Origin of the sequence: Bradyrhizobium sp. CCBAU 45394, assembly GCF_028128655.1 — a bacterium.
GTDB lineage: Bacteria > Pseudomonadota > Alphaproteobacteria > Rhizobiales > Xanthobacteraceae > Bradyrhizobium > Bradyrhizobium diazoefficiens.
The window spans coordinates 1-57,671 of record NZ_LBIX01000169.1 but is presented as its reverse complement, the minus strand read 5'-3'; the positions used below and the strand labels follow the sequence as shown (position 1 = coordinate 57,671).

Annotated in this window: 50 protein-coding genes (1 of these 50 running past the window's edge); 28 read left to right on the top strand and 22 right to left on the bottom strand. The window is 62.8% G+C overall.

Annotation, left to right across the window (positions count from 1 at the left end):
* The 3 genes from WN73_RS26205 to WN73_RS26195 all read right to left on the bottom strand — a co-directional run.
* Nucleotides 1-2,054, bottom strand: partial view of a CHASE2 domain-containing protein gene (locus WN73_RS26205; RefSeq protein ID WP_028174290.1) — the 5' portion only. Its footprint begins 97 nt before the window's first position; the window shows 2,054 of its 2,151 coding nt (coding positions 1-2,054); the start codon lies at nt 2,052-2,054; its stop codon lies off the left edge, out of view.
* An 18-nt stretch (nt 2,055-2,072) separates the two neighbouring features.
* Complete coding sequence (locus tag WN73_RS26200; protein WP_028174291.1) at nt 2,073-2,741, bottom strand: hypothetical protein; 669 nt, start codon at nt 2,739-2,741, stop codon at nt 2,073-2,075.
* Between the two features lie 186 nt (nt 2,742-2,927).
* Nucleotides 2,928-4,067 (bottom strand): HD domain-containing phosphohydrolase, encoded by a 1,140-nt coding sequence (locus WN73_RS26195; RefSeq protein ID WP_028174292.1) that lies wholly within the window; start codon nt 4,065-4,067, stop codon nt 2,928-2,930.
* A 266-nt stretch (nt 4,068-4,333) separates the two neighbouring features.
* On the opposite strand from WN73_RS26195, the gene WN73_RS26190 reads away from it, so the two are divergent.
* From WN73_RS26190 to WN73_RS26135, 12 genes are all read left to right on the top strand, one after another.
* Nucleotides 4,334-4,657, top strand: coding sequence for an STAS domain-containing protein (locus WN73_RS26190; RefSeq protein WP_028174293.1), 324 nt, complete (start codon nt 4,334-4,336; stop codon nt 4,655-4,657).
* Nucleotides 4,657-5,022 carry a response regulator gene (locus WN73_RS26185; RefSeq protein ID WP_008142319.1) on the top strand — a complete coding sequence of 122 codons (366 nt, stop codon included), beginning with the start codon at nt 4,657-4,659 and terminating at the stop codon, nt 5,020-5,022. The genes WN73_RS26190 and WN73_RS26185 overlap by 1 nt, the downstream gene beginning before the upstream one ends.
* Nucleotides 5,019-7,088, top strand: a complete 2,070-nt coding sequence (locus tag WN73_RS26180; protein WP_028174294.1) for a chemotaxis protein CheA — start codon at nt 5,019-5,021, stop codon at nt 7,086-7,088. Before WN73_RS26185 ends, WN73_RS26180 begins: the two co-directional genes overlap by 4 nt.
* A complete protein-coding gene (locus WN73_RS26175) occupies nt 7,088-7,549 on the top strand; it encodes a chemotaxis protein CheW (RefSeq protein ID WP_162185819.1) in 462 nt (153 codons plus the stop codon). Before WN73_RS26180 ends, WN73_RS26175 begins: the two co-directional genes overlap by 1 nt.
* Nucleotides 7,550-7,590: 41 nt before the next feature.
* The gene (locus WN73_RS26170; RefSeq protein WP_028174295.1) at nt 7,591-9,288 is read left to right on the top strand and encodes a methyl-accepting chemotaxis protein; all 1,698 of its coding nucleotides are present in this window, start codon (nt 7,591-7,593) and stop codon (nt 9,286-9,288) included.
* Between the two features lie 65 nt (nt 9,289-9,353).
* A complete protein-coding gene (locus WN73_RS26165) occupies nt 9,354-9,830 on the top strand; it encodes a chemotaxis protein CheW (RefSeq protein WP_028174296.1) in 477 nt (158 codons plus the stop codon).
* 59 nt (nt 9,831-9,889) lie between these two features.
* Nucleotides 9,890-11,695 carry a methyl-accepting chemotaxis protein gene (locus WN73_RS26160; protein WP_028174297.1) on the top strand — a complete coding sequence of 602 codons (1,806 nt, stop codon included), beginning with the start codon at nt 9,890-9,892 and terminating at the stop codon, nt 11,693-11,695.
* Nucleotides 11,696-11,820: 125 nt separating this feature from the next.
* Entirely contained in the window at nt 11,821-12,675 is an 855-nt protein-coding gene (locus tag WN73_RS26155; protein WP_011085135.1) for a CheR family methyltransferase, read from the top strand.
* Nucleotides 12,676-12,691: 16 nt separating this feature from the next.
* Nucleotides 12,692-13,783, top strand: coding sequence for a protein-glutamate methylesterase/protein-glutamine glutaminase (locus WN73_RS26150; RefSeq protein WP_011085136.1), 1,092 nt, complete (start codon nt 12,692-12,694; stop codon nt 13,781-13,783).
* A 5-nt stretch (nt 13,784-13,788) separates the two neighbouring features.
* On the top strand, nt 13,789-15,516 hold the full coding sequence (locus WN73_RS26145) for a chemotaxis protein (RefSeq protein ID WP_028174298.1): 1,728 nt from the start codon (nt 13,789-13,791) through the stop codon (nt 15,514-15,516).
* Nucleotides 15,517-15,665: 149 nt separating this feature from the next.
* Nucleotides 15,666-16,136 carry a hypothetical protein gene (locus WN73_RS26140; protein WP_028174299.1) on the top strand — a complete coding sequence of 157 codons (471 nt, stop codon included), beginning with the start codon at nt 15,666-15,668 and terminating at the stop codon, nt 16,134-16,136.
* 109 nt (nt 16,137-16,245) lie between these two features.
* On the top strand, nt 16,246-16,530 hold the full coding sequence (locus WN73_RS26135; RefSeq protein ID WP_028174300.1) for a hypothetical protein: 285 nt from the start codon (nt 16,246-16,248) through the stop codon (nt 16,528-16,530).
* 17 nt (nt 16,531-16,547) lie between these two features.
* Here WN73_RS26135 and WN73_RS26130 read toward each other — a convergent pair whose 3' ends face one another.
* On the bottom strand, nt 16,548-16,913 hold the full coding sequence (locus WN73_RS26130; protein WP_028174301.1) for a VanZ family protein: 366 nt from the start codon (nt 16,911-16,913) through the stop codon (nt 16,548-16,550).
* A gap of 930 nt (nt 16,914-17,843) precedes the next feature.
* On the bottom strand, nt 17,844-18,029 hold the full coding sequence (locus tag WN73_RS26125; RefSeq protein ID WP_131234219.1) for a hypothetical protein: 186 nt from the start codon (nt 18,027-18,029) through the stop codon (nt 17,844-17,846).
* A gap of 493 nt (nt 18,030-18,522) precedes the next feature.
* On the opposite strand from WN73_RS26125, the gene WN73_RS26120 reads away from it, so the two are divergent.
* The 3 genes from WN73_RS26120 (at nt 18,523) to WN73_RS26110 (ending at nt 19,949) form a co-directional block, all read left to right on the top strand.
* Nucleotides 18,523-18,966, top strand: coding sequence for a hypothetical protein (locus WN73_RS26120; protein WP_162185812.1), 444 nt, complete (start codon nt 18,523-18,525; stop codon nt 18,964-18,966).
* A gap of 206 nt (nt 18,967-19,172) precedes the next feature.
* A complete protein-coding gene (locus tag WN73_RS26115; protein ID WP_028174304.1) occupies nt 19,173-19,475 on the top strand; it encodes a hypothetical protein in 303 nt (100 codons plus the stop codon).
* Nucleotides 19,476-19,526: 51 nt separating this feature from the next.
* Entirely contained in the window at nt 19,527-19,949 is a 423-nt protein-coding gene (locus WN73_RS26110; RefSeq protein WP_028174305.1) for a hypothetical protein, read from the top strand.
* 24 nt (nt 19,950-19,973) lie between these two features.
* Here the strand turns inward: WN73_RS26110 and WN73_RS26105 are convergent, their stop codons facing one another.
* A complete protein-coding gene (locus tag WN73_RS26105) occupies nt 19,974-20,708 on the bottom strand; it encodes a metallophosphoesterase family protein (RefSeq protein WP_011085143.1) in 735 nt (244 codons plus the stop codon).
* Nucleotides 20,709-20,857: 149 nt separating this feature from the next.
* Complete coding sequence (locus WN73_RS26100) at nt 20,858-21,136, bottom strand: hypothetical protein (RefSeq protein ID WP_231166650.1); 279 nt, start codon at nt 21,134-21,136, stop codon at nt 20,858-20,860.
* A gap of 345 nt (nt 21,137-21,481) precedes the next feature.
* On the opposite strand from WN73_RS26100, the gene WN73_RS26095 reads away from it, so the two are divergent.
* The 3 genes from WN73_RS26095 to WN73_RS26085 all read left to right on the top strand — a co-directional run bounded on the left by WN73_RS26095 (nt 21,482) and on the right by WN73_RS26085 (nt 25,335).
* A complete protein-coding gene (locus tag WN73_RS26095; protein WP_011085145.1) occupies nt 21,482-22,906 on the top strand; it encodes an undecaprenyl-phosphate glucose phosphotransferase in 1,425 nt (474 codons plus the stop codon).
* Nucleotides 22,907-23,076: 170 nt separating this feature from the next.
* Nucleotides 23,077-24,141: a glycosyl hydrolase 53 family protein gene (locus tag WN73_RS26090; RefSeq protein ID WP_232585924.1), complete on the top strand. Its 1,065-nt coding sequence runs from the start codon at nt 23,077-23,079 to the stop codon at nt 24,139-24,141.
* 33 nt (nt 24,142-24,174) lie between these two features.
* Nucleotides 24,175-25,335, top strand: coding sequence for an acyltransferase family protein (locus WN73_RS26085; RefSeq protein ID WP_038966607.1), 1,161 nt, complete (start codon nt 24,175-24,177; stop codon nt 25,333-25,335).
* Between the two features lie 66 nt (nt 25,336-25,401).
* Here WN73_RS26085 and WN73_RS26080 read toward each other — a convergent pair whose 3' ends face one another.
* From WN73_RS26080 to WN73_RS26055, 6 genes are all read right to left on the bottom strand, one after another.
* Nucleotides 25,402-26,202: a hypothetical protein gene (locus tag WN73_RS26080; protein WP_028174308.1), complete on the bottom strand. Its 801-nt coding sequence runs from the start codon at nt 26,200-26,202 to the stop codon at nt 25,402-25,404.
* Nucleotides 26,186-28,396: a GNVR domain-containing protein gene (locus WN73_RS26075; RefSeq protein ID WP_028174309.1), complete on the bottom strand. Its 2,211-nt coding sequence runs from the start codon at nt 28,394-28,396 to the stop codon at nt 26,186-26,188. The genes WN73_RS26080 and WN73_RS26075 overlap by 17 nt, the downstream gene beginning before the upstream one ends.
* Before the next feature lie 20 nt (nt 28,397-28,416).
* Nucleotides 28,417-28,974 (bottom strand): hypothetical protein, encoded by a 558-nt coding sequence (locus tag WN73_RS26070; protein WP_231166652.1) that lies wholly within the window; start codon nt 28,972-28,974, stop codon nt 28,417-28,419.
* 346 nt (nt 28,975-29,320) lie between these two features.
* On the bottom strand, nt 29,321-29,959 hold the full coding sequence (locus tag WN73_RS26065; protein ID WP_028174310.1) for a transglutaminase-like cysteine peptidase: 639 nt from the start codon (nt 29,957-29,959) through the stop codon (nt 29,321-29,323).
* A 159-nt stretch (nt 29,960-30,118) separates the two neighbouring features.
* A complete protein-coding gene (locus WN73_RS26060; RefSeq protein WP_271555329.1) occupies nt 30,119-30,787 on the bottom strand; it encodes a hypothetical protein in 669 nt (222 codons plus the stop codon).
* Between the two features lie 5 nt (nt 30,788-30,792).
* The gene (locus WN73_RS26055) at nt 30,793-32,262 is read right to left on the bottom strand and encodes an O-antigen ligase family protein (protein WP_271555328.1); all 1,470 of its coding nucleotides are present in this window, start codon (nt 32,260-32,262) and stop codon (nt 30,793-30,795) included.
* A 279-nt stretch (nt 32,263-32,541) separates the two neighbouring features.
* Between WN73_RS26055 and WN73_RS26050 the strand changes: the two genes are divergently transcribed.
* From WN73_RS26050 to WN73_RS26025, 6 genes are all read left to right on the top strand, one after another.
* Complete coding sequence (locus WN73_RS26050) at nt 32,542-33,732, top strand: acyltransferase family protein (protein ID WP_271555327.1); 1,191 nt, start codon at nt 32,542-32,544, stop codon at nt 33,730-33,732.
* A gap of 6 nt (nt 33,733-33,738) precedes the next feature.
* Nucleotides 33,739-35,091 carry a hypothetical protein gene (locus tag WN73_RS26045; RefSeq protein ID WP_028174313.1) on the top strand — a complete coding sequence of 451 codons (1,353 nt, stop codon included), beginning with the start codon at nt 33,739-33,741 and terminating at the stop codon, nt 35,089-35,091.
* A gap of 88 nt (nt 35,092-35,179) precedes the next feature.
* A complete protein-coding gene (locus WN73_RS26040; protein ID WP_271555326.1) occupies nt 35,180-36,232 on the top strand; it encodes an acyltransferase family protein in 1,053 nt (350 codons plus the stop codon).
* Nucleotides 36,233-36,280: 48 nt separating this feature from the next.
* Nucleotides 36,281-37,735, top strand: a complete 1,455-nt coding sequence (locus WN73_RS26035; RefSeq protein WP_271555325.1) for a lipopolysaccharide biosynthesis protein — start codon at nt 36,281-36,283, stop codon at nt 37,733-37,735.
* Between the two features lie 31 nt (nt 37,736-37,766).
* Nucleotides 37,767-38,318 (top strand): serine O-acetyltransferase, encoded by a 552-nt coding sequence (locus WN73_RS26030; RefSeq protein ID WP_028174314.1) that lies wholly within the window; start codon nt 37,767-37,769, stop codon nt 38,316-38,318.
* 355 nt (nt 38,319-38,673) lie between these two features.
* Nucleotides 38,674-39,405 (top strand): class I SAM-dependent methyltransferase, encoded by a 732-nt coding sequence (locus WN73_RS26025; RefSeq protein ID WP_028174315.1) that lies wholly within the window; start codon nt 38,674-38,676, stop codon nt 39,403-39,405.
* Between the two features lie 69 nt (nt 39,406-39,474).
* Here WN73_RS26025 and WN73_RS26020 read toward each other — a convergent pair whose 3' ends face one another.
* Together WN73_RS26020 and WN73_RS26015 are read right to left on the bottom strand one after the other, a co-directional pair.
* Nucleotides 39,475-43,836: an RHS repeat protein gene (locus WN73_RS26020; RefSeq protein WP_271555324.1), complete on the bottom strand. Its 4,362-nt coding sequence runs from the start codon at nt 43,834-43,836 to the stop codon at nt 39,475-39,477.
* A 353-nt stretch (nt 43,837-44,189) separates the two neighbouring features.
* A complete protein-coding gene (locus tag WN73_RS26015; RefSeq protein ID WP_157862136.1) occupies nt 44,190-44,465 on the bottom strand; it encodes a hypothetical protein in 276 nt (91 codons plus the stop codon).
* 243 nt (nt 44,466-44,708) lie between these two features.
* Here WN73_RS26015 and WN73_RS26010 point away from each other — a divergent pair, with 243 nt between their 5' ends.
* Nucleotides 44,709-45,929 (top strand): glycosyltransferase family 4 protein, encoded by a 1,221-nt coding sequence (locus WN73_RS26010; RefSeq protein WP_231166654.1) that lies wholly within the window; start codon nt 44,709-44,711, stop codon nt 45,927-45,929.
* Here the strand turns inward: WN73_RS26010 and WN73_RS26005 are convergent.
* The 5 genes from WN73_RS26005 to WN73_RS25985 form a co-directional block, all read right to left on the bottom strand.
* Nucleotides 45,926-47,323, bottom strand: coding sequence for a hypothetical protein (locus tag WN73_RS26005; RefSeq protein WP_028174318.1), 1,398 nt, complete (start codon nt 47,321-47,323; stop codon nt 45,926-45,928). The two genes, WN73_RS26010 and WN73_RS26005, sit on opposite strands and share 4 nt — an antisense overlap.
* A 71-nt stretch (nt 47,324-47,394) precedes the next feature.
* Nucleotides 47,395-48,606 (bottom strand): glycosyltransferase family 4 protein, encoded by a 1,212-nt coding sequence (locus tag WN73_RS26000; protein ID WP_028174319.1) that lies wholly within the window; start codon nt 48,604-48,606, stop codon nt 47,395-47,397.
* A 56-nt stretch (nt 48,607-48,662) separates the two neighbouring features.
* The gene (locus WN73_RS25995; RefSeq protein WP_028174320.1) at nt 48,663-49,859 is read right to left on the bottom strand and encodes a glycosyltransferase family 4 protein; all 1,197 of its coding nucleotides are present in this window, start codon (nt 49,857-49,859) and stop codon (nt 48,663-48,665) included.
* Nucleotides 49,860-49,892: 33 nt separating this feature from the next.
* Complete coding sequence (locus WN73_RS25990; RefSeq protein ID WP_049832526.1) at nt 49,893-51,185, bottom strand: hypothetical protein; 1,293 nt, start codon at nt 51,183-51,185, stop codon at nt 49,893-49,895.
* A 159-nt stretch (nt 51,186-51,344) separates the two neighbouring features.
* Nucleotides 51,345-52,574: a polysaccharide biosynthesis/export family protein gene (locus WN73_RS25985; RefSeq protein WP_039183945.1), complete on the bottom strand. Its 1,230-nt coding sequence runs from the start codon at nt 52,572-52,574 to the stop codon at nt 51,345-51,347.
* A 528-nt stretch (nt 52,575-53,102) separates the two neighbouring features.
* Between WN73_RS25985 and WN73_RS25980 the strand changes: the two genes are divergently transcribed.
* Entirely contained in the window at nt 53,103-53,246 is a 144-nt protein-coding gene (locus WN73_RS25980; protein WP_165448142.1) for a hypothetical protein, read from the top strand.
* Nucleotides 53,247-53,257: 11 nt separating this feature from the next.
* Here WN73_RS25980 and WN73_RS25975 read toward each other — a convergent pair whose 3' ends face one another.
* Together WN73_RS25975 and WN73_RS25970 are read right to left on the bottom strand one after the other, a co-directional pair.
* Nucleotides 53,258-54,418, bottom strand: coding sequence for a glycosyltransferase family 4 protein (locus WN73_RS25975; protein WP_028174323.1), 1,161 nt, complete (start codon nt 54,416-54,418; stop codon nt 53,258-53,260).
* A gap of 82 nt (nt 54,419-54,500) precedes the next feature.
* Complete coding sequence (locus WN73_RS25970) at nt 54,501-55,616, bottom strand: glycosyltransferase family 4 protein (RefSeq protein ID WP_028174324.1); 1,116 nt, start codon at nt 55,614-55,616, stop codon at nt 54,501-54,503.
* 310 nt (nt 55,617-55,926) lie between these two features.
* Here WN73_RS25970 and WN73_RS25965 point away from each other — a divergent pair, with 310 nt between their 5' ends.
* Nucleotides 55,927-56,937: an NAD-dependent epimerase gene (locus WN73_RS25965; protein ID WP_028174325.1), complete on the top strand. Its 1,011-nt coding sequence runs from the start codon at nt 55,927-55,929 to the stop codon at nt 56,935-56,937.
* Between the two features lie 250 nt (nt 56,938-57,187).
* On the top strand, nt 57,188-57,671 hold a 484-nt coding region (locus WN73_RS25960; RefSeq protein ID WP_333937988.1), incomplete at its 3' end, for a 2-dehydropantoate 2-reductase N-terminal domain-containing protein.

Here is a 57,671-nt window from a genome sequence, read left to right as displayed (position 1 = left end):
TCGACCTTGGCTAGCCGGTCGAACGCATCAACCGCCTTCGCGAACTCCCGTGCGCGCCAGCAGGCCAGTCCTTCCGCATACAACGCCGTCACCTTCTTCTGCTCGGCACTCTCCCCGTCTCTCTCCGCCAGCGGCTCGAACACCTTGATCGCCTCGCCGCGGCCCTGCACCCTGATTGCGTCGAGCTCGCGCCAGGCGAAGGCGTCACCTGTCTGCGCCACTGTCGCCTCCGAGGCCATGATCGCGGTGCCGTAATATTTGTTCGCACCCTCGAGCCGCGAGGCGACGTTCACGGTGTCGCTCATCACGGTGTAGTTGAAGCGGCGGCGGGAGCCGATATTGCCGACCACGGCTTCGCCGCTGTTGAGCCCGATGCGGTGCGACAGGCCGTGGCCCGCGAAGGCGGCGTTGTTGGCGTTGAGGTCCGCCAGCTTTTCGTGGCACTTCAGCGCCGCGCGGACGGCATTGCGCGCGTGGGCGGGATCGTCGGCCGGCGCGCCGAACATGGCGACGATGGAATCGCCGATATATTTGTCGACATAGCCGCCATGGCCTTCGATGATGTCGGTCATGGCGGAGAGATATTCGTTCATCAGCGTGACCAGCTCGCCCGGCGTCATCGTCTCTGCGATCGAGGAGAACCCGCTGAGGTCGGAGAAGAACATGGTGACGTTGCGCATCTCGCCGCCGAGCGCCGGCATCTTGCCGGACGCGACCATGGTATTGATGACTTCAGGCGCGAGATAGAAGGCGAAGCTCTTGCGCAGAAAACGCTCGTCGCGATCGGCCAGCATGAAGCGGTAGCCGATCATCATCGCGAGCGCGGCCAGGCTCGCGAGCGCGGGCTCCGTCAAGGGCAGCGCCAGGGCATGCACGAACGCGGCGACGGCCATACCGGCGTAAACGGCGGTGAGGGCGAGCCAGGCGATCACAGCGCCGCCGGGTGCGAGCATGCAGGCCGCGCAGGCGATGATCGCCGCGAACGCAATTGTGAGGATGGTCCGCGCCGGAAAGCCGAGCTCGGTCACGGCGTCGCGCTCGATCAGGTTTCGCACGACGGTGGCATGCACGAACACGCCGGCGATATCGCTGCGGGCCTTTTGCGCGGTACCCGCCGAGGCGGGCAGGGCGCAGCGCGGCGCGGGCGAGCCGTCATATCCGCCGGACAGCCGCATCGAGGTGAGCTTGCGGTCCTCGAAATTGAGGACGGTGCCGAGCAGGACGACCTTGCCCTCGAAGGCGCGGCGGAAGAAATCGCGGTCGCCCTTCTCGACGCAGGCACGCAGGTCGGCGAAGGAATAGGCCGGGATGTCGCGGCCCATGCCGCGGAAGTTGAGCGTCAACGTGTTGGGGATCGCGCTCGGGATCGTGTAGCCGGACAGCTGCATCGCGCCGGATGGCTCGGTTCCGGGCGTCGTGCCGAGCGCGCGCGCGGCGAGTTCGATCGCCATCGCGGGGACCGGCTTGCCGTCGATGGCAAAGCTCAGGGGCATCCGCCGGATCACGTCGTCGGGGTCGGTATGGACGTTGAGGGCGCGGATATTGTTTTTCACCGCCAGTTGCTGCGCGCGGTAGGGCCTGTCCGGATGGTCGTTGCTCAGGATCTCGCCGAGCACCAGCTTGCCGCTGTCGGAAAGTTGCCGGAGTGCGATGAGGTAGTCCCGGTCAAAACCCTTCATGCGGCTGCCGAGTGGCGCGTCGCCGAAGGGAATCTCCGACTGCTCGATCGAGCTGGGAAAGATGACGTCGAAGCCGATCACCTTGGCGCCGCCCTCAGTGATGCTTCCGAGCACGCGGCCAATTTCGCGCGTCCAGGTCAGCGTCGGCGATCCCTTGAAGGGCGGAGTGTCGTAGGTCTCCCCGTCGATGGCCACGACGACGACCGGCGATGTCGCGGGATCGCGGCGGTCGCCGACCAGCTTGCCGCGCATCGCGGTGAGGATGTCGAGCGACAGGCCCTGCAGCGTCTGAAGCGGCGGAGACGTGAAGACCGCGCCCGCGAAGAGCGCAATCAGGATCGCTGCAACGATGTCCCGCCTTCCGATCCGCCGCATCGCCCCGTCGCAAGCCGCCTATTCGAGCCGCAGCAGGCGGCCGACGATCGGCGTCGGCGATGAGGTGGCGCTGGCGTCGACCTGGAAGGCATAGCGCTTGGCGCCGAGAATGGCGAGATAGCTGCCGCCGGGGGTCAGCGACTTCCCGGCCTTGGCAAAATCATAGAACTTGCCGCCGATCATGGCTTCGCTTTTGAGCGGCACGGTGATCGTGGGTTCCTTGCCGTCGGTGCGCTCGATCACCAGCGTGCTGCCGCTCTTGGCCTGCACCAGCGGTGCGACGCCGTAGATCGTCGGCAGCTTGGCCGGCGCGCCCTTGGCGTCCGAGCGCATGGTGCGGAAGGTGGTCGCGGCGCTCTGGTTGGCCTCTCGCTCGGACAGCTTCGCCGCGTTGGTGTCGCAGGGCACCTTGTCCCGCTTGACCTCGCCGAGCTGTACGGTGCTCTGCTCGGCGCCGACCAGCACGACGCCTTCGCTGATCGTCTCGCGCAGGCAGGATTTGAGATAGCTGAGCGTGACGCTCGCCTTCGGGCCGAGCTTGATGATCTTGCCCGGCGCCACATAGTCCATGAACGCGATGCCGTCGACCTTGCCCTGGACGTCCTCGACGATCGCGGCCGGGGTCTCCGCCAGAGCGGGGGTCGCGACACAGAGCGCGCCGACAACGGCGCCGATCAGGCTTCTCATGGGGATTCTCATTCAATTCTACCGATGCTCTACCGGTCCCGTCCTGGTTCGATGCTTAGCAGAGGAGCGCCCAGGCAAGTGTGACCGGAATCACTCTTGGACATTGGTGCACTCTATCAGGAACAGGTTCAAACCGGCGACCGGAGAAAACAGAGCCGCGGCAAGCTGTTGCCGGGATATGCGATCTCAGGCGGCCGGAACGGCCTGCGGCGAACGGTCTTCGGCCGTCCGGCCCTCGACGGCTCTCTCCATGACAGGGGCGAGCGTCGCCTCCGTCTTCTGAAATGGCGTCGCCTGCTGCCCGGCAGCGATCTCCATGACTTCGTTCCAGCGCGACAGGAAAGCCTCGACGCAGGCCGGGTCGAACTGCCGTCCCTGGTTCTCGACCAGGTAGTTGCGTGCCGCCTCGAGCGGCATCGGCTCTTTATATGGCCGCCGCGTCGTCAGCGCGTCGAACACGTCGGCGACAGCGACCACGCGAGCGGCCACCGGGATCTCGTCCGTCTTGAGGCCGTTCGGATAGCCTGCGCCGTCCCAGCGCTCGTGGTGGCCTGCGGCAATTTGCGCACCGAGCTGGATCAGCTCGCAACTGGAGTCCGCCAGGATCCGTTCGCCGATCGTGGCGTGGGTACGGATCACCGCCATCTCCTCGTCGGTCAGCCGGCCGGGCTTGAGCAGGATATTGTCGGGAATGGCGACCTTGCCGACGTCGTGCAGCGGTGCGGCGAGATAGATGTCGCGGCAGAGCCGGGCCGGCAGGCCGAGCTGCTCGGCGATGATGCGGCTGTAGCGGGCGACCCGCAGGGTGTGCTCGCCGGTGTCGTTGTCGCGGTATTCGACCGCGAGCGCGAGCCGCAGGATGATCTCTTCCTCGCGCTCGCCGAGCTTGCGTATCGCGGCCGCGACTTCACTGGCCAGATGCGCGGCGCGATCGTTGAGCTTGCGTACGGCTGCACCAAGCTGAATCAAATTCCGTAGACGCACCGTCATCTCGACGCTCTGCGGCTGCTTGGGCAGGAAATCGGTTGCACCGGCCTGCAGCGCTTCCATCTTCACGTCATCGGTCTGCCGCGACGTGATCATCGCGATAGGGATGTCGACGCAGCCGGGAAGGGTGCGGAGCGTGCGGATGAAGCTGATGCCGTCCATGTGCGGCATCTCGTAGTCGACCAGCACGAGGTCGAAGACGCGCTCCCGTGCGCAGGCCAGTGCCTGCACGGGATCGAGGAAGGTGGTGGCTTCGACCAGACCTTCGGCCTCGATGTGACGTTTCAGGAAGTTGAGGACGGAACGGCTGTCGTCAACCAGAAGCGCTTGGGTCAGCATCGGCGGCCGGGGCTCTCTTCGCTGGCAAGGGCACGAACCGACTGCATAACCCGTGCGAATTTAACGCGAAGCAAATGCGCCGTGCGTGCGCACGCGCTGCGATATGCGCGCCTCGCATGCGATTTCAGCAGGCTATGCACCGTTGCATGCAATTGCGCGAAGTCCTCGGGAATGTGACCCGTAGTTGTACGGACCTCTCCGTTAGGGGTTTGCTCACTTGATTCGCGTCAAACGTGTATCGGAATTTTGCAAGGGCGGGGGCAGCGATGGCGCTCAATCCGACGGAGCCGAAGTGGTCGTTGCGGTTACCCGCCGATTGCAGCATCGCGGCCATTCGCAGCGTCTATGACCTCATTCGCGAGGCGTTCGGCCGCGAGCAGCGGCTCGAGATCGATTGTTCGCGCGTCGACAAGGCCGACGTGACCTCGATCCAGCTTCTGCTGTCGACCGCCAGGACGGGCGAGGCCCAGGGCCGCCCGGTGGTGCTCACCGCATTCTCCCAATCTCTGCGCAACACCCTTCGCCGCGCCGGCTTCGCCAGCGAGGCGATGATCGAACAGCACTTCCCGCAAAAGAAAGATGGCACCTGATGGCCACGATTCTGACCGTCGACGATTCCCCCAGCATTCGGCAAATGATCAAGGTCGTGCTCGAGCCGGCCGGTCATAACGTGATCGAGGCCGGTGACGGTGCGCAAGGGCTCGCCAAGGCCCAGGCCGGCAAGCTCGACCTCGTGATCACCGACCTCAATATGCCGGTCATGAACGGGCTGGAGCTGATCCGGGCGCTGCGCAAGCTGCCGAGCGCGGTCGGCATGCCGATCGTGTTCCTGACCACCGAATCCAACGACACGGTGAAGCAGGAGGCCAAGAGCGCCGGCGCCACGGGCTGGATCACCAAGCCCTTCAAGCCGGAGCAGTTGCTCGCCGTCGTCGGCAAGCTGGTGCGCGCATGAGTGCAATGGACCCGACCGAGGTCTTTCGTCAGGAAGCCAGTGAGCTCTTCGAAGTTCTTGAAGGAGCCTTGCTCGATCTCGGCCTGCGTCCCGATGACCGCGAACTCGTCGATTCCGCCTTCCGCGCCCTGCATACGATCAAGGGCTCGGGCGCCATGTTCGGCTTCGACAAGGTCGCCTCCTTCACCCACGAATTCGAGACCGCGTTCGATCGCGTCCGCAAGGGCGAGATCAAGCCGACGCAGGAACTGATCTCGGTCGCGCTCGCCGCCAAGGACTATATCCGCGCCCTGATCGAGGATCCCCAGTCGACCGATGACGTCATCGGCGAAGGCATCCTCGACGACCTCAAGCGCTTTGTCTCGTCCGACCAGCCTGTTGCGCCGGTCGCCGGGATCGCGGAGGCGGCGGCGCCGGTCGAGAGCAAGCAGCCCGGCTGGCACCTGTATCTGGAATTCGAATCGCACATCCTGCGCAACGGCTCGAACCCGCTCGACCTCCTGGAAGATCTCTGCAAGCTCGGCCCCTGCTTCGTCGTGCCTGTTACCGACGGCATCCCGTTCCTCGACGAGATGGAGCCGGAAGACTGCTATCTGAAGTGGGACGTCAAGCTGCACGCGGCTTGCGACAAGGACGCGATCGACGACGTCTTCATGTTCGTCCAGGACGAGATGAAGCTGACCCTCTCGCCCTTGGAGCATGTCGAAGCGCCCGCGCCGATGCCGCTATTCCAGCTCATCGACGAGGAGCCGGCACCTGAGGCCGAGATGCCTGCGCCGGTGGTCGAGGCTGCTGCCGCGCCGATCGCCGCGCAGCCCGCCGCAAAGGCGGAGCCCAAATCTGAACCGAAGCCGGAGCCGAAGGCCGAGGCCAAGCGCGACGATCGCGGCATCGCCACCGTCCGCGTCCAGGCCGAACGCCTCGACGAACTGATGGACCGGGTCGGCGAGCTCGTCATCGCCCAGGCGCGGCTGACCCAGCTCGCATCGTCAGGCTCCGACCTCTCGATCAAGATGATCGCCGAGGAGATCGAGCGCCTCGCCTCCTCCTTGCGCGACACCACGATGGGCGCGCGCATGGTGCCGATCGGCTCGCTGTTCGGCCGCTTCCGCCGCCTGATCCACGATCTGTCACGCGATCTGTCGAAGCCGGTCGAATTCGTCACCACGGGCGAGGACACCGAACTCGACAAGACCATGATCGAGTGCCTGGCCGATCCGCTGGTGCATCTGATCCGCAACGCCATCGACCACGGCATCGAAGACACCGCAACGCGCGCCGCCAACGGCAAGACCGAGCAGGGCCGGATCGAGCTCGCCGCCGTTCATTCCGGCGCGCAGGTGCTCGTCACCGTGAAGGACAATGGCGGCGGCCTCAACACCGCGCGCATCCGTGCCAAGGCGGAAGAGCAGGGGCTGATCGCAGCCGGCGCCGTGCTGACCGATCACGAGATCCACCAGTTCCTGTTCCACCCGGGCTTCTCGACCGCGCAGACCATCTCGGCGCTGTCCGGCCGCGGCGTCGGTATGGACGTGGTCAAGCGCACCATCGAGAACATGCGCGGCACCATCGACCTGTCGACCAAGCCGGGCGAGGGCACCACCGTGACGCTGCGCCTGCCCTTGACGCTCGCGATCATCGAAGGCCTCCTGATCCGCGTCGGCGAAGGCCGCTACATCATTCCGCTGTCGGCGGTGGAGGAATGCGTCGAGCTGACGGCCGAGGACGAGCGTTCGCGCGGCCGCAATTTCCTCAACGTCCGCGGCAACCTCGTTCCGTTCCTGCGCCTGCGCGAGATCATGTCGTCGTCGGGGGCGCCCGACCGGCACCAGAAGACGATCATCATCTCGACCGGTGAAAGCCGCGTCGGTCTCGTCGCCGACCAGATCATCGGCAACCACCAGACCGTGATCAAGTCGCTCTCCAAGCTGCATTCGGATGTCACGATCTTCTCGGGCGCGACCATCCTGGGTGACGGCACGGCGGCGCTGATCCTCGACGTCGCGCAGCTCGTCGCGCTGGCGCAGTCGAAGGTCGAGAAGCAGCACATCAGCGAGGCGGCGTGATGAACGAGACTTTGGCCGGCGAGCATCAGGCCGACGCGATGCAGGTCGTGATGATCGGCCTCGGCGAGGAGAAGTTCGCGCTCGACGCGGGCCTCGTGCGCGAGATCATCGATCCCGTGCCGGTGACCAAGGTCGCCGGCGCACGGGCTTTCGTTCCCAGCGTGATCAACGTACGCGGCAACGTCATTCCGCTCGCGGACCTGCGCATCCGCTTCGGTATGCCGCAGCTCGACAACTCGGCCGACACGCGCATCGTCGTCATCGAGCTGGAGCTCGACGGCGAGCCCGTCCTGGTCGGCGTCACCGCCGACAAGGTCTATGAGGTCACGGAGATCTCGCAGACCGACGTGCAGCAGACGCCGCGCGTCGGCATGCACTGGAAGCCGGAGTTCATTCGCTTCATCGCCAAATGGCGTGAAGAGTTCGTCATCGTTCCCAACATGGAACGCATTCTGAATTGAAATGAGTCCCAGGGGTGGGACTTGAGGTTTAGGGGCTGGAAATGAGATTTACGGTCAAAGCGAAGCTGGCCAGCGCATTCGGCCTGGTCATTGTCCTGTCCATGGTCGCCGGCGGTGTCGCGTACATGAAGCTCGGCGACATGATGGCCACTGCTGACAGCATGGTCCTGCGCGCGACCCGGATGGAGAAGGCGACGCAAATCGAAAAGGATATCCTGCTTCAGCTGCGGGCGGAGAAGAATTCAATTCTCGGAGCGGAAGCCCAGGCCGAACAGTTTGCCGCCGATGCCGCCAAGATTCGTGACCAGGCGCTGAAGACCAAGGACGAGGTCTACGCGTTGGCGAGCGAAGCCGGCAGGAAGCTGCTCGACAGCTTCGCTGTGACATACGCCAAGATGAATGCGTATCAGGAAGAGACGTTCAGACTGGCCAAGACCGACAAGGCAAAGGCGACCGAACGCTCCATGGGCGACGGTCGCAAGGTCGTCGCGGACGCGATGGAAGCCATGAGCGCCTATGTCGGCAACACGAAAAAGCAGATGGCGGAGCAGGCGGTCCAATCCAAGGAGGAAGGCCACCAGGCGCAGTTCGTGCTGATGACGCTGCTCGGCATTTCGCTGGCGATTGCGATCGGGGCTGCGCTCTGGATTTCCATCTCGATCAGCCGTTCGCTGGGCCGCGCCGTTGGCCTTGCCGGCGCGGTTGCGGAGGGCGATCTCAGCCAGACCATCCCGTCCGCCAGCAACGATGAGATTGGCGACCTCGTCAGGTCCCTGAACGTGATGGTCGAGAAGCTCCGGCAGATCGTCGCGGAGGCGTTGACCGCCGCGCAGAACGTCTCGGCCGGCAGCCAAGAGCTCTCCGCCAGCGCCGAGCAGCTCTCGCAGGGCGCGACCGAGCAGGCCTCGTCCGCCGAGGAAGCTTCTTCCTCGATGGAGGAGATGGCCTCGAACGTGAAGCAGAACGCCGACAACGCCAACCAGACCGAGAAGATTGCCGCGCAGTCCGCCAAGGATGCGGAATCCAGCGGCGCGGCCGTCGGTCGTGCGGTTAACGCGATGCAGACGATCGCTGAGAAGATCACCATCGTGCAGGAGATCGCACGGCAGACCGATCTGCTGGCGCTCAACGCCGCGGTCGAGGCCGCGCGGGCCGGCGAACACGGCAAGGGCTTTGCGGTGGTCGCTTCCGAGGTCCGCAAGCTCGCCGAGCGCAGTCAGGCGGCCGCGGCCGAAATCGGCACGCTGTCCACGGAGACGGTGAAGGTCGCCCGGGAGGCCGGCGACATGCTGTCCAAGCTCGTGCCCGACATCAAGAAGACGGCTGAGCTGGTCCAGGAGATCACCGCCGCTTGCCGTGAACAGGACGTCGGTTCGGCCCAGATCAACCAGGCGATCCAGCAGCTCGACAAGGTCGGCCAGCAGAACGCCAGCGCCTCCGAGCAGGTCTCCTCGACCTCGGAGGAGCTCGCTTCGCAGGCCGAGCAGCTCCAGTCCACAATCTCGTTCTTCCGCATCGACCATGCCGGCCGCGGCGAGAGCGCGGCGCCGGCGCCGATCGATCGTGCCGTTACCCAGCTCCGCGCCAAGGCGGCGCACATGGCTGCGGCGGATCGCGGCGTGAAGAAGCCCGCGCCTGTCCGCAAACCCGCACGTGCGATGAAGGTCGCCGGCAGTGGCGGCTTCGCGTTCGACATGCACGACGGCGAAGACGACCGCGACGCCGAATTCCAACGTTGATCAGGCGGTCCGGCCTCGTGCCGGATCGTGCTCATTCGCAAACCCCGGGACCCCTGGACTGCAGCATGGCCGCAACCTCGCAATATCTGACGCTCGGACTCGCCGGCGAGACGTTCGGCATCAGCATCCGCAACGTCCGCGAAATTCTCGACATGCGTCCGATCTCGCGGCTGCCGCATGCGCCGAACTTCCTGCTCGGCATGATCGACGTGCGCGGCAGCGGCTATCCGATCGTGGACCTCCGGACCAAGCTCGGCCTGCCGAGCGTGGCGACGACCGAGGCGACCCGCATCATCATCCTCGACGTGCCGATGAAGGACCGTCTGGTCGGTGTCGGCTTCGTCGCCGATTGCGTGTTCGAGGTCACCGACATCGACGAGCAGGCGATCGAGCCCATCCCCGAGGTCGGTGGCAAATGGCAATCCGACTACGCCGCCGGCATCGGCCGCAAGGGCGAGAAATTCGTCGTGATCTTCGATCTCGCCAAGCTGATGGCGCATGACGAGATCCCGGAAGGGCGCGATGCGCCCCGCGCCGCCTGAGTTTGCAAGAGTAAGCATGGTCAAGCGTATGCCCCCCAATTCGAACCAACGAGATTGACATGAGATTTACCGTCAAAGCCAAGCTTGCCAGCGCCTTCGGCGTCGTCATCCTGCTCTCCATGATCGCCGGCGCGGTCGGCTATGTGAAGCTGTCGGACATGGTCGGCACCACCGAGACTCTGGTTAGCCGCGCGGGCCGCATGGAAAAGGCCGCGGAACTCAAGGAAGGCATCCTGTTTCTGGTGCGCGCCGAAAAGAACTCGATCCTCGCGGCGACCGATGCTGAATACGATCAGTTCGTAGCCGACCTCGCCAAGAATCGCGAAGCGCTCATCAAGTCCAAGGACGAGATCCACGCCGCCGCCAGCGAAGGCGGCAAGAAACTGATGGAGAACTTCTCCACGGCGTTTGCCAAGCTGAGCGCCTATCAGGATGAGACGGTCAGGCTCGCGAAGTCCGACAAGCCGAAGGCCCTGGACCGGTCCATGCATGACGGCCGCAAGGTCGTCGCGGACGCGCTGGAAGCAGCCGACGGCTACATCAAGAACGTCAAGAAGAACATGGCGGAGCAGGCCGAGCAGTCCAAGCAGGACGGCGCCCGCGCCGAAATGCTGCTGATGAGCCTGGTCATTGCCTCGCTCCTGATCGCCGCTGTTGCCGCCACCTGGATCGCCCTCAACATCAGCCGCGCGCTGGCACAGGCCGTCGGCCTCGCCGACGCGGTGGCGATCGGCGATCTCAGCCGTAAGATCGAGTCGTCCAGCAATGACGAGATCGGCGATCTCATCAAATCGCTGAATGCGATGACCGTGAACCTGAACGCCACTGCGGCCGTCGCCAACGAGATTGCGCAGGGCAATCTCATGGTTGAGGCCAAGCCGCAGTCGGACAAGGACACGCTGGGCCTTGCCCTCGAGCGCATGGTGGAAAAGCTCCGCCAGATCGTGTCGGAAGCTCTGACGGCGGCGCAGAACGTCTCTGCCGGCAGTCAGGAGCTTTCCGCGAGCGCCGAGCAGCTTTCGCAGGGCGCGACCGAGCAGGCCTCGTCCGCCGAGGAAGCCTCGTCCTCGATGGAGGAGATGGCCTCGAACGTGAAGCAGAACGCCGACAACGCCAACCAGACCGAGAAGATCGCCGCGCAGTCGGCCAAGGACGCGGAGGCCAGCGGCGCGGCCGTCGGACGCGCCGTCAACGCGATGCAGACCATCGCCGAGAAGATTACCATCGTGCAGGAGATCGCGCGCCAGACCGACCTGCTCGCGCTGAACGCGGCGGTCGAAGCCGCGCGCGCCGGCGAGCACGGCAAGGGCTTTGCAGTCGTCGCTTCCGAAGTGCGCAAGCTTGCCGAGCGCAGCCAGGCTGCGGCGGCCGAGATCGGCACGCTCTCGACTGAAACAGTCAAGGTCGCGCAGGAAGCCGGCAATATGCTTGCCAAGCTCGTCCCTGATATCAAGAAGACCGCCGAGCTGGTCGAGGAGATCACCGCGGCCTGCCGCGAGCAGGACGTCGGTTCGGCCCAGATCAACCAGGCGATCCAGCAGCTCGACAAGGTCGGCCAGCAGAACGCCAGCGCTTCCGAGCAGGTGTCCTCGACCTCGGAGGAGCTCGCCTCGCAGGCCGAGCAGCTCCAGTCCACTATCGCTTATTTCCGCATCGAGCAGGGTGGAAAGGGCCGCGCGGCCGCACCGATCGACCGGGCGGTCAATCAGTTGCGCGCCAAGGCGGCCACCATGGCGGCCGTCGAGCGCCCGGCCAGGAAGCCGCCGGCCAAGCCCGCGCGTGCCATGAAGGTTGCGGGCGGCGGTGGCTTCGCCTTCGACATGAACGACGGCGAGGACGATCGGGACGCCGATTTCCAGCGCTAAGGCTCTCTGAGGGATCGGCCCCCACCGGGGGCCGATCTGTGATTGCGTAAACGTGTAGGATTCAAGATGGCCCGGGTGGCCCGACATTCAGTGCAGGCGGCCATCTCGGACCGGGGCCGGCGACCATGATGCCCGCCGTGCAGGACATGGCCGTGCATCTGTCGGACCGCCACTTCCGGACCATTGCCGAATTGATCGAGGGCCAGGTCGGCATCAAGCTGCCGCAAGGCAAGCGGCTGATGCTGGAGGGGCGGCTGCACAAGCGCGTGCGCGCGCTGAACTTCTCCGACCTCAACGAATATGTCGACAACCTGTTCGGGGCGGAGCATTTCGACACCGAGCTCACCCATTTGATCGATGTGGTGACGACCAACAAGACCGACTTCTTCCGCGAGCCCCAGCACTTCACTTTCATGCGGGACGTCGCAATCCCGGCCCTGCTCAAATTGCATGGACGGAAGAACGCGAACCTGAAGATCTGGAGCTCGGCGAGCTCCACCGGCATGGAAGCCTACACGACCGCGATGGTGCTGGACGACATGACGCGGAACGGCTCGCGGTTTCAGTACCGCATCCTCGGGACCGACATCTCGACCGCGGTGCTGCGCCTTGCCAAGACCGCGATCTACACCCGCGACGTTCTCGCGCCGGTGCCGGAGCCCTTCGTGAAGCGGTACTTCCTGTCGTCGCGGGACAAGTCGCGCGGCGAGGTGCGGGTGGTGCCGGAATTGCGGCGCATGACGCATTTCATGCGGATGAACCTCATGGATGCGTCCTATCCCGTCGACCGCGACGTCGACATCATCTTTTGCCGCAACGTCCTGATTTATTTCGAGCGCGAGACGCAGCGCAAGGTGATCGAGCAATTGTGCAGCCATTTGCGGCCCGGCGGCTATCTGCTGGTCGGACATTCGGAATCGATGATTCACAGTGCAGTGCCGGGTTTGAAGCAAGTTCAGCCAACCATTTTCAAGGTCTAGCCGGAGCGCAACCAGAATGCCGAGGGAGAAAGTTCGCGTGCTGATCGTGGACGATTCGGCGTCGGTGCGCCAAATCCTTCAGACGATCCTCAATGACGATCCGGACATCGAGGTGATGGGGACCGCGTCCGACCCGTTCGCAGCCGCGCGCCGCCTCCAGAACGAGATCCCCGACGTCATGATCCTCGACATCGAGATGCCGCGCATGGACGGCATGACGTTCCTGCGCAAGATCATGGCGCAACGTCCGATCCCGGTGATCATCTGCTCCTCGCTGACCGAAGAAGGCTCGAACGTGATGTTCGAGGCGTTCGAGGCGGGCGCGGTCGACATCGTGCCGAAGCCGAAGATCGACACGCGGCAGGCGCTGCTCGAATGCTCCACGCGGCTGCGCGAGGCCGTCAAGTCGGCGGCGCGCGCCCGCGTGCGCCCGCGTGCGGAGCGCCGGGTGGTCGAGAAGAAGCTGACGGCCGACGCCATCATCCCGCCGCCGGTGCAGGGCAAGGTCCGGCCGACGACGGAGCGCATCGTGTGCATCGGCGCATCGACGGGCGGCACCGAGGCGCTCAACGACGTCCTCGAGATGCTGCCGCCGCACTGCCCTCCGCTTCTCATCGTCCAGCACATGCCGGCGGGGTTCACCGCGGCGTTTGCCAGACGTCTCGACAGCGTCTGCCAGATCCGGGTCAAGGAGGCCGAGGACGGCGAGCCGGTGCTGCCGGGCAGCGCCTATATTGCCCCGGGCGCCCGTCACATGCTGCTTCAGCGTATCGGGCTGCGCTACCAGATTGCGATCAAGGACGGTCCGCCGGTGTCGCGGCATCGCCCCTCAGTCGACGTGCTGTTCCGCTCGGCGGCCCAGCACGCCGGCGCCAACGCGCTCGGCGTCATCATGACCGGCATGGGCGACGATGGCGCGCGCGGAATGCTGGAGATGCGCAAGCTCGGCGCCTCGACGCGAGCACAGGATGAAGACAGCTGCGTGGTGTTCGGCATGCCCAAGGAAGCCATCGCCCATGGCGGGGTCGAGAAGGTCGTGCCGCTGCACCATATTCCGCGCGAGATCATGCTCTGGTATCAGGCCGGGCACGTCGCGGTGGCAGGTTGATTGCAATGTCCGCCATTCCGGCCACCACGCTCACTGAAGCGACCGCGGCGATCGAGGATGTCTCGTCGCGCATCGAGGATGTCTTTGCGCGCGTCGGTCGGGAGCTCGGTCGCGGCCACATCATCTTCAAGGAGCTGAACCAGGGCCTCGCCACGCTCTCCGAGGAGCTCTCCGGCGCCGAGATCGAGGGCGCCGCGACCGCGCTGCAGGAGATCGCCGCGCGGCTCAGCGAGCTGGCGCAGACGCTGCCGGCCGAGAGCGCACTGCTTGCGACGATCGGCAAGAGTACGGAGGAGGCGTCCTCGCTGCTCAAACCGCTGTTCAAGCACATCGGAATGATCACCATCATCGCGCGCAGCGCGCGGATCGAGGCGGCTTCGCTCGATGGCGACCGTGAAGGCTTTCTCGCCTTTACGCAGGAAGCCTACGATCTCGGCAAGGCCGTGCAGCGCTCGATCGAGGGCTGCGCACGGGACCAGCAACGTCTGTCGGAAGCCGTTGCCACCGCCTCCGGCCGGCAGAAGGAGTTCGAGAGCCGTTACGGGAACCAGCTGGTCTCGGAGAGCGCCGAGCTCGGCGAGGCCTATGGCGGATTGCGCGACCAGCGCAGCAAGAGCAGCCATGTCGCCGATCTCGCCAGCGCCAGCACCAGGAAGATCGCCGAGGCGGTCGGCAGCGCGATCATTTCCTTGCAGGCCGGCGACAGTACGCGCCAGCGTCTCGAGCATGTCTGTCACGGTTTCGGTCTTGCGTCAGGACCTTCACCAAGCCTCGTTCCCGAACCCGTCACGAGCGATGACGGCGCGCGCGCCATCTGCCTGTTGCAGGCCGCCCAGCTGAGGGACGCCCAGCGCGAGTTCGGTGGCGACATCGGCCAGATCGTTCGCGCGCTGGCGGCTATCTTGAATGATGCGGCCAGCGTCGTCGGCCACGGCCGCACCCTGTTCGGCGGTGAGGATGGCGGCTCGTCGTCGTTCCTGACGCGCATCAAGCAGATATTGGCGCATGCCTCGACCCTGATCGCCACCTGCGAGGGCGCCGGCCGTGCGGTCGATGACGCGCTGGCCATTGTCGAGGATACGCTGGCGAAATTTCGCCAGGCGATCGCCGGGCTCGCCGATGCGACCGTCGACATCACCCTGATCGGGATGAATGCCGGTCTCAAGGCAAGCCATCTCGGCAGCCGCGGCAGCGCCTTCGTCGTGATCGCCAACGAGCTCAAGGCGACTGCGGACCAGGTTTCGGCGGGGGCGGGGCGCCTCCGGCCCGTGCTCGACGGCATCGAGCGCTCGGCCAAGGCACTGAAGGAGCTTCGCGTGCAGGGCGATCCCACGCAGCTTGCCAACCTCGAGCCGCAGATCCTCCAGGCGCTGCGCGAGGTCGAGGCCGGCAACGAACGGCTCGACAAGCTGATGAGCCGGCTCGTCGACGAGGGAGCGGAATTCGAGAGCCTGATGAATTCGGCGCAAGGCCTGATGAGCAAGCTCGGCGAAAGCTCCGCGACTTTGCCTGCGGTGGCCGCGCGCCTCGAGACTGCGAGTGCGGTCGCCCGGCGGCCGCAACCGGGTGCGCAGGACGAGGCCATGCTCGACGATCTCTTCGCGCGCTACACGATGGAGCGCGAGCGGGACGTCCACCGGGAGTTCCTGCAAACGCTCGGGCTTGCGTCGGTCGCCGCCACGCGGCGCGTCGAGGCGGTCGAGACCGCCGACGACGGCATAGAATTGTTTTGACGTCGGTGCCGTCGCGTCGCGCGCCGGCGGCAATTCGATGGATCGGGTTTTCGGGGCGTTAACCCTGCCGAAAGCGCTGGCGGTTTGGTCATTGTCGCGCCCCAGAGTTGGTTGCAAATACCCGTCAATTTTCACGCCGAGAAATTCGTATGTTGAGAGACGGCAAATACGCTGCCTGGTTCAGGACGCCGCGCGGCCAGGGCACCGGCGTCGTGGATCTGATCGAGGGCCGGATCTCGGGTAGCGACAGCTTCTTCACCTATGGTGGCTCTTATCGTGTCAATGAGAAGCACTTCTCGGCCGTCTTGACCGTGAACCGGCACACCGATGGTCCGCCGAGCGTGTTCGGGCCGGACGAGGTCGAGGTCGATCTTGCGGGTGTGTGCAATGGCCTGGTCGCGACCTGCTCGGGCACGGCCAAGGAAGCACCCGACGTCAAATTCGAGGCGACGCTGATCTACAGCCAGGAAGATGCGCCTGCCGCCGACGCTCGATGCGCGGTCGTGAAGCTCAATGCCGACAAATTGCCCAAGAATCTCGACAGCCGCTCCCGGCCGCGCCATCCATTTGCGTCGCCCAAGGATACAGCAAAGGATACAGCAAAGGATCCCGCGTCTTAGCTTTGCATTGACGCTGTTGTCGCGAAAACCCTTCGTCACCGCATTGCGGCAACCGTGCCTTTAGAGGTGAAATCTAGGTTGAGGTCCATAACAAAAGACGGACAGGGACATGCCTCAAATCTGGATGACATATGACGAACTCGCGACGCTCAACGGCTGTAGTGCTGCCGAAGCCCGGCTTCAGGCGCAGCATCTGTCGCTCGATCGCCGCAAGAGTCGCGACGGTAACACCCGCGTCAAGCTGAACCTCGCCTTGATGGCCCGGTTCTTCGAGACCATTCGCGAAGCCGAATTCGGTCTCGATGATGCGATCGCGGCGTTGCGTGAAACCCATCGGCAGATGTCGGGAGTTCTCGCGACCCAGCAGGAGAGCCTCAGGCGCGGAGTGGCGTAGGTCGGCCGTCGGCCGCGCTAAGACGGCGGCCTTGGCAGGAAAGCCAGGATGGTTTGGGCCAGAAGGACGCCGACGGTGCCGCCGGCGGCCTTTTGCAGCACATCGATGAGCCGCGGATCACGATCCGGCGTCACCGCCTGCATAACCTCGAGACCGACTGCAACGGCCACCACAAACGCGCAAGCCAGTTTGACGCGCCCCGGCAGCAGGAACGACAGCAGGAAGCCCAACAGGCCGTAGGCGCTGAAGCGCTCGATGACGACGACCGAGTAGGCCTCCGCATGGCCCATGAGCGCCGGCCTGCCCGCGAGCTTGGCCAGCGTGGCATAGATGATGAGCGCGAGGCAGATTCCGGCGGCTGCGATGAGATGGTTGCGGCGCATGGCGCCAACATAACCGGTCGGCCCGCTGGTCGGTTTCGAAAGCCAGGAACATCGTTAAGGTTCATAAACCTTCGCGGGCATGAACCGAGGTTCACGAGCGAACGGCAGAGACGGCCCATTTCGGCGGTTGCGCATCTGACGACGTCAAGCGTGGCGATGCAGTCGCGATTTCATGCTGAATTGGCTGGGGGCGTCATCAACCCGCCGGCTCCCTGGTCTTGTGACCCACAATCTCACGGCCACGAACAGGATGTTGATGCCAAGCCAGATCGACATCACGATCAGGAAAGAGCTTGCCATGGCGCCGCCTCCCGCATTCCTTTCGGGAACAATGCGGGGCGCGGTCGAGAGTTCCGGCTTTGCGGAGGAGCAGCCGATCGTCCCTGCCCAAATTCTCGTCATTGACGAGCCGGGCCAGGCACGAAGCCGCGCGCCTGACCGCATGACGAAGTCGTCGGCAGGAGGGCGACGTTCAGCGCCGATTGTAGGACCAGCCCTTGTCGACATCGGTCGGGTAGTGGGCTGCGAAGTACGGATTCTTGAGGCAGTTTCGCGCAGGATCATAGATCCAGTCCGCGCACTCGCGGTAATTCAGAAATCTGCAATCGAAGCCAAAGGCACACCATGGCGCACCATTCGGAAATCCGAACCGCACGGGGACTTGCGCCGACGCCATCGAGGGCAGAGCCAGGAGCAAAGCTACAGCCAGTGCGCGGGACAACATGATCCATTCCTCCAACAAACGATCGGGCGGACATCGAAGCCCGTCGATGATCGATCTTCATCGCCGGGCAGCTTAACATCCAGGCGCGGAGAGATCGAGTGTGCTGAAGGCGTTCGGGCTGCGTCGATTGGCGGCTTTCCGCTCACCGGTCGATCGGGCAGGCGCGCACGTCCGTGAACTGTCGCGCACGGCCGGCGCGACGGACGCTAGTTCTTCTTGGTGCCCTTGGATTTCAGCGACAGGCCGAGACGCAAGGCCATGCGCTTGATCGCATCGGGCGAGCGACCGAGAAGCTTTGCCGCCTCTTCCAGCGAAGTCGAAGACTTGGCCAACTCCATCAGCCGGCGGTCTTCCTTGAACGACCAGGGCCTGCGCGCCATAACCGAATTCATCCTCTCGTCGACACAACGACAAAGCCGCCAAGCGGACCCATGTTCGCTCGACGGCTTTGCTTGGGTGGGGCCGGGCTTGGGGCAGCCCGGTGTGAAGATGGATATGCGATCCCTCGGCATTCGCAACAAACAACGCGGATTAAGCTAACCGCTCAACCTTACCGCGATGAAATCGGCGCGCGGCGCTCCGTAGTACCACGGTGTTTTTGTGAACCGCGGTCGATCCGCGCGCTCCGACAGCCGCGATCGAGGATGTTCTGTCATCATGTCCGGCTGTCGCAGAGCCAGCGGACGGCCTTCGCCAAGCCCGCTTTCGAAGCCTCGCGGGGACGCCGGCCGGGCTCGCGTCCGGCCTTGCCGGAATCCACGGCGTCGCGGAGATCGTGGCCGGAGCGATCCGCCACGAAGCCGGCCTCGTCGCGTACCCGTTGTGCGGAGCCGGGTCGCCGCATCCTCGACTGACGGGCGCCGCGCCATACCCGGAGACATCATCTTGCAGCGATCACTTGATCTTGCCGCGATCACCTGCGCGCGATTGCAGAATCGTCGTCGCGGCGGCTGCGTCGCGCGGAATCAATTTGAATTGAATCACCGCGCGGTGTCGATCGCAACCGCTCCGAACGAGAAGCGATCCAATCGCGACGCCGCGCAAGGTGCAAGCAAATCCCGACAAGCAGCATTGCACTTCGCTCAGACGACTCGTCACGAGATCGTCGAATTCGTTCGGCTATGTTCGCGCGAACGGCGAAGAACAAATCAAACAAACAATCAGAAGACCGAGATGCTTCAGAGAGCGCGAGCGGCACTTCCCCTCACGAAGATCAGAGAGTGGGCATTCGAAGGCGCATTTTTCAGCGTTGCGCTGATTGCGATGGCGGGCTGGGTGTACTTCATCACGCTGTTGCTGGTGCGGTTGTTCCTCTGGTTCTTCGGCTGAGCGCGCGGCGGACCACTTCGCAAGCACGGTGCTGCCCAAAAAATCTCGGGCGTGGCAAGAAAATCAGCGGCGCTCATCATGATCTCGACACAACTCGAAGATGACACTGGCGCATCGTGTTGGCGATGGCGCGGACGTGTATTCCGATGATTTACAACCGGCGTGGCACGGTTGTAGGCAGGGGCGTGGATGCAGGGGAGTGGATCATGACGGGAACGCGGGTAGACGCCATCACCAGTTCGACGAACACGGCGCCGCGGCGCTATTTCGTCGATGCGGGTGGCCGGCGTGTCCTGATTGGCCTGACGCCCGAGGAGACGTTCGAGTTCGAGCGGCTCGACAGTGGCCAGGCGCCGGGCCGGGTGCAGGTCGCGTCCGGCGGCCGTGACGTGTGGCCGGATGCCGGTGAGCGGCGCCGGCTTGAGCTCTACGAGAAGCACGAGGGCGCCTGGAGGGCCTGGATGGCGCAAAGCCGCACCGAACGGCGCGAAGGCTTCAATCTTTATTAACCATCCCGGACCCATTTTCTGGTCTGGCGCCTCGAACCGGAAAGTGCACGCATGTTTCAGCTCTTCTTGCGGGCCCGCACCCATAACTTCCTGAAGGACCGTTTCGGGGGAGAGCAGACGTTCCGTGCGCGCTCGCCCGAGCGCGACGCCGAAACCGATCGTACGCGGATCGAAGCCATCATGATCGCGATCGAGGACGCGCTCCATGCGGCGGAGCGGGAGCAATCGGGCCTCAATCGCCGGGTGGAAGACGTGCTGGCGCGTGCGGCCGTGACCTTCGGCAACGGCGATGACGAATATCTCGAGCGCGAGGCGCTCGACAATCACCATCAGGATCTGTTCGACAAGGAGATCCTGAACGGCCAGCGCCGGCTCAAGGAGCTCGGTGCCTCGATCGCGCATTTCAAGTTCCTGAAGGCGGCGATGCTGAGCCGTTTTCCGGAATATCGGCCTCCGGCAAGCTCCACCAATTAGAGTGTGGCGCGCGAGCGTGGGCGGCTAGATCGCGAGCATGCTGTTGCCCTGGATGGACAGCAGCGTCAGATTTCCGGTGGCGTACGCCCCGGTATCGATGTTGGCGCGGTTCTCCAGCAGCTCGGCCTGCCGCACCGGCGTGTGGCCGTGCACGACATACTTGCCGAAACGCCTCTTGCTCTGGAGGAATTCGTCCCTGATCCACAACAGGTCGGATTCGCGCTGTTCGGAGAGCGGAATGCCCGGGCGCACTCCGGCATGGACGAAGAAGAAGTCGCCGCATGTGAATGTCGGCCGCAGCTGGCGCAGGAACGCGATGTGCTCCGGCGGCATCGCGGATGTGAGTTCGCGCACGAGATCGGACTGTTCGTCCTTGCTGAGGCCCGGCGCGGCCGACACGCCATACGACATCAGGGTCTGGAGTCCGCCGAACTGAAACCATTCGGTGGCGCGCGAGGGGTCCTCCAGCACCGAGGTGAAATAGGCCTCGTGATTGCCCTTGAGGAAGACCGTGTTGCGGCGGCGGCTGCGCCTGATCAGGAGGTCGAGGGTGTGGCGCGAGTCCGGTCCGCGATCGATGTAGTCGCCGAGGAAGACCTCGATCGCGCGATAGGGCCGGCTGTTCGCCATGTCCGCATCGATGACGGCAAACATCTGTTCGAGCAGGTGCGCGCAGCCGTGGATGTCGCTGAGCGCATAGATGCGCACGCCGTTCGGTAGCTTCGGCCGGGGCGAATTTCGGGGCGCTGTCGTGGGCATGGGGCCCAACTCTTTCAGAGAGCTTCGCCCGGGATGTCAATATGCTATCGACGGAATCGGGGTGCCAAGAGCCGCTTTTTTCCCGCCTTCTGATGCTGAAGGCTCATCAGAGCTCTGCGAACCGCCGATCCTTGCTGCTTCCAGGCCGACTAGCCGAAGCTCCGGCTGTCGAACGATGGCGCGGCCTTGCCGCGATAGGCTGATGCTCGCACGCGGACCAGAGCCGCGCCGCAGAAATAGCCAAACTGGAGCACCGCCGCAAAGACGAGAATCGTAACAACGGTGTGACCCGAATCATGTCCCTGCCAGACCGCGCCCGCGCCGAGGATCGCTGCACCGAGAATGATGGCAGGCGGCAGGATGAAGACTCGGAATCGGCCTCCCAGCAACGATCCGATCAGCAGGCTGAAGACGACGACGGTACTCACGACACAACTCCTCGAATTGGTCACGAGTGTTAATGGCCGCGGGCTAATAACGACTTAAGCGGCATGGTTGAACAGTCGTTCAAATGCGCGCGACGCGTGGCGCGAAAATGACGCGATTTGACAGAAATCGCGGCGCATTGCCCGCATAATTGTCACGTGTGTGACAGCAGTTTGAGCATTCTCTCGATGCGATACTGCGTTGCAGAAAAATCGATTTGATTTTTTCGGTGCACTGCCGCAATGTCGCTTTGTTTAGTTAAGATATACTTCGGCGCACGTCGAAAAATTTCGATCGATTTGCTCGCAATCGTGATTGCGGGTGCGTGACGAGGCAGCGAGGTTCGGATGGCTGTAGCAACTTACGGTTCGGAAAACTATTATTCGGCTATATCGAACCGACGCGGTGCCCTCCAGAGACCCCTCCAGGTGGCTTTGATCGCCGGCGACTTCCTCGCCGTGCTGCTCAGCTATTTCGTCGCGAGCGGTTTGTATCGCGTGCTTGTCGTCGAGCAGGATTCGTCCGTCGGAGCCGGTCTCGTCGTCGGCGCGGTATTCGTGACCATCGCCTATTTCCAGGGCGTCTACGATCATCACCGCCTGTTGAGTACGGTCTGGCAGCTGCGCAAGGCCCTGGCGGTCTGGCTGATCTCGTTGACCATCCTCGCGGTCGAGGCGTTCCTGCTCAAATCGTCCGCGGATCTGTCGCGCGGAACTACGCTGCTGTTCGCTGCGACCGGCGGCGTTGCCTTGGGCGGGCTCCGCGTGTTGTGGCGCCTGGCCCTGACCTCGAGCTATGCCAAGGGCCGTCTGGTCGATCGCAAGGTCGTGCTGCTCAGCCTCAAGCCGCTCGATTTCACCTCGACCCGCTTCAAGGATCTGCGCAAGCACGGCTTCAACGTCGTGCGGCATTTCGTGCTCGAGCCGTCCGAAGAGGGCGCAGGCTGGGACAGCGAGATTCGCGACATCATTCGTCAGGGCCGGACGGCGGACGTGGAAGAATATCTCCTGGTCATCGACTGGGACGAGATGCCGCTTCTCCAGAAGCTGAGCCAGCATCTGCGCGTCGTTCCCCAGCCGATTCGTCTCCTGCCGGATTTTCCGATCGCGGATCTGGTGTCGCGTCCGTTCCAGCCGGTCAGCGGCACGGTCGCGATTGAGATCCAGCGTGCGCCGCTCAGCGTGTTCGAGCAGGCGCAGAAGCGCTGCCTCGATATCGGCCTTGCCTCGTTCGCCCTGCTGTTGCTGGCGCCGCTGCTGGTGACGGCCGCGATCATGATCAAGCTCGATTCCAGGGGCAACGTGATCTTCAAGCAGTCCCGGCGCGGCTTCAACGGCAAGCAGTTCGAGATCTGGAAGTTCCGTTCCATGACGGTGGCGGAGAACGGTCATGTCGTCACGCAGGCGACGAAGAGCGACGCGCGTGTCACCCGTGTCGGCCGCGTGCTGCGTCGGACCAGCATCGACGAGCTGCCGCAGCTCTGGAACGTTCTTCGCGGCGAGATGTCGCTGGTCGGGCCGCGCCCGCACGCGCTTGCGCATGACAATTACTACGACCAGCTCATCAGCAATTACGTGTACCGGCATCACATGAAGCCGGGCCTGACCGGATGGGCCCAAGTCAACGGTTTCCGTGGCGAGACGCCGACCATCGATCTGATGGAAAAGCGGGTCGAGTATGACGTCTGGTACGTCAGCAACTGGAGCATCTGGCTCGACATCAGGATCATCCTGAAGACCGCGCTGGCGCTGATTCATCAGGAAGCCTACTGAGCCGGATTGAATCTGGCGCGCATTCGTCGCGCTGGATGCCGATCACGTCCGTGCGAGGCGGAGACGGCCTGCATCTTGCAGCACGCGATCTATCGCCCCCCATCGGCCATTGGAGCCACCGAAACGCGGAGCCTTGCAGATTGAGCCATCGCCTTGTCAGGTCAGCCCTCATGCTGTTGCTGCTCGCCGTCGCGGTTGTCGCGTCCTGCTCCGATGCGCTCGCATTGGAATGGGGCGTCGGCGGACCGCCGCAGAAGCGCAGGGATCTCGAGCCGATCTTTCAGCTGATGAAGGCGCGAGGGCTGACGCAATACAGGACTGGCCTCAATCTCACGCAGGATGCCGAGCCGGTCGAAGCGCCGATGTTCCGGAAAACCGTCGCGCTGGCCAAAAGATATTCGATCACGCTTCATCCTCTCATCAACTTCCCCTTCCGCTATGGCGACCGCACAGACAGAGGGCGCTATCCGAAGGGAGATGGGGAAGCCCTCTACAGGCAGGGTTACGATCGGACCTACGCGTTCGTCCGGCAGTTCAGCGCAGATGTCCTCGACTGGGAGCTGGAGAACGAGATCAACCTGCTCGCTCTCGATTCCGACGGGAAGAAGCTGTTCGGGCGCGGGATGACGGCGGCTGACTTCGAAATGCCGGTGATGGAGGACTGGGCCCAGGTGTTGCACGGCGCCTCCGATGCCATCGACCAGATCAATCGCGAGACCGGAAGCCATCTGCGCAAGGTGTTGAACACGACCTCGACGATGCTGGGCTTCCTGGACTTCATGGAGTCCAGGGGCGTGAAATACGACGTGATCTCCTACCACTATTACGAGGTGGCGGGGCAGAATCCGCATCGGCACTGGAATGGACGAAATTTGCCCTTCGACCTGTTCAAGAAGCTCGCGTCCTATCGCCGCCCGGTGACGTTCAACGAGGTCAATTGCGGCGAGATCTACAAGCCGGCCTATGGAAACCAGCCTGGCGATGCTCTGACGGAGCAATGCCTGCGGACGTTGCGGGACACCTTCCAATATCTGAAGAACCAGAAAGACGTCGAGATCGAAAGCGTCATGGTCTACGAGCTGTTCGACGAGCCGCAGAAGAAGCCTCCGGAGAACAGGTTTGGGCTGATGTACGAGATCGACAGGCCCAAGGTCGCGCTCTTTCTGCTCTCGGAGTTTGCGGGCGGCCGTCTGTCGGCTGAAGAATTGACAGAGTTGAGAACCAGGGGACTGTAGCTCTCGGTCTCCGTGCAAAGAGAAGAACCAGCAATGTCCCTACTTGGATCTGACCGCCCCAACGCCGAAAAGTCGGGCAGTATTCTAGGCTTCAACGGACTGCGCGGTCTTTCGGTCGTTCTGGTCTATCTCAATCACAAGTGCGGACTGCAGTTCTACTCAGGCAGCGTCGGCGTCTGGATCTTCTTCATCCTGAGCGGGTTCCTCATCATCGGCGAGCTCAACAGGCAGCGCAGCAAGGCCGAGACGGCCGCGTCCCGGCCTGCAGCGGAGATCGTCACCTTCTGGGTGAAGCGCGCGACGCGCATCTTTCCCGCATATTATGCGCTTCTCGCCATCCTGTTCCTGACCCGGGCGTATTTTCAGCACGCGGGGCCCGACCTCGGCTTCCGCTATCACGTCGTGTACCTGTCCAACTACTGGATCGGCAGCGTCATCGGCGGGACCGCAGGTCCCTTCGGCGTGCTCTGGACGCTCTCGGTCGAGCAGCAGTTTTACGTGGTCGCGCCCTTCCTGTTCATCCTGCTTCCCCTGGAGCGCCATTTCGTCACCTGCATGTGCGTCGTCGCCCTCGGGCTGGTCGGTCATTTCCTGATGTATTCGTCGGGCTTCAATCACACCGCCATCCACACCTTGTCGCCCTGGAATTTCAGCCTGATCGCGTTCGGTGGCGCGATCACGATCCTGCATCTGCACAGGCAAGGATGGGCTCCGAACGGAAACGGCACGTTCGCGTTTCTCCTCATTTTGGCGTTCGCGTTGTGCTCGAACGGCGTGATTTACGACGCGCCTTCGTATCTTTTCCCGGTGATCGACACTGCGATCGGGCTTTGCCTGGTCGCCCTGGTGTGGTGGGTTCGCGCCAACCAGGAAAGTGTCGTTGTTCACGCACTGGAGTGGAAGCCGCTCGAGCATCTCGGGAAGATCAGCTACGGCTTCTATCTCGTGCATAACTTCATCCCGAACCCGCTCGGTAAGGCGCTCACGCTCTATGGCGGGATGTCGGTGCCCAACAGCGTGAAGATCAGCGCGGGCGCAGCCATCGGCTTCGTGATCTCCTACGCGGTCGCGCATGTGTCCTGGAAGTACTTCGAGTCGCCGATCCTGCGCAGCCGCCGCGGGCTGACCAAGTTCTTCCTGCAATACCTGCCCGACAGCCCTTCCCAGGGCGTGCCGCGAACCGAACTCAAATAGGCGAGGTGTTTGCGTGGCGCCGAATGTCGCGGACATCGGCGCACACGCCGAGGGCCCCTGCCAACCTCAACGGCTCGTACGAACGCCGTCGCCGTCGGTTGGATAGCAGCGATGGCGGACCCGCAGGCCTTTCTCCGCGACGAAATGCGAGAACAGGTCCCGATCGGCTTCCGGCGCCGCGCAAGTGCGTTCGAGCAGCGCGACGCGCGCCTCCATGCCCGCCGCCTGATAGAGCGTGGCGGCGCTGGGGTACAGGCGGGCCTGGAAGATGTCGGCGAAGTCCTGTGTGGCGTAGTCCTTGAGCTCCGGCGAGACCGCGTTGAAGACGCGAAGAGCCAACGGTGCGCGGATGAGCTGGAGCCAGGCCTCGTGCGGCGCGAAGCGATAGGAAAGATCCAGCAACTCCGCTGTTCGCGGCCCGAAGCCGACCTGGCGGATTTCGGCCCAGTAGCGGCCGAACCAGCCCAGTCCTTCCGTCGGTGCGCACGTCAGCAACGCGAGGCTCGTGGACGCGACGGCGTCTGCGTCGATGTCGATCTGCTTCAGATCGCCTGCGCGGGTCGAGTCGTCGGCGATTGCGAGCTGGAGCAGCAGGAGTTCGCGCAGCGTCTTGGCGCTGCATAGCCGGCGGGCGGACGGCAGATTGTCCCCCACGATCCGCCTCAAGCGATCGGTTTCATAGCGTTCGCCGCGCGCCACGCGGCCGGCGATCTGCGGGACCGCGGGATTGGTCACATCCGGGACAACCGATGCGACCCAGACCAGCGCGACAGCGGCGAGAGCGATGGTCGAGCCGCGCAGAAGCCAGCGAAACGCGGATCCCGCCGGCTGCTGTGCCGGCGGCTCGGTGCTAGGCGCCCTCGACATAATAGCTGTTGTAGTGCGAGCCCTTGTACGCCTCGATCCGCTTCAGCATCTTCGGATTGGCGCGATTGAGCACGGCGCCCAGGAGCTTCTTCTGGATGCCCTCGGAGCTGGCCATCGATTCCTGGAGCGCATTGCGGCTCGTGCGGCCCCACTCGATCACGTAAACCATCGCATCGACGAGGTGGCTGACGGCCTTGGCGTCGGCCACCGGCATCACCGGCGCCAGATCGATGACGATGTACTCATACTCCTCGCGAACCACCGCGAGCAGGTCGGCCATCGACTTCGAGGCAATGACGTCCGCCGAGTTCACCATGCGCGAGGCGACGACGGAGGGCAGGAAGTCGAGCCCGCTCTCCTTGCTGCGCTGGATGTGGTAGCCGAACGAGTGCGGATCCTTGAGGGCTTCGACCAGACCGGTCTTGGAATGTGGAGCCAGCGCCCGCGTCAGCGAGCGAGTGTGAAGGTCGCCGTCGATCAGCAGCGTGCGGTGGCCGGTCAACGCGGTCAGATGACCGAAATTGGCGGCGACCGTGGTTTTTCCTTCCTTCGGCAGGGACGACAGGATGCCGATCACCTTGACCTCGCGCGAGAGGCGCGCGACGTCGATCGACACCTTGATGTTCCGCAGCGTCTCCGCAAACCGCGAGAACGGATGCTCGACGACGTAGCTCGATATGTTTGCTTCCGGATGATCCGCCGAGGCTCTCGCCGGGCGAATGTCGGGAAGGACGCCGAGGCATTTCACCCCGAGCTGGTCCTCGACGTCGTTCGGAGACCGCAGTACGTCGCTCATCAGCTCCTTCGTGAAGGCGGCGCCGAAGCCGAAACAGAGGCCGCCGAGCAGGCCGCCGGCCAGCGCCAGCAGCGTCTTGGGCGAGCTCTTCTTGTCAGGCTTGACCGCCGTGCTGATGATGCGCGCTTCGCTGATCGGGAAGCTCTGGTTCTGCGTCGCGTTCTGAAGCTTCTCGAGGAAGTTGTTGTAGAGGTTGCGATAGGTGTCCGCCGCGCTCTCGAGATCGCGCAGCTTGACCTGCGCCTGGCTGGTGCTGCCGGCCTGGGACACGAGATTCTTGAGGTTGTCCTCGAGTGCCGTCTCGCGGCTCTTGGCGATCTCGTATTCGCTGCGATACGCGTCCGCGATACGGCGCACTTCGTCCGCGATGGCCTTGCGCAGCTCGTCCATGCGGTTGGACAGGTTGACGGCCGCCTGGTGGGTCTTGCCGTAGCGGGTCGACCAATCGGCATATTGGGCCGCAAGGTCGAGATACTGGGCGCGCAGGCGGGTGATCACGGTGTTGTTGAGGGCGTCCGTCACCGTCGGCTGGACCAGGTCCTTGTCCAGCAACGCCTCGATCCGGTCGAGACGGGCCTTGGCCTCCGCGGTTGCCGCATGCGCGGCGATGAGCTGAGAGTTGACGTCGGCGAGCTGCTGCTCGCTCATCAGGCCCCGGCTGGTGCCGACGATGTTGTTCTGCGCCTTGAACGTTTGCACGGCGCGATCGCTCGCTGTCGCTTGCTCACGCAGCTCGGCGCTGCGTTGCTGGAGCCATTCGCCGGCGCGCTTGGTCGACTGATATTTCGCTTCCAGCGCGCCCACGATGTAGGCGTCCGCGATGGCGTTCGCGATCTGCGCCGCCTTGTTCGGATCGATCGAGCGGAAGTTCATCGAAAGGACATAGGTCGTCAGCACGCGCTCGACCTTGAGATTCTTCTGGAGCAGCTCGACCGCGCCACGCTCGACGCGCTCCTTGCTCGGAGGGCCATCCGATCCGAACATCGCGATGACCTTGCCGATGACCAGCGGAATCAATCCTGGGTCTGAACCGTTGAACTCCGAATCCTCGGTGAGCTTCAGGCGCCGGACGATCGACAGGAGCAGGTCGTCGGACTGGAGAATCTCGACCTGGCTGTCGACGAAGCCCGGGTCGATCAGCGCGTTGGCGGTTCCGCTGTCCTTGTCCAGCACCTGGGTCTGACGCGTATCCATCAGAATGCGCGCATTTGCCGTGTACATCGGCGTCGCAACGATCAGGTAGACGAGAACGAGCGCGAGCGTACCGGCCACGATGGCGACGATCAGCGGCCATTGGCGACGTACGATGTCCAGAGCGCGCTCGGCGCTAAGCGTCGTGCCACCGACCTCGATGGCATATCTCGGACGTTGCGGAAACTGGTCTCGTGGCTGAAACATCTCTGGGAATCTTGAGGTTGTCACTCAGGGAGGGGAACGGGCTTGAACGGGTCGGCGAGTTCGGTCTTCCATTCACCCGACATCAGGCCGGCGCCCTGGCTCGAGCCTGCCGGCTGGTTATTGGCTGTAGATGGGGCAGGGCTCCCCGAAGCGGGCGCAACCGCCGTATCCTGATCCGCGAAATATCCCTTAAGCACGGAGCCGTCGTGCAGCTTGGCGACGAATTCGCTGATCCTGCGCGCGACGTCGGGTTTGGTCGCGACGCAGCGCTCCTCGGCACGGTGAAGCCCGGCGCCGATTGCGATGCGATCGGCCTGGCTCGCCTCGCGCAACATGTCCCGGACCGGCTCGAGCGCCGCGATGTCGGTCACCAGCAGCCCGGTTAGCCGTCCCGAGAGCTTGTCCCTGTCGTTCTTCGACTGCCGCAACAGAACCGAGGGATCCGAGACGAAGGCACTGATCGCGGCCGATGGGGCGCGTTCGCCGCGATCGACGCATTGCGCATGCGCCGGCGTTGCAAACGCTGCGAACAGCGCAACGGCGACGGCAATCGGCGAAGCCCGGAGAGGACCACGCAACAAGCTATCGAGTTTGAGGAGGATCGCGCTCATATCTCGTTGCGAACTATGGATGGCGTATCGATTTAGACCGTAGGTCCTTGATGGCCCAAAACTATGTCAAATTCTTGTGCGGCGCAAAATATAACCCAGCGCGGACCGAATTGCCATCCTCCGCACCGCGATTCAACATCAACGAAGCTGCTGCTGCGATCAGACGCAGATTCAGCAAATGATTGCATCAAGGTCGCATGCCTTAAGCACGATTCTTAGGCAAACGCCATGGTCAAGACAAAGGCGAGGGAATGGTCCAGGGACCATCTCCTCGCGCCTGTCGATTGGGGGCGGGTAGAGTGGAACGCGCGATCTATTGGACGGTTCGCAGCATCGCGAGACGCGTGGCGCGCAGGCGCTCGCCATGCTCGCCGATCGCGACCCAGAATTGCGGGTTGCCGCCGGACTGCATCGAGATCCATTCATAGTCCGCCGCGTTCCAGGGGCGCACCGAAGCGGAAAGATTGTCGAGAACGAAGTCTCCGTCGGCGAGACGCGCGACCAGCACAAGGTGGCCCCTGCCGCCCGTCAGGACAACTGCAAGTCGCAGCGCCGATCTGGGCCAGCCCATCTCGATCAGCTGATGGCGCTTGGTGACCGCGTAGTCGTTGCAATCGCCGGCGGACGGCGCAAGCGTCCAGCGCGCCACCATCGGATTGGTGGATTTCTGCATCGGAGTGATGGACGCGTTGACCGAACTGTTGACCTCGCGCAGCATGCTCATTGCCCGCTCGCCCGAAGGCAGGGTCCGTTCGGCGGTGTCGGCGGCGCATTCGGTGTCGTAGTTCATGCAGAACTTGACGAATTGCAGCGGCGCGAGCGCATTGTCGTACTCGCTGATGAATGCGCGCTTTGCCTGGTTTTGTGAACCGTCGTTCAGCGTGTCGGCCTTGGCTGCCGCACCGGCCGTCGCGACCCCGATCGCAACCAGCGATTTGATAATCCAGCTCATGACATCCCCATTTCGCGTTTTCTTTTTGACGCTACGGGTATCTCACAAACGATTTGAGCTTTGGTTCCGCGGAAATTTACAATTGTAGCGAAATCGGCCGGTCTCGAGACCGGCCGGGCAGGGGTGGTTAATCCGCTGTCAACGCGGCGGTTCCAGTCGTCAACGCGACGGGCTTACGGAGGTCAGAACCGCGGTCGACGTCGCTGCAAACAGCGTTTGCGTCTGCGACTGGGCGCTGCCGCCGCTCTGATTCAGCACCACGGGCACGGTCGAGGTTGCCGCGCCACCGCGCGCCTCCGCGGCGGTCGAGCCCGGTCCGCCTCCGGCAGTGGTTTCGCCCGTCGGATCGGCGCCCGCCGTCACTTCGGTGGCGATATCGCCGGTGATGCTGGTGAACGACTGGATCAGATCGGGATTGTCTGTCTTGAGAACCGCCTGCTGGATCAGCTGGGCAACCTGAGGCTGCGTCAGCACGCAAGTGGAAGCCGCAGTGCCGAGTCCGGCGCCGATGGCGCGGCTCTGATCCGCGCTGCTGGCCTTCGCTAATGAGGCAATGCCCTCGACGGTCTCGGGACGTGCGGTCAAAAGGTCGCGGACAGCCGATGCGAGACCGCCCTGGCCGTCCTTGAACTGATCGAGCAGGCCTCCGGGATTGGCCAGAAAGTCGGTGGCTCGCTCCGCGGAAACGATTCCGGTGTTGGCGATACAGCCTGCACTCACGCCGGTCGCAGCAAATGCAGCCGGCGACCCACCAAATAATGTTAGTGCTCCGACAACCACAGCGAAGCGCTTACCAGAATTCCAACTCATTGCCCTGCCCATTTCCATTCTTTTTACTTTAACTCGATTTGCGCAGATTTGCCACGTTCTTTTCGCAATTGTGACGGCAGCGATTGCGCGAGGCCACATCCGACGATAGCCGCGAAAAACACGCCATATCCTGGGATTTGCAGTGAAAAATCGATGCAGCTATGTGATACGCCCAATACGGCGACGCTCGCGCCGATGACGGGTATGTAGCGATCGCGCTTCCTGCGCCAGCTTCCGGTAAGCAAATGGTAAAAGTACCAGAGGCTGACGAGCGCGATCACGGCAAAGGCGGGAATGCCCAATTCGACGGCAATTTCCACCGGCGTGCTGTGGGCGCGATCCCAGATGCCGAGACTGCCGAGCACTGTGGGTCTGTAGGCGGGAAAAACAGCCTCGAAATTGCCGAGCCCGATTCCGAGCAGCCGATGATCGGCGATGATCCCTAATGAGGCCTGGTAGGCTGCAATCCTCTGGGGATCGATCAGCCCATGTTCGACGATTCGCCCTGCGACGAGGCCGCCGACGAGTTGCAGGAGCACGAGCCCTGCAGCCGCCGAGCCGCCAAGGACCAGCCATTTCCGCGATCTGCCGAGTTCGAGCGGCACGAGATAGAGGATGATGGCCAGCACGAATGTGCCGACCGACAGCAGAAGGCCCGCGCGCGATCCGGTCATGGCAAGCGCAATCGTGCAGATCGCGAAGCCCGCGCCAAGCGCCACCGGCGTGGAGAGCATCTGCTCCAGCTGCGCTCGCCAATCCGGTTGCTCCGGCGGCCCGCTCTCCTGGCGGTGCATAGTGCGCAGGAGCGGCACCAGAAACAGCAGGGCGCAGGTGCCCCAGAACGTCGCCGCCGTGTTTCGGTTGACAAACGTTCCCGTGACGAAGCCGAGATAGGCTTCCTTCTGCCGGAATAGGACCACGTCAGGCGCGATCAGCTCCGCCAGGATTCCGTAGAGTGCATACAGGCACCCGGCCCATGCCAGTATTCGTAGCAGCGAACGGGCAGCTCTCGCATCGCTTGCAAGAATCACCGCGCGCGTGAAGGCGAGTGACAGCAGCAGGACCGACCCGAACGCCAACCACGGTCCGCGTGCGGTCATCGAAAGGAGGTCAGGCAGGGCAAGACCGAACGACCGTCGCGGCAGTTCCCAGATGGTTGCGGATTGTGCAGGAGGGCCGCTCCACATTTGCAACGTGACGATGACGCCCACTGTCGCGACGGCCACTGCCGCCGGAATCAGCAGCATGGCGTTGCGACGGCTCACCGCTGAGAGATCGGCGGTCAGCAGGCTGCAAACGAGCAGAAAATTCCAGAAGCAAATCCACGCGAGGTCGAGGGATCCGAGCGGAAGTGGCGCCAGCACAAACACGGCTGCGGCGAAAAATCGCGATATCGCGCCCAAAGGCCCCTCTGTCGTTCTGCTCAGCGCCGACGGAGCTATCAGAACCTCGCATGAGATCAAGTTAATGCGAGCTGGCGTGTTGACCGTCATTCGCACGATTGCACGGAATGCGGCGGAGGTTCGCGCGCGCAGCCCTGATCTGTTCCAAACGCAATGCCCGTTGCCTCACGAAAGCTGAATTGAAGTTTATGAGCACGTTGCCGAAGCCGGAGCACAGATGTGTCCGGCTTCTTGCTGCCGCATCTTGTGTGCAGTGTCCGGCGCCGGAGATCGGCGGTTCGGCTCTTTTCAGTTGAATAAACCACCCGGTGGAGGCATTATATTGCACCGCAGCATTTCGCTTTGGTCGAATCGTAGAGCGTCTTTCACGTGCTAGCTCATCAAACAAAGGCGCACTACGTTCCACTGGACAGCGTCCGCGGCCTCGCCGCCCTCTGCGTGGTCGTCCATCACTTCGTCGGATCGGATCCGCTCGCCGCTGCGCTGCCTCACCGCGCCTGGATCGACGTCGCGTTCTTTCACAATTCCTGGCTCTTCGTCGATTTGTTCTTCGTGCTGAGCGGCATCGTGATCTCGATGAGCTACGTTCAGTCGGAATTCAGCGAGTTCGACTTCCGAACGTTTACCCTGCGTCGGATCGCACGCATCTATCCGCTGCACATCGTCATGCTGTTCGCGTTTCTGGCGTTCCGCCTGATGCGGCTATCGCTGACCGAAATGGGCCTGCTGCACTTCTCCACCAACGAATCGGCGGATCTCCAGGTTAACAACGTGTACTCGTTCGTCGCGAACGTGTTTTTGCTCCATGCCATGGGCGTGCTCGACTATCTGAGCTGGAACGGCCCGAGCTGGAGCATCAGCGCCGAATTCTACACCTACATTGTATTCGCCGGCGTCGTCGTCATGGCGCAGCGCCTCGGCTACATCAGGCTCGTCTATGTCCTCAGTGCCGTGCTGGCCGTCCTGGGCGCGGCGCTCATCATCTTCGTGCTCAAGAATGAAACGCTTGATTTCCAGACCAACGGCTTCACCCGATGCTTTCTGGGTTTCTTCATCGGCGTGCTCACGCTTCGCTTCGTCACCGGGAGAGGCCGCGCGGTGAGCCCTCTCGTTCAGTCGGCTTGCCAGATTGGACTGGCCGCCGTTGCCGTCGTGCTGGTCTGTGTCGTCGGCTTCGATGAACGGCTCAGCTTCGTCGCGCCGGTCGTTTTCGCCGCTCTGCTGGGCTCGCTGATGGCGTTTCCCGAGCGGCTCCTGCCGAAGCTGTTGTCTGTTCGACCCCTGGTGTGGTTGGGCAAGCGCTCCTATTCGATCTACATGGTGCACGCCCTCGTCCTCGTTCTCATCCAGTACTTCGCGCGGGGCGTGGGGCCGGCGCGTCTGCAGATGGTGGACAACCTTCTTCCCGGACTGGCGGCGTCGCTGCTGCTGGCCGTCTTCGTCGTGGCCGTGCTTGCGCTTTCCAACTTCACCTATCTCCGGGTCGAGATGCCCGGTTCGCGGTTCGTGCTTCGGCTGTTCAGCCGCCGTGCCGTTCCCTCTGTTGCCGCGGCGGAGTGAGGCGCGATGTCCAGCAGCTCTTCGGCTCTCCCGAGTTCGGACTGGCGCATCGTCGATCCGGTGCGGATGCCTCTGCATCATCAGCAGGAAGGCAGTGCATTCTTCAATCTCGAGGCGATCGCACTCCTGCTTTATTTCTACCGCGACGCGCTCGCAGGCGCGCTGCGCTATTATCTGGCGGTCCTCAAGATCAGTCCGTTGTGGTTCCTGCCCGACATTTTTGCCCTGGTCTGCATTTTCGCCTTCGTACAGCGCTACATCCTGATGGGACGGAACCTCGTCGCCATCCTCACGCTGTTCTACATCTGCTTTGCGCTCTACCTCGGATACGTGTTCCTGGGTTATTTCAGCGGCATGATGTCGTCGTTCAAGATGATCGCGCCGGTGTTCGTCGGCTTCTGCTTCTGCGGGCGTAATTTCGGCGATTACGATCGACTACAGCGCTGGCTTCACCCGATCTTCTACCTGACGATCGTCGGGATCATATTGTCGTCTCGCTTCCAGATGCCGTGGGTGGGCTATGCCTACGAGACTTTCGGCACGACGCGGCAGGCGACGCGGCTGTGGTGGTCGGCTTCCGAGACACGCCTGGCGGGGCTGGCTGCCGACAGCACGATGGCCGCGTTCTTCGTGTTCATTTCCTTTGTGATCATCTCGGTGCGCCGAAGCCTGCCGTGGTGCCTGTTCTGGACGCCCATCGGTCTCTACGCCATCAAATTGACCACAAACAAGACGTCGCTCGGCGTGATGGTGATCTACGTTCTTTGCCTGATCATCGTTCGTCTCGTTCCCGAGCGCGAGAAGTTTCCCATGCTGCGGCGGATGGCGCTTCTTTCGTTCCTGTCGATCCTGGTGCCGGCGGTGCTGATCGCCTTGTTCTCCGGCAACGGCCTCGTCAGCATGTCGCGCGGCCTGTTCAGCCTGCAGGACCGCGTCAACAACAGCTGGCAGCTGCCGTTCGTCTACATGGCCGATCTCATGCCGGTCGGCTTCTTCGTCGGCTGCGGCCTCGGTTGCTTCAACTATCCGCAGCTGCTGTTCTCGAACAAGCTCAGCTATTACGTCCCGGTGGATAATTTCTACCTCGGCACCTACCTGATGTTCGGGCCGATCTTCGTGGTGTTCATGATCCTGGTCATCCTCGCGGTCGCAAGGACCAGGGACATCTACAAGCTGTCTTTCGCGGTCGCCATGAACCTCTTCACCATCACTGTCTTGGCCTATGGCCCGGCAAGCGGTCTGATCATGCTGGGCGTGGCCTTCAGCGAGGTCTTTGCGCGGGAGAAGGGTGACAGGACCGCCCCGAGTGCGGCACCGCTCGCGCCTGACGTCGAGGATCTGGTTTCGCGGCCGGCATGATCGCCATGGTGCTTCATGCAATGAGCTGCGGCGCGCAGCGCGGGCTCCGGTCCGTCGCCTTCTTTCATCTTGAGATCGGATCGTGGTGGTGAGCGGAGACAGCAGGAATTTCGTAGAGGCGATACAGGGGCTGCGCGGTGTCGCGGCGCTCAGCGTGCTGATCGTGCATCTCCAGGACATGCCGCTTCTGGCGGGCTTCCTGCCCCCCATCTGGCCGTGGCTTGAAGCGACGGTCAACATGGGCGGGCACGGCGTCGAGCTGTTCTTCATGATCAGCGGCTTCCTGATTCCGGCGAGCCTCATGCGCCACCGCAGCGTCGGGAAGTTCTTTCTCGATCGCGCCCTGCGTATCCTTCCCGTGTTCGTGATCCTGCACCTGATCCTGTTCACGGCAGGGCCCCTGGTTGGCTACAAGTTCTTCAAGGGGATCGATCTGCCGACATATCTCAAGCTGTTCCTTGTCAATCTGGCGTTCCTGCCGGACGCACTGGGATTGCCTATCGGCCAGCAGAACGCCTGGACCCTGAGCTACGAATGGGCGTTCTACATCCTGTTCGCGCTGGTCTTCGTGACGGTGGTGCGGCGGAAGAACTGGCTTCTGGCGGCGCCTTTTATCCTGCTCGGTCTCGCGGGCATCGCCTTTCGGCCGATCGCCGCGTTCTTCCTTGTCGGATTGCTGTTCAGTCTCGTCAGCCTGCGGATCCGCGTCGTCGGCTGGCCCGGGGTGCTGGCCGCCATCCTTTGCGGGGCCGCGATGTACGTTTCGATCGAATATGTGCATCCGCTGGTCGGCTTGCTCCCGGGGGCGCTGCTGTTTGGAATGGTCCTTGCTCCAGACTCCGGTGTTGGCGTTGCTCTGAGCGGCAAATTCCTCCAGTTCCTTGGAAAGATCAGCTATAGCCTCTATTTGGTCCATCCTTTTGCGCTATTCCCGTTGCAGGTGATCGGAGTGAAGCTGGCCGCGCACGGAGTCAATCTCTGGCTCCTCTGGGCCGGATTTGCAGGTCTTGGCTTAATTGCCGCGCTGATAGCGGGTACGGTCAGTTACGAGCTGATCGAAGTGCGACTGCGCCGTTTGCTGGATCCGGCGCTGCGAGGACTGTTTTTCGGAGTGCGTCGTGAAGCCCGTTATGTCGCCTGAGCGCATGCGCTCGCCATCGTTTCAGCCGGATCACATGCGGGTAACGTCATGATCATCAAGAATCTGCTCTCGATGTCGAGCGTGAACGTCGTGAAGTCGGCGGTTCAGTTTCTCATCACGCTGCTGATCACCTATTTCGTGACGCCGACGGAATTCGGGCTCGTGGCGTTTTCGCTGCCGTTCATCGCCTTCATCTCCATGCTGACCGACCTCGGGCTGTCGAGCGCGATGATCCAGAGGACGTCGCTCACGAAGGAGGAGGCCGGTGCGGCGACGACGCTGATGGTCGCGATCGGGATCGGCTGTGCATTGGTGCTGGCCGCCGCATCGAAGCCGCTCGGAGCCGCCGTCGACATGCAGGGACTGCCGGCCGTGCTGGCCGCGCTCTCCGGTTCGGTCGTCTTGTCCATTTCCGCGATGGGACCGCGTGCGGTTCTGGAGCGCTCGCTGCAATATCAAACGATCGCCCTGATCGAAGCCGGGGCCGCGATGGCGTCCGCGACGGTGGGCGTGGTCGGCGCCCTGCTCGGGTGGGGGATCTGGGCGTTGATCGCGTACTATGTCCTGATGCAGGCGGTGCGCGCCGTCGCGTTCTATGTGAACACTAGACGCCACATTCATCTGAACTTCAGATGGCGCGGCGTCGCCCTGATGCTGTCGTTCGGCGGCTGGGTGCTGGCCTCGAACGTCCTCAACTTCACTGCCAGAAACGTCGGCAATCTCCTGATCGGCGCCAAGTTGGGCGCGGCGGCGGTCGGCCTGTTTGGTCTCGCCTTCCAGTTCATGACGCTTCCGCTGATGATTCTCTCCTGGCCGGGCGGAGGGGTTCTCATGGCCACCTTGAGCCGGATGAGCGGCGAGCGGGAACAGGACCGGCGCAAGGCGGCGATTTGCGCGGTGCTCGGCATGACGGCGATGATCACGTTCCCGGCGATGATCTATCTGACCTTCGGGCTGAAATATCCCGTTGCGACATTCCTTTCGCCGCATTGGCAGGAGGTGCTGCCGCTGATCGCCATTCTCGCGCCCGCGGGTGCCGCGCAGTCGATTGCGGCCTATGCCGGCCCGATCCTGCTGGCCCACAACCAGGCGCGGCTCCAGTTTTGGGTGAGCAGCGCCAATAGCGCCAGCATGATTCTTGCTTTTGTCGTCGCACTGCCGTTCGGACTCACGGCCGTCGCCGTGGTGTACCTCGTCGTGTCGATCCTGGTTTGCGCTTTCATGCTGATGATCGGAGCCCGCAACTGCGGGGTTCCCTATGCGTCGTTGTTCGGTTCCCTGATGCCCGCTACCGTGGGGACGTCCCTGGGGACGTTGTGCGCGCTCGTGGCGACGAAGGGCGAGGTCGCAAGTCTGTCGCATTGGCTGATCGCGACGGCCGTTTATGCGGTCGTCGTGCTTTGCAGCTACGTGATATTCAGGCGTCGTATCTGGAACAGCATGCAGTCGCTGCTCGGCGGGTCGGTTCCGCCGATGCAGGCAAATCTTCCCTCGGCAGGTTAGTAGAGATCGGTTGATGTCTTCAGGAGAGGGAATGGGCGACAAGTCCCAGCCGGGAATTCCGTGGCGGGAGGACCTGATGGCAAACACCGGCAGGTCCGGCGTTGGAGCCGCTATCGTCGCCTTGCTGACGAGCCCGGGCTTCGCCGTGATCACGACGTGGCGGATCGCCAAGATGCTGCGCTTCCGGACGCGCTGGGGTCATCAGATCACCTGGCTGCTCGTGAGGGCGCTGATGCGGCGAGGCTGCTACATCTCGGTTCTCGCAGAAATCGGTCCGGGACTGATCCTGCCGCATCCGACTGGAGTCGTGATCGGCGAGGGGGCGCGGATCGGCCGTTCCGTGATGCTGTATCACAACGTCACGCTTGGCCGGCGCGCCTGGGATGAGCCGGGTTGTCCGACCATCGGGGACGATGCCGTCATCTATACCGGTGCCGTAATCGTCGGCCCCATTTCGATTGGCGCAGGAGCAAACGTCGCCGCCAACGCGGTTGTGACGCGTGACGTTCCGCCGCGTTCCGTCGCTGCGGGAGCACCTGCGCGGGTCGTGCGCTCGGAAGCACCCGATCGGATGCGCGCTTAAAGCAGCAAGGCGGGGCCCAGGGCCCTGCTGGTTACCGGGGCATTGCGCTCGAAAGAGACTCTTGTTCAACACCTGCTTTTCGGGCGGTTCAGTGTTGTTCGGAACCGTCACCCGTTCCGCGCTGCTCGTTTGTTCGCGACCGGCGAACCGTCCTACGCATGGGCCTGAGCAGGTTCCGTTGGTTCGAGCGATGTCGCGGCCGCCCATGATGCGACAAGCGGCAAATTGCATAGATTCCGGCCATCATCGTGACGTCCTTCTAATCGGCCTTGGCGGCAAAGCGGTCACAATTCTGATTGCTGGCTATGTATAGTTGTGTCGGGAAACGTCTAATCATGTAACCGAGGGCCAGCCGATGTCGTCGATCATTACCGATTTTTCGCAAGTCTATCCCTATCTCGACGGCTCGAAGTTCAAAGACACCATCGTCGTGCAGTATCGGGGCGACGGCGACGTCAGATACAGATGCGACGTCCTGGTGGACATCTGTCGGGGCAAGCGAGTCTTGCATGTCGGGTGCTGTGACCATCTGCCGCTCATCAAGCGCAAGATCGACAACCGGGATTGGCTGCACGGCCTGATTACGGAATGTTCCGAATACACCGTCGGCGTCGATATCGATGCGGACGCGGTGCGGGAAGCGTCACGAGTTTCCGGCCTCGACAACATGGTCGCGGGAGACGTGACGTCGGGTCAAAAGATCGAAGCAATATCCGGCCGGAAGTTCGACATCGCCGTGTTCGGCGAGGTCGTCGAGCACATTCCCAACCCGGTCTCGTTCCTGTCGCGCTTCAGGGAGAATTACGGCGACGTCGTCGACCAGATCGTGATCACCGTTCCGAACGCCTTCAGGGGCGGCAACATCAAGGGTATCCTGAAGAACGTCGAGACGATCAACAGCGATCACCGGTTCTTCTTCACGCCCTATACGATCGCCAAGGTCGCAATCGATGCCGGGTATGCGCCGGTCGAGGTGAAGATGGCGACCTTCATGCGCGCCGGAATGCTGAAGTCGATGCTGCTGCGGCAGCTTCCGCTGCTCGCAGAGGACATCATCTTTATCGGTGCGGCCACGCGGCCGCACTGACGTCGTTTCATCCGCTCATCCGTGTTCCGTCATCGGGCCGGCAGGCGTACCTGCCGGCCCGATGCGTCGTCAGACGAACAGGAAGTTGCCGTGATCGAGCGTCGCCGAATTCACATTCTTCAGCAGGATGGAATCGGCCGAGGTGAGCTGGATCAGCGTGTCGGAGCCCGATTGCGAAATCTGGAGGTGGCTGTAGTCGGCCACCAGTGATTTCAGGATTTCGATCGTGTCGTGGTTGGACGCGGTTCCGGCGTGGAAGCTCTTGATCTGGTCGTTGCCGCCGTCGAACATGACGGTAGTCGTGCCCGGTGCGGAGGAGAAGACGTCGTTGCCGGTGCCGCCGGCCAGCGTCAATCCCGCAGTCACGGCCGTGACGGTGTGGGTGCCGTCGGTGTTGAGGACGTCGATCGAGAGCAGCGAGCCGCTGGTATTGTAGCTGTCGTGTTCGACGGCGCCCGGCAGGCCGGAGACCTTGAACTTGAAGACATCCGTCGTTCCGTCGGCGTTGTTGAGGGTCTCGGTCGTCTTGACCCCGGTAGAGTCGTAGACATCGGTGACCTTGCTGCCGTCCGACTTGATGACTTGCGTGTAGTCGAGCGTGCCGTCTGCGTGCGAACGGATGAGCGACGTCATCTTGCCCGCAGCGTCGATGTGCTGCTGCTCCGTGACGTAGCTCTTGCCGGTGATGTTGTAGATCGTGTTGTCGTGCGAGCCGTCGGTGTTGTTGGCATAAACCGCGGTCTTGACGCCCGACGTGTACACCGTCGTCGAGTTCGAGCCGTCCTTGTTCAGCACGTAGTCGCTGGTCAGGCTGCCGCTGCTGTCGAACAGCTTCGTCTCCTTGGAGCCGTCGGCGTTGACGACGTAGATCGAAGCGTTCAACCCGTTCGCGTAGTTCGTGGTCGTGACGTCGCCGCCCGCTGTCTTGTGGATCTCCTGGCTCAGGGCTCCCGACGAATCATAATTGTCCGTCGTGGTCGAGCCATCGGTTGAGTTGAGGATCTCGCTGGTCTTGTGGCCGGTGCTGTCATAGAGGTCGGTGACCTTGCTGCCGTCGCTGTTGATCACCTGCTTGTAGGCAAGCGTGTCATCGGCATGGAGTCGGGTCAGGGTCGTGAGCGTGCCGGCCGCAGTGAGGTGCTGGATCTCGGTCGTGTAGCTCTGGCCCGTGATGTTGTAGAAGGAGTTGTCATGGCTGCCGTCAACATTGGTGACATAGAGCTTGGTCTTGACGCCGGCCGAATAGACCGTGTTCGAGGACGAGCCATCCTTGTTCTGGACCAGGTCGCTGGCGATCTTTCCGCTGGAATCGTACAGCTTGGTGTCCTTTGACCCGTCGGCGTTGACGACGTAGACCGACGCGAGCAGCGAGCCATTGTAGTTGGTCGTGGTGGTGTTGCCGGAACTCGTCGTGACGATCTCCTGTTTCAGTGCTCCGGACGCCGCGTCATAGATGTCGGTCGTCGTGGCCGGCGACGTGACGGTGACGACGGAGATCTTGTGACCCGTGGAGTCGTACTGGGTCGTGACCTTGCTGCCGTCGCTGTTCAGCACCTGGCTATAGGCCATCGTGCCGTCGGCGTGGGTGCGGCTGACCAGCAGCAGCTTTCCGCTCGGGTCGATGTGGTCGTGCTCGGTCGTGTAGGACTGGCCGGTGATGTTGTAATAGTAGTTGTCGCGGCTGCCGTCGGCGTTGGTGACGTAGGCCTTGGTCTTGACACCGGCCGTGTAGACCGTGTTCGAGGACGAGCCGTCCGTGTTCTGAACCAGGTCCCCCGAGATGATGCCGTTGGAGTCGTAGAGCTTCGATTCCTTCGAGCCGTCGGCGTTCACCACGTAGATCGACACCAGCAGCGAGCCGTTATAGTTGGTCGTTGTCACGTTGCCGGAGGTCGTCTGCACGACCGTCTGCTTGAGGACGCCGGCGGTGGTGTAGAAATCGGTCGTGGTGGCCGTCGACGTCGTGGTGACGACCGAGGTCTTGTGACCCGTGGAGTCGTACTGGGTCGTAACCTTGCTGCCGTCGCTGTTGAACACCTGGCTGTAGGCCATGGTGCCGTCGGCATGGGTCCGGCTGACCGACAGCAGCTTGCCGCTTGCGTCGAGATGATCGTGCTCGCTGGTGTAGGACTGGCCGGTGATGTTGTAATAATAGTTGTCGAGGCTGCCGTCGGCGTTGGTGACGTAGGTCTTGGTCTTGACACCGGCCGTGTACAGTGTGTTCGAGGACGAGCCATCAGCATTCTGGATCAGGTCGCTCGCGATGATGCCTTGGGCGTCGTACAATTTCGACTCTTTTGACCCGTCGGCGTTGACGACGTAGACCGACACCAGCAACGAGCCGTTGTAGTTCGTCGTGGTGACGTTGCCGGAGGTCGTCTGCACGACCGTCTGCTTGAGGACGCCGGCCGTGGTGTAGAAATCGGTCGTGGTCGCCGACGCCGTGACGGTGATCACCGAGGTCTTGTGGCCCGTGGAGTCGTACTGGGTCGTGACCTTGCTGCCGTCGCTGTTGTAGACTTGGCTGTAGGCCATGGAGCCGTCGGCATGCGTGCGGACGACGGACAGCAGTCTTCCGCCCGCGTCGAGCTGGTCGTGCTCGGTCGTGTAGGACTGGCCGGTGATGTTGTAATAGTAGTTGTCGTGAGTGCGGTCGGCATTGGTGACATAGACCTTGGTCTTGACGCCGGCCGTGTAGAGCGTGTTCGAGGACGATCCGTCCTTGTTCTGGACGAGGTCCGCGATCAGATTGCCGCTTGCATCGTAGGTCTTGGTGTCCTTGTCGCCGATCGGCGAGACCGTGACGTCACGCACCATCTTGCCGTCGGTATAGGCGATGTTCTCCGACGAGCCGTCGGTATTGAGCGTGACCTTGCTGGTGATGACGCCGTTCGTGAAGTTGGACGTGCTGGTCGATACAAGCCTTGCCGAGGAGTCGTAGACCCTGGTCACGCTCCAGGTATCGGTCGAGTTGGTGACGGAGAACTGGTAGCCGCCCTGGATCGCCGCCAGCGCGTTGGTATAGTGCGAGATCATGTACTCCATGGTCGCGATCGAGGCGACCGGAAGCACGTGCGTGTCGGTGAGCGTGATGGTCTGAAGCGAGGTCGAGGCGTTCAGCTCGGACATCTGCGACACGATGTCCTCGGCGGTTCCGCTGACGTCGGTCACGGCGGGCGGTGTCGTGCCGCCTCCTGTCGGAGCGTCGATCTCGATGATCAGGGGATGATCCGTGATCGGAACCACGATCTGGCTGACGTCGGTGTAGGTGGCGATCGGCGAACTGCCCTTCAGCGGGTCGTAAACGTTGATCAGATGGTGGACGCTGCCGAGGTTCACCGTGACCGAACTGGTTGGGTTCGAGATCTCGGTGTCGGTGGCGTCGTTCCAGATCTTGGGTTCCGCCCAGACCACCAACTCGTAGGCGCCGTTGCTCTTGCCGAGAACCATGCTGTTCCCGGACGCCGGCAGACCGTCGAGCGTGTAGTTCAGCGAAGCCGTCGGCGTGTGGCCGCCGGTGCCGTCGTCAGCCAGGATTGTCGTCAGATTGTGGATCGCGGTCGCCGCCAGCTTCGGGGTTCCGTCGCCGTTGAACAGGCCCCAGTGCGATTCCGGATCGGTGGGGTCGTTGCTCGCCGAAGCGTCGAGCAGCTGATAGAGATAGGTGGTGCTGACGCCGTCCTTGTAGGCGTCGACCAGCGTGTTCAGGATCGACTTGGCCTGCACGTTTTCGCTGGCGCCAACATAAGGTGTATCGCTCTTGGTCGTATAGCCGGTTTCCGTGATGACGACGGGATCGCCGGGTGTGATCGACGTCGCGTTGCCGAGCAGAGCCTGGAGGGCTGCCGCGGGGGTCAGGCTGGTGCTGACATAGGCGTGGGAGTTGGCGTAGTCGGTCGCTCCCGACATATCTCCAAGTTTGGCGTAGTCGGTCGTGTCGTTGTAGCCCAGTGACAGATTGTAGACGGGGATGTCCTTGAGCGCGGCGTCGGCCTTGATTGCGTTATAGTAGGCCGCCTGGAACTGTGCCGCGGCGGAAACGCTGGAGCTGCCGTTGTAGCTGAAGCCCTGGATGTTCGCCTCGTTGAGGCCTTCCAGCGCGATGACGCTGCCGGGATGGCTGGCCGCAAACTCCTTGACGGACTCGAGATAGGCTTGGAGCGCTGCGGTTCCGCCTTCTGGAACACCCGACGGAACCACGAGATCGAATTTGTATCCGTCCTTCGCGAGTCCTTCGACGATCGGTTGCGCCTCGGGGCTCGTGGCGAGTCCACCGCGCAGTTTGGTCACCCCGAGATATTTGAGGTCGTCCTCTACGAGGGCGAGGTTGTCGTAGGCGCCCCACGAATAACCAACATGAACATTGACGCCGATGGAACTGATGAAGGTGCTCGCCGACAGGATCGTTTGATCTGGTGATGCGGTGGTCATCGGTATTTCAGAGCCTTTTCTGGAACGCGAGAGTTCGTTGCCGCCTGTGTCCGTCGTATCGGCCAATCTCTGTTTTTCGAGTTGGTGAGATCGGTAAAAATGGAAGCACCCCGGAGATTCTCTCGCCGAGACTTTCCTGCGCGACGCTCACAGCGCACGAATCTGCTTAGACTGAGCTTCATCTGTGAAGACCACGCTAATGTGCTTGCAGCATGACGTCGCGATGGCGATGCAACGACGATGTTCGAGCGATGTTGTGCCGATGCCTAATCGCAACGCATTTGCTTCTCGTGCGGGCAGATTTGTTTCCAATGTCTTGCGTCAAGCGCTGTTAGGAGTCGTAGAAACACGGATCAAGCGTCGAATGTGACACTTGGTCTTGCGCCGAAGTCGACTGGAGCCTTCCAAATTTTCCCGAGAAGCTGGCAAGCAGTGCCACGGCACTTTCGCACGCAATTTTTTTTCTTCTCTCCTGGTGTTGTGGCGGTCGCGTCGATGTCGATGAAATTTTCGTCTGCCTTCCGAACGGGCAGGGGGTGATCTTCACCGGCATTGAAGCGGGAGGTCGAACGAACGACACGATCGGTCGGGCGCGTCGCGGAGGCGGGGCGAATATCGAGGATGTGCAACTTGGCGTTGCTTTCGCGATCCGCGTGGCAGGCTCACCCCGACCGAGGCGGCGGGGGCGCGTGAAGGCAACATCGAGCGATGCGGCCATGCCGGGCGGAGTGTCGCAGATCCGCAACGTCAATATGTTAGGCGCGCAAAGCTATGGCGGGCAAACCGCTGGCACGGCACGAATTTTGCCGCTAAGCACTGGTTAAAGTCTCGTTGATCGAACGGAGTAGAAGGCCATTCCTATGCAGGATCCCATGTCGGGCGCCCCGAATGTCATGTTTCTGGTTGAGGTCGTGAATTGCAATGACGGGATTGCATCCTATTGCGAGACCTTGGCCACGGGGCTGCACGCCCGCGGCGTGCAGATCCACCTGGTCTCCGGCATCGTGCGGTCGGACGAGAAGTCCGAATACAAGCGCCAGAAGCTGGCGGCGGCGGTCAAGCAGTGGCACGTCGTTCCCGGACTTCGCAAGCTGCCCTCGCTATCGATCTTCATGCAGCTCTGGAAGCTGATCCGGGAGAACGACATCACCGTGATCAACGTCCATGGGCTCGGCATGCTGATGTGGGGCAGGCTGCTCTCCCTGCTCACCGGCGCGCGCTGCGTCGCGACCTATCACCCCTCGGTGCTCGGGAACATCGAGAAGGTGCAGAATGCGCCGCAATCGACTTTCAGCCCGGTCCAGATCCTGTTCTTCAATCTTTTCTTTCCGCACACCCTCATCCTGATGTCGGAGGAATCGCTCCGGCATCTCAGGCGCTACGTCTTGTTCGGCAAGAACCGGATCGCCAAGGTGTATGGCGGCGTCGATACGGTGCATTTTCGGCCGCCGTCGGATGCCGAGCGCCGCGATGCGCGCGCGAAATTCGGGGTTGCCGAGGGTGAGTTCATGTGCCTGCTGGCGGCCCGTCTCGCCTGGGTGAAGGGCCATGATTTGCTCATCAAGGCGGCGCGCAGGATCCGCGACAGCGCCAGTCCTTCGCCCATCGACATCAAATGCTACTTCGTCGGCAGCGGCGGCGCCGAGCGCGAGAAGGAAATCAAGTCGTTTGCCTTCGCCGACGAGAAGGACAAGGACACGTTCAAGTTCCTCGGGTTCATGGGCGACGTCCGCGAAATCCTCTGGGCCGCCGATGTGTTCGCGCTGCCGAGCCGGTTCGAAGGATTCCCGCTCGGCGTCGCCGAGGCCATGGCGACGGGGCTGGTCCCGGTGCGGACCCCGGCAGGGGGCGCTTCGGATCAGATCATCGACGGCCAGACCGGCTTCATCGTGCCGTTCGAAGACGTCGACGCGCTCGTGGGGGCGCTCGAGAAGTTGGCCGATCCCGCGTTGCGCGCCGCGCTGTCGCGCAATGCTCTTGCGCGCGCCCAGCAATATTTCGGTGTCGGGCCGATGGTTGACCAGACCCTCAGGATCTACGGTTTGGCGGGCGATGCCAGCGGGAATCCGCTGGCCCATCCGATGCAGGCCTAGTTCGAACTGCGTGCCGAGGCCAGCAGATCGCCTCGCCACGTCACCAGGACGACGGCGAGCCCGGCGAAGGCGATCTTTCCCGCGAGCCAGAGCAGAGAGGCTGACGGAGCTGCCGCGAGCATGGCGATCGCGGCGGCCGCGACGGTTGCCTCCACGATCAGCAGCGCCCGTGGCGCAGCGCGGAACCGGATCAACGGGCCGCTGGCGAAGAGGATGATGAGTGCGGTGGCCAATGCCGCACTCGCGATTTGTCCGGCGACCGATATGTGCAGCAAGGCGCCGATCGAAGCGGCCGCCGATACCAGCACCAGCTGGCACGCCGCGACGACCACCAGCCTGGTGGCCGATTTGGTCAGATGCGGCACCACTGCGAGCGTGGCCTGAAGGTGAATGTGGAGGAAGTAGAAGACCGCCGCGACCGGCGCTGCGTTGAGAAAATCGACCAGCAGATCGGCCGGGACGAACAGATGCGCCGCATCGGGCAGAAGGCCGATCAGCCCCCCCAGCATCACGATCGTCGCGCAGAGGATGAAATCGAGCATGCGGGCGGTTGCTCTGCGCGCCTCGCCGTCGACGTCGCGCTCGAACTGCACGACGACATTGGGGTAGCTGACGGTGTGAATGGCGGTCACCAGAACGGAGAACGGCCGCTGCAGGAGGTCGATCGCCATCGAAAAACCGGCGGCACCCGTCGATGTCCGTCCGAGCGTGGCGATCACGATCAGGCGCAAGGTGACGGGGACGGAGAGATGGATGACGGAGGCGGCCGCGGCCATGATGCCGTATCGGCAGAAATTGCGCCAATCCGTCAGCAGGGCGTGTCGCGACGCCCGATGCAGCGAGGTGCGATGCACGATCAGGCTCACCAGAAGCGCCGCGCCGTAGCCCGCGGCGATGCCGCACAGCGTCGCCGCCGCGGTGCCGTAGAGCAGCGCCGCCGTGACGGCGCCGGCCAGGAGCACGCTGGCGCGCAGGATCAGGAGGACGGATGCGGTCGCCAGCCGATCGGACACGCGCACGATCATGAAGTACAGGTCGGTGGCGCCCTGTAGCACGGCCATCGCCAGCGCGAGGGCGACGACGCTTGTCTCGAGCGTGCCCACCAGCCCCGCCACGCTGCCGACGAGCAGCAGAACCAGCGCGCTGAGCAGTCCCGCGCTGAACAGCGAGAATCGCAGACGCGCCGCCTCTTCTCCGGAAGCGGCGGCGAGGAAGCGAACGCCGGCCAGTTGCAGCCATTCGAACACGAAGACGCAGAACAACTGGCTCGCCGCCAGTGCCAGCGAAAACGAGGTGTATTGGGCTGGCGAGAGGATATGGCTGACGGCGAAGATCAGAATGATCGCGGATGCACTCTGGTAGATGTAGCTGCCGAATGCGAGCAGGCTGATCATTTCTGGCTACGCGTGAAGGAAAACATGGCGGGATGATTGAAGGCCGTCGGTGGCATCTGCGTCCGCCCCCATTACGCGCGAGGCATGCCGCGGCCGCGCATGAGCTGGTCGTAGACGTTGCGATAGCCGGTGACCACGTCGTCAAAGGCCCATTTGTTGATGCCGGATTTCAATCGTCCGCTCATCTCCACGATCTGCTGGGGAGCCTCGACGATCGCCGAAATGCTCTTGGCGATCGAGTCCGGATCGGGAGACGTCAGCCAGCCGGTCAGGCCCGGCTTGATCGCCTCCTGGATGCCGCCGAACGGCGTGCCGAGCAGGGGCTTGCAGGCGGCCTGGGCATCGGCGACGACGAGCGGGCTTGGATCTTCCCAGACCGAGGGGACGACCACGACGTTCACCTGTTCGTAAAACTCCTTCGGCTGCACGAAGCCGAGAAACTCGATCCGCGCATTGGGGGCGAGCCCCTTGATCTGCTTGCGCTGGCTCTCGGAGGCATGACCCGCGATGACGAGCCGGATCCGCTCAGGCGGGATCGTCGCGATGGCGCGAACCAGATTGTAGATGCCTTTTTCTTCGGTCAGTCGCCCGATGAATCCGAATGTGACGGTGCCGTCGAGCATCGCCGTCTCTTCGCTGCCGACGTCGGCCGTCGAGGCGTTTCGAATGACGATCTTCAGCGGTGTCTGCGTGAAGAGACCGAGCCCGGTATGGATGTCGAGAATGCGCTGGCTGACGCCGACGACGGCGTCCAGATGTCGCGTCGCCCCGCGGCGGCGAAAGGTCAGGATCTGGCAGCTCATGCAGCTTGCCTTGCAGGCGTGTCCGTCCGAGAAGCGCGAGCAGCGGGGGCAGGTGAGATAGTAGTCGTGAAGCGTGTGCAGGACCGGAATGCCCAGTTCCGCCGCGGTTCGCCACACCGCCGTCGTCAGGCCGGAGAGATTGTTGGAATGCAGGATGTCCGGTTTGAATGCCTTGATCCTGGCGGCGACGAGCTCCGACATCTGCTGCCAGTCCTCGATCGCGTGCCAGATGCCGCGCACGGGCGCGCTGTGCTGCTTGGCGAAGGGAAAGTAGATGTTGTGCACGGCCGCCGAGTGCACGTCGATGCCGTTGCAGGTCTCCATCTGCTGGTTCGGTGTGGAGGCAGCACGTATCACTTCCACGCTGTCGTTCTGGCCGACCAACGTCTCGGCGAGGCGACGGACGAAAGTTTCCGCGCCACCGACCACCTTCGGAGCCAACGGCGTCGGATAAAGGGATGACGTGATAAGGATCTTCATCGAAAAGGTCTGTCCAGCTATCCTGCCAAATGGCTTCGTGAAATCTCCGTTTCGGCCTATTGCCGGCTCGTTCGACTGTTATTCAAATAGACGTCCAAATATTGACCTGTCACTGAATCGGCAGAGAACCTCTCGGCAAATCCGGGCTGCGGAGGCCGGGCGAGCTTCCAGCGTGATCTCTCGTTGACGGCCTTCAGCATCAGTTCTCCCAGTCGCTTATGATCGTTGGGCTCGTAGGACCCAACCATGTTGGAAAACCCCGCGATCTCGGGAATCCCTCCTGCTGTGGAGCAAATAGTTGCCCGGCCGGCGTTGATGCTTTCGATCAACGTCCGGGGCAGCGGCTCCGGCCAGACCGAACTCACCAGGCACACGTCGATGCTGGCATAGAATTCGGCCGCCTTTGCAAAGCCAAGCCATTCGACGTTCCTCCCGCTGCGGCTTTTGAGCCCCCGGACGTAATCCTCAAGCCCCTTTCCGGCAATTTTCAGTTGCCATCCCTGGTCGGGGAGCTGCGCGGCAGCTTTTAGTACCACTTCGATACCTTTTTCCGCCTCGAGCCGGCCGATGAACCCGAATATCAGGTCATCCGAGCTCGAGGGAGGTGAGGGTACTACGGAGCTTGGATCGGCGATGTTGAAGATGACCCGGCCATCGGTGCCCGGGAAGTATTTCAGCCTGGTATGCTGGTCGAGCACGAACTGGCTGTTCGAGACCACCGCATCGACCATGCGCGAGGCCAGCAGATAGGGAGACGTCATGGCCGCGCAGAGGGTGCAGCGCTGCGCACATGTCGCGTCTCCGCGAAACAACGTCGAGCGTTTGCAGAGCAGGGAATAGTCGCGCAAGGTGTGCACGATCCGGATGTTGCGCCGCCTGGCTTCCGCCCACAACGAGACCGAAAATCCGGTGAGGTTGTTGGTGTGGACGACCTCGGGCTTTTCGAGATCGAGAATTTCGGCGAAACGCGCCGCGGACTTGCGATTCCACGTGTCCTGGAGATGCCACTTCAGGCGCTGGACCGAGGAGGGCTTCCTGTCGTTGCCGAACGGCCAGTAGTCGTTGTCCAGCGGCACCCGGTAGATGCGCACGCCCCTGAGCTCGTTGACGGTGCGATCCTGCTTGTTCTGAAGGCAGACCACGGCAACCTGGTGGCCGCGCTGAACCAGCGCCTCCGCGAGCAGCGACACAGACACTTCGGCGCCGCCGATGATTTCGGGCGGATAGAGCGTGTTAACGATCAGTATCTTCAAGGATAGCCCCGGATTGCGCAGTCCGCCGCAGCGTCAGTTCGATGGCCGAATCTCGAAATCCGGCACGGTCGTGCCCTTGACACTGACAAGCAGGGGCGTCGTCGATAACGCCGTCCAGGCGCCGGCGGCAGAGCCCGGTGCTTGCTGACATACATAGCTGATCTCGGCATTCGGTTCCGCATTTTTTAATCGAACTTCGAAGCGCTTCGACGGATTCTCCGACCAAAGCGCCACTTTCGTCTCGGATCCGCTGTCACTGCGGATCTGCACGACGCCCGGCATCGGCGTGGTGCGCGCCGCCTTCAGGCTCGTACGGATGAAGGCCCAGCTTTCGCGAATGGAACACACCGCGGGCTTCGGCGAATTGTCGAAATGATAGATGCCGAAATTGTCCTCGAGTTCGCCGGGCTTCGTCCCGCTGTCCTTGAGCTCGTAGAGCCATATTCCCTTGAGCCAGGGACCCGCGGTCGATGACCAGAGGATGATCTGCGCCATGTTGTCGGCCGAGAGCTGCTCGTTCACGCCGCATTTCGCGGTCGGGGTCGGCCAGCCCGTTTCAGTCAGGTAGATCGGATAGTTGGGATTGCCGGTCGCCTGTGCGACGCGTTGATGAAAGTTTTCCAATCGCTCGATCGCTTCAGCCGCGGTGCGCCCGGCCGGCGGCAGGCAATGGTTGTAGATGTGGATGGACATGCCGTCGGCGATGCGAGGCAGGTCGGTCTTCAGCAGGGCGTCGGTCCATTTCCAGCCCGGATCGTCGCCGAGTGCGCCCACCACGAAGGGCGCAGAAGGCGCCGCCTGCTTGACCGCCGGCTGCACCAAACGGGCAAGCGTCACGTAATTTTCGACCGTGAATTGCGGCTCTGCGCGCGCTCGGAGATTGTACTCGTTCCACAATTCGAAGATGGGCTGCCGCGCTGCGACCGCTTGCGCGGCCGCCGCTGCATAGGTGACGAATCTCTGGCGCGCTTCGTCGGTCGTCGGCGGATCGGAGTTCGGGACGAGGTGATGGCCGGCTCCGAGAATGAGCAGAGGAATTCCGACACCGGACCTGATCTGGGTCTCGAGGCGGCCGTTCAGGGCGTTGAAGCCGAGCCGCTTGCCGGGCAACTCGAAATCCGACCAAGGGAAATCGTCCCGGAACGCGGTGACCCCGAGCTCCTTCATTTGCTTGATGGCCGTCGCAGGTACGTAACCGCGAGCGCTGGTGACGCCGCCCAGGCCCTGGTGCGTACCGACGCCCAGCAGGAAACGTTGGTCGAGCGGCTGCGCGGTCTGCGCGTTCGCAGGATATGAGAGGCCGGTCGCGGCGCAGAGACCGCACATCAGCATCCGGAAACGACGCAAGGCTCGTTTCCTCTTTGGCTCCGTCACGCTCGTATCCACTCCTGCTCGCGTCAACTCGACAAGGCTAATCCTCTTCTGTGGCCCGAATTGGGTGAGGCGACCTTGTCCGCGCGCCCCCACGGAGCGCGCCGAGTTGGGCTATTTGGAGTTCACGATCACCGTGCTGATGTTGTCCGCATTCGTGGTCGCCGCGTTCAGCGGGTTCATCAGCTTGACGAATTCGGTCGACGGCGATTCCGCCACCGAAATCACGTCATGATCGCGCATCCTGAACGTATCCGCCTGGAACCAGCCGTCGGGCTTGCTCATGTCGAACTTGTAGACGGCGGGGATCGTCTTGGTCGGGAACTGGGATACTTCGACCCCGATACGCTCCAGGAGCGGCTTCGGCTCGAAACGGTAGACGTAGATGGACTTGGAATCCGCACGGTTGCCGTCGAGGCCGCCCGCCTTCGCGATGGCTTCAGCCAGCGACATGTTGTCGTTCTCGAACGAGAAGCGGCGATTGTTGGTGCCGCCGATCGATCCCGGCGACGGCGTCGAACCGAACACCATGTAGACGCGCGGAATGCGGGTCAGGAAGACGACGTCGCCCGGCGCGAGCAGGACGTCCTCGCCGGGATGGTGCACCACGGTCGACATCGACTCATTGTAGGTGCGGCCCTCGCGCTTGATCGTGATCGTACTCTCGTAGGAAGGGTATTTCGGGCCGCCGGCGCGCGCGATCGCGCCCATCAGGCGAATGCCGCCGGGGTCGACCGGAAAGCGGAGCGGCGAGTTGACCTCGCCGAGCACGCTGATCTGGTTGCCGCGCTGCTCGGCCACGCTCACGACCGCCTGCGGATCGATGGCGCGGTCCTTGAGGCGCTCGCGGATGATGTTCGACACGGCGCGCGGCGTCAGCCCGGCGACCTTGATCGATCCGGCGTAGGGAATGTTGATGTTGCCGGACTGGTCGACCTGCTGACGCGGAATGTCGACGAAGTTACCCGGCCGGACGCCCGCTTCGCGCGGAATGAACAGGCCGCCCGCCTGCGCTTCGTACACGGTTACGGTGACGATGTCGCCGATGCCGATCGTGACGTCGCGATAATTGCCGCCGGGAAGACGCGAGAACACCATCCCGGAGGAATCGGTGAAGGCGTTGGTCGCCTGAACGATCGCCGGATTGACCGGCATCAGGGCATAGGCGAGCGGTGCGGTCGGCTCGGTGACCAGCGCAGCGTTGGTCTGCGTGGCAACGGCATCCGGAGAGTCCAGAGGGATGAAGCCCGCGCAACCCGCCAGCGAGATGCCGACAGCAGCCAGCGCCAGGATTCGACTAATCCCGAAATCAAAAGAAAAACGTTCGGTCTTAGCCACCACCATTCCCTCGTACTCATTTAAAATCGGAATCACCGTACCAACCATCGTGCGGGTGAGTCACTGCTGCCTCTTCGACTTTATGGTAAAGCACTTATGGCTGTGACCTTATTGCAACTTGTGAACCGAGATACACGTCAGAATCGCTGTGCAAAATTTGTGCGCGACGTACTCTTTTATAAGCAGTTCGCAAACTAGACATACACGTGTCCGATCGATGTCACGATTGAGGCCGCGACTGAACTAGTGAGCTGCGGCGCGCAGATGGAATTGCATCGTCGCGAGATGAGATCGCCTAAACTTCAAGTCTTGGATCCGATTTTGAGTGACCCTGCGTTGTGTTTTCGTCGTCCTGCGGCGGGCATGGAGCCTGAGCGGACGCCCTCGCCGGGTGATCGCACCGATATTTCTGCGGCGGGATTCCACCTCCGTTAACGCTTAGATTCGGAAGCTGGCCGCGCGCTGGCGTCCGTAAGGTCTTCCTAATCCTGATCCGCCTACTTGTCGGCCAAACCAAAAGGGAAGGCGAAGACAATGTTGCACACCGGATCACTGCTGTTCGCAGCCGGCTTTCTCACCTGCGCGATGATGGTCGCCTCCGCAATTGCGTGGTCGTTCTCCGACAACCGTGTGAGTGACGGCGAGTTCGCGCAGGGCGATGCCCGCCGGATGGCTTGATCGCACGGCCGCTACGACCGCAGATTGTTCGGGAAGTCGGATTGCAGCTTCGCCTGCTGCCCGGATTCGCTTGTCCGCACGTGCAGGACGTCGGCATAGACCTGGCTCAGGGTGCGGTGCGTCTGCTCGATGTCGTAGAGGCGGCTGAAGCGCTCATATCCGGCCCGGCCGACCGCAGGCAGGTCCAGCCGGCTTGCGCGCTGAAAACCTTCAACCAGCTTTTCCGCCGAGACCTCGTCGCACAGCACGCCCGTCGCATTGTCTTCGACGATTTCCGGCAGGGCGCCGATGCGGAAGGCGATGATCGGCTTGGCCGCCCGCATGGCCTCGATCGCCACCAGGCCAAACGCCTCCCAGCGTGACGGAATTGCGACCATGTCGGCCTGGTCGAGCTCGGCCTCGATCTGGTTGCGGTTCATCCAGCCCAGGAAGGAAACGTTGGCCGGCAGATCGCTTCGGTGGAATTTGCTGACGACCGACGCGCCGATCAGGCGCACATCCAGCGTGTTTCCGAGCGCGCGGGCCGCCTCGATGAGGAGATCATACCCCTTCTGGCGGTCGAGGCGTCCGATGAAGAGGACCTTGATCTTCTCCGATCGCCACGGCGCTGCGCGCGTGTCGAGCACGGGCCGCTGCTTGGAAATCCCGTTGTGCACAAGAACGAGGCGGTTCGCCGCGATCCCGACCTGCATCGCATCGGTCCGCTCGCTTTCCGAGATGCACACGATGCGGTGGGTGAATTTCGACAGCACGAGCTCGGTGAACTTCGTGACTTCGCGGCTGAGGCGGCCGGTCTCGCGGCCGAATGCCCATCCGTGCGGGCAATAGACGATGCGTGAACGCCGATAGGTCAGCCAGAGCACCGGGCGCACCACGAGCCCGGCGAAGGACGAGTGAAGATGGATGACGTCGGGCCGAAACTCCCGGACCGCACGCATGGTCGCAGACAGCATGCGAAACAGGCCGACCGCGTTGCGGCCGTCGCGCGGAAACGTGGTGATGGCATCATCCTCGATGTTCACCAGATCGCTGCGATGATCGGACGGGACGACATAGTTGACGTTGCCGCGCCCGAAGCTCGCGCATTGATGCGGATGCAGCTCGTTGAGGTAGGTCGCGATGCCGCCTCTGACCGTTTCGGCGACATGCAGGACTTTCAGGCCGCTGGACAACGGTCATTCCTTTCTTGGCTTGCAGGCGCCGGATATTGCAGGCGCGCGTCTAACGTCTCGAAGCAGCAATATTTGGGCCGCGTCATTGTGTCTGACGGCTGGATGCGGCGTGGGGAGCGGGTTTGGCGAGGAATTCGAGCATCGCTGCGGCGGACTTGGCCCAGGAATATGTCGCCAGTCGCCTCTGCTGCTTCTCCTGTTCCGCCGGCGAGATCCGGCCGAGTGCAATTCTTTCGTGCATTCGTGCCGAAAGCTCGCCCGCGTTGAGGGGGTCGAAATAAACGGCCGCGTCGTCGCAAGTTTCGCGCACGGCTGCGGCCGAACTCGCGATCACCGGGCAGGCGAAGTACATCGCCTCCAGGGGAGGTATGCCGAAGCCCTCGTAGAGGCTGGGAAAAACGAACGCGGCAGCTCGAGCGAACAGCGCCGCGATCTCCTCGTCCTTGAGGCGCCCGGCGACGACGACGCCGGTTCTCGATTCCATGGCGTTGCCGCCAAAGACCTTGCTGTTGTCGCCTCCGACCACGACCAGCGGAAAATCCGCGCGGCCAAGCCGCTCGGCGGCGCGAATGGCGGTGTCGACATTCTTGTTCTTCGTCATCGAGCCGACGAAGAGGAAGAACCCGTAGGGCGCAAGATGCAGCTTTTCGATGATCGAGAAATCGGGCACGACGGTGGCGAAGTGCTCTGCGCTGTTGGGGATGACGGGGATCGACGCAGGATCAAGCGACAGCGCCTCGGCAAGTTCGTTGCGCGAAAACGTGGAAACTGTTGCGATCGTTGCTGTGCGTGCCAGCAAATGGCCGAGCGTCCGATGCAGGGCGAGGTAGCGCCAGCTGAAGAAGTCCGGACGTTTGAAAACCTGCGCATCGTGAATCACGACCAGGTGGTCGCGATGAAGCACGGGGCCGGAATTGGCGAGGCTGATGAGGCGCGTGCCGGCGGCCGCGCGTGCCAGATCGATCTGGTCCCACGCGTGCCCCTGCAACGATCCGACCTGCCTGACGTTGATACGGCGAAGACCGGGGAGCGGCTGCGCGTTCGGCGGCGACAGCACTTGCCACTCTGCGTCCAGGAGTTGTCGCGGAGCCTCTCCGCTCGCCAGCAAACGGTCCATCGCCTTGACGATTTCGGCGGCATAGCGCTGCACGCCGGTTAGCGACTGTGACAGGAACCTGCCATTGATGGAGAGTTTCAAAGCCGATCTTTTTCTTCGTGAGTGTCTTGTTTTTCGTGGGTGTCTTACGGTGGGTATCCTGCGCGAACGTTGCCTCAAGACTGAGCATTCGCGCCGAATATACGATCTATGCGGTGTAACACATGTGGAGCTATCGTCCGAGCATCCTCGCAGGCGGATAGCATGCGAGGATGCATGGCGCCATCATGTTTCCTACACATTTCGATGCGCTTACATGAGCGCCTGATTTGACGATTGTCGTGATCGTCCGAACCTTGCCTCTCATGTCCTGGTCTGGCATTGCATTCGCGGAATCAACGAGGTGACAAATTTGCGGCCAGTGATCGTTACCGGTGCTGCCGGCTTTATCGGAATGCACGTTTGTGAACGGCTGTTGGCGCGTGGCGAGCAGGTCGTTGGCATCGATGCGCTCACTCCGTATTATGATCCCGCGCTGAAACGTGCACGCCTTGCAACGCTCGAGCACCGTCCCGGGTTCAGCTTCCACGAGATCGATCTTGCGGACTTCGCCGCGGTGACGCGCGTTTTCGACGAGGTCTCGCCCGATCGGGTCGTGCATCTGGCGGCGCAGCCAGGCGTGCGTGCGTCGATCGACGATCCCATCACCAGCATCCGCGCCAATTGCGACGGCTTCGTCACCGTGCTCGAAGCCGGCCGGCGCCATGGTGTGGCGCATCTCGTCTACGCCTCGTCGAGCTCCGTCTACGGCGCCAACCGCACCTTGCCGTATTCGACCGAGCATTCGGTGAACCATCCGGTCAGCCTTTACGCCGCGAGCAAGAAGGCCAACGAATTGATGGCGCACACCTACGCCCATGTTCACAAGCTGCCGGTGACCGGTCTGCGCTTCTTCACCGTCTACGGTCCGTGGGGCCGGCCCGACATGGCCGCCTGGCTGTTCACGCGCGCGATCTTCGCCAATGAGCCGATCAAGATTTTCAATAATGGCGACATGTGGCGCGACTTCACCTATGTCGACGACATCGTCGAGGGCGTCATCCGCACCCTCGACCGGCCCGCGACGCCGAATCCCGCGTGGAACGCGGAAGCGCCGGAAAACTCGACGAGCTATGCGCCGTATCGCGTCTACAACATCGGCAACAACCGGTCGGTCAATCTGATCGAGTTCGTCGAGACGCTGGAGAAGATCATCGGCAAGCCCGCGATCCGCAAGCTGCTGCCGATGCAGGCCGGCGACGTCCTGGAGACGCGCGCCGACATTTCCGCGCTCCAGCGCGACGTCGGTTTCGCGCCTTCGACGCCGCTTGCGGAGGGTCTCGGCCGCTTCGTCGAGTGGTATCGAAAGTACCACGGCGTGTAACCCCGCGATCGCGCCAACACCGTGTTCCGCATCCGGACCGATGGTTAAATGCAGCGCGCCGGTCGCATATGTCGACTGCATTGCGTGCATGCGGCGCGTTTTGGGAAATGTCCGCCGTTGCCCCCGCGCAAGGCGGTGAAGGTTTGTTCGGCAGGTGATGCAGGCTGCCCTAATGTTGGGCGTGCGGTCGGATAGAGAATTGGTCTAGGGTGTTCAGTGGAGCATCCGTCTTCAACGGAAAGAGTCTTTCATGCGAATCGCGATGATCGGAACGGGCTATGTGGGACTGGTGTCCGGGGCCTGCTTTGCGGATTTCGGTCACGACGTCACCTGCGTCGACAAGGACGAGAAGAAGATCGTGGCGCTCCATCGCGGCGAGATCCCGATCTACGAGCCCGGGCTCGACGAGCTGGTCGCGACCAACGTCAAGGCCAAGCGGCTCGACTTCACCACCGACCTGTCGAAGCCGGTCGCCGACGCCGATGCCGTCTTCATCGCGGTCGGCACGCCGTCGCGTCGTGGTGACGGGCACGCCGATCTGTCCTACGTCTACGCCGCCGCGAAAGAGATCGCGCAGTCGCTGTCGGGCTTCACCGTCGTGGTGACGAAATCGACCGTGCCGGTCGGCACCGGCGACGAGGTCGAGCGCATCATCCGCGAGACCAATCCGCTAGCCGACGTCGTCGTCGCCTCCAACCCCGAATTCCTGCGCGAGGGCGCGGCGATCCGCGACT

Bases quoted from the DNA above. Each gene is read 5' to 3' on its own strand.
- WN73_RS26200 (WP_028174291.1), bottom strand. From the start codon at position 2,741: ATGAGAAGCCTGATCGGCGCCGTTGTCGGCGCGCTCTGTGTCGCGACC.
- WN73_RS26195 (WP_028174292.1), bottom strand. From the start codon at position 4,067: ATGCTGACCCAAGCGCTTCTGGTTGACGACAGCCGTTCCGTCCTCAAC.
- WN73_RS26190 (WP_028174293.1), top strand. From the start codon at position 4,334: ATGGCGCTCAATCCGACGGAGCCGAAGTGGTCGTTGCGGTTACCCGCC.
- WN73_RS26185 (WP_008142319.1), top strand. From the start codon at position 4,657: ATGGCCACGATTCTGACCGTCGACGATTCCCCCAGCATTCGGCAAATG.
- WN73_RS26180 (WP_028174294.1), top strand. From the start codon at position 5,019: ATGAGTGCAATGGACCCGACCGAGGTCTTTCGTCAGGAAGCCAGTGAG.
- WN73_RS26175 (WP_162185819.1), top strand. From the start codon at position 7,088: ATGAACGAGACTTTGGCCGGCGAGCATCAGGCCGACGCGATGCAGGTC.
- WN73_RS26170 (WP_028174295.1), top strand. From the start codon at position 7,591: ATGAGATTTACGGTCAAAGCGAAGCTGGCCAGCGCATTCGGCCTGGTC.
- WN73_RS26165 (WP_028174296.1), top strand. From the start codon at position 9,354: ATGGCCGCAACCTCGCAATATCTGACGCTCGGACTCGCCGGCGAGACG.
- WN73_RS26160 (WP_028174297.1), top strand. From the start codon at position 9,890: ATGAGATTTACCGTCAAAGCCAAGCTTGCCAGCGCCTTCGGCGTCGTC.
- WN73_RS26155 (WP_011085135.1), top strand. From the start codon at position 11,821: ATGATGCCCGCCGTGCAGGACATGGCCGTGCATCTGTCGGACCGCCAC.
- WN73_RS26150 (WP_011085136.1), top strand. From the start codon at position 12,692: ATGCCGAGGGAGAAAGTTCGCGTGCTGATCGTGGACGATTCGGCGTCG.
- WN73_RS26145 (WP_028174298.1), top strand. From the start codon at position 13,789: ATGTCCGCCATTCCGGCCACCACGCTCACTGAAGCGACCGCGGCGATC.
- WN73_RS26140 (WP_028174299.1), top strand. From the start codon at position 15,666: ATGTTGAGAGACGGCAAATACGCTGCCTGGTTCAGGACGCCGCGCGGC.
- WN73_RS26135 (WP_028174300.1), top strand. From the start codon at position 16,246: ATGCCTCAAATCTGGATGACATATGACGAACTCGCGACGCTCAACGGC.
- WN73_RS26130 (WP_028174301.1), bottom strand. From the start codon at position 16,913: ATGCGCCGCAACCATCTCATCGCAGCCGCCGGAATCTGCCTCGCGCTC.
- WN73_RS26125 (WP_131234219.1), bottom strand. From the start codon at position 18,029: ATGAATTCGGTTATGGCGCGCAGGCCCTGGTCGTTCAAGGAAGACCGC.
- WN73_RS26115 (WP_028174304.1), top strand. From the start codon at position 19,173: ATGACGGGAACGCGGGTAGACGCCATCACCAGTTCGACGAACACGGCG.
- WN73_RS26110 (WP_028174305.1), top strand. From the start codon at position 19,527: ATGTTTCAGCTCTTCTTGCGGGCCCGCACCCATAACTTCCTGAAGGAC.
- WN73_RS26105 (WP_011085143.1), bottom strand. From the start codon at position 20,708: ATGCCCACGACAGCGCCCCGAAATTCGCCCCGGCCGAAGCTACCGAAC.
- WN73_RS26095 (WP_011085145.1), top strand. From the start codon at position 21,482: ATGGCTGTAGCAACTTACGGTTCGGAAAACTATTATTCGGCTATATCG.
- WN73_RS26090 (WP_232585924.1), top strand. From the start codon at position 23,077: ATGCTGTTGCTGCTCGCCGTCGCGGTTGTCGCGTCCTGCTCCGATGCG.
- WN73_RS26085 (WP_038966607.1), top strand. From the start codon at position 24,175: ATGTCCCTACTTGGATCTGACCGCCCCAACGCCGAAAAGTCGGGCAGT.
- WN73_RS26080 (WP_028174308.1), bottom strand. From the start codon at position 26,202: ATGTCGAGGGCGCCTAGCACCGAGCCGCCGGCACAGCAGCCGGCGGGA.
- WN73_RS26075 (WP_028174309.1), bottom strand. From the start codon at position 28,396: ATGTTTCAGCCACGAGACCAGTTTCCGCAACGTCCGAGATATGCCATC.
- WN73_RS26065 (WP_028174310.1), bottom strand. From the start codon at position 29,959: ATGAGCTGGATTATCAAATCGCTGGTTGCGATCGGGGTCGCGACGGCC.
- WN73_RS26060 (WP_271555329.1), bottom strand. From the start codon at position 30,787: ATGGAAATGGGCAGGGCAATGAGTTGGAATTCTGGTAAGCGCTTCGCT.
- WN73_RS26055 (WP_271555328.1), bottom strand. From the start codon at position 32,262: ATGACGGTCAACACGCCAGCTCGCATTAACTTGATCTCATGCGAGGTT.
- WN73_RS26045 (WP_028174313.1), top strand. From the start codon at position 33,739: ATGTCCAGCAGCTCTTCGGCTCTCCCGAGTTCGGACTGGCGCATCGTC.
- WN73_RS26035 (WP_271555325.1), top strand. From the start codon at position 36,281: ATGATCATCAAGAATCTGCTCTCGATGTCGAGCGTGAACGTCGTGAAG.
- WN73_RS26030 (WP_028174314.1), top strand. From the start codon at position 37,767: ATGGGCGACAAGTCCCAGCCGGGAATTCCGTGGCGGGAGGACCTGATG.
- WN73_RS26025 (WP_028174315.1), top strand. From the start codon at position 38,674: ATGTCGTCGATCATTACCGATTTTTCGCAAGTCTATCCCTATCTCGAC.
- WN73_RS26020 (WP_271555324.1), bottom strand. From the start codon at position 43,836: ATGACCACCGCATCACCAGATCAAACGATCCTGTCGGCGAGCACCTTC.
- WN73_RS26010 (WP_231166654.1), top strand. From the start codon at position 44,709: ATGTCGGGCGCCCCGAATGTCATGTTTCTGGTTGAGGTCGTGAATTGC.
- WN73_RS26005 (WP_028174318.1), bottom strand. From the start codon at position 47,323: ATGATCAGCCTGCTCGCATTCGGCAGCTACATCTACCAGAGTGCATCC.
- WN73_RS26000 (WP_028174319.1), bottom strand. From the start codon at position 48,606: ATGAAGATCCTTATCACGTCATCCCTTTATCCGACGCCGTTGGCTCCG.
- WN73_RS25990 (WP_049832526.1), bottom strand. From the start codon at position 51,185: ATGTGCGGTCTCTGCGCCGCGACCGGCCTCTCATATCCTGCGAACGCG.
- WN73_RS25985 (WP_039183945.1), bottom strand. From the start codon at position 52,574: ATGGTGGTGGCTAAGACCGAACGTTTTTCTTTTGATTTCGGGATTAGT.
- WN73_RS25980 (WP_165448142.1), top strand. From the start codon at position 53,103: ATGTTGCACACCGGATCACTGCTGTTCGCAGCCGGCTTTCTCACCTGC.